At 34.0% G+C, this 57,671-nt stretch carries 57 protein-coding genes (2 of these 57 only partly in view); 50 read left to right on the forward strand and 7 right to left on the reverse strand.

Annotated features, from left to right (window positions below; genetic code table 11):
- The 8 genes from ABTV69_RS21020 to ABTV69_RS21055 form a co-directional block, all read left to right on the forward strand.
- A protein-coding gene (locus tag ABTV69_RS21020; RefSeq protein ID WP_433832314.1) for an arylsulfatase crosses the window boundary here: on the forward strand, nucleotides 1-554 show its 3' portion. It extends 1,363 nt beyond the left edge of the window; only the last 554 of its 1,917 coding nucleotides appear in the window; its start codon lies off the left edge, out of view; its stop codon occupies nucleotides 552-554.
- Nucleotides 555-785: 231 nt separating this feature from the next.
- Complete coding sequence (locus tag ABTV69_RS21025) at nucleotides 786-1,841, forward strand: sterol desaturase family protein (protein ID WP_433832316.1); 1,056 nt, start codon at nucleotides 786-788, stop codon at nucleotides 1,839-1,841.
- A gap of 11 nt (nucleotides 1,842-1,852) precedes the next feature.
- Entirely contained in the window at nucleotides 1,853-2,569 is a 717-nt protein-coding gene (locus tag ABTV69_RS21030; RefSeq protein ID WP_433832318.1) for a thioredoxin domain-containing protein, read from the forward strand.
- A gap of 90 nt (nucleotides 2,570-2,659) precedes the next feature.
- The gene (locus tag ABTV69_RS21035; RefSeq protein ID WP_433832320.1) at nucleotides 2,660-4,276 is read left to right on the forward strand and encodes a sulfatase-like hydrolase/transferase; all 1,617 of its coding nucleotides are present in this window, start codon (nucleotides 2,660-2,662) and stop codon (nucleotides 4,274-4,276) included.
- A 142-nt stretch (nucleotides 4,277-4,418) separates the two neighbouring features.
- Complete coding sequence (locus ABTV69_RS21040; protein ID WP_433832322.1) at nucleotides 4,419-5,681, forward strand: YeiH family protein; 1,263 nt, start codon at nucleotides 4,419-4,421, stop codon at nucleotides 5,679-5,681.
- Between the two features lie 901 nt (nucleotides 5,682-6,582).
- Nucleotides 6,583-9,630 carry a SusC/RagA family TonB-linked outer membrane protein gene (locus ABTV69_RS21045; protein WP_433832324.1) on the forward strand — a complete coding sequence of 1,016 codons (3,048 nt, stop codon included), beginning with the start codon at nucleotides 6,583-6,585 and terminating at the stop codon, nucleotides 9,628-9,630.
- A gap of 10 nt (nucleotides 9,631-9,640) precedes the next feature.
- Complete coding sequence (locus tag ABTV69_RS21050; RefSeq protein WP_433832327.1) at nucleotides 9,641-11,089, forward strand: RagB/SusD family nutrient uptake outer membrane protein; 1,449 nt, start codon at nucleotides 9,641-9,643, stop codon at nucleotides 11,087-11,089.
- Between the two features lie 231 nt (nucleotides 11,090-11,320).
- On the forward strand, nucleotides 11,321-12,973 hold the full coding sequence (locus ABTV69_RS21055) for an arylsulfatase (RefSeq protein ID WP_433832329.1): 1,653 nt from the start codon (nucleotides 11,321-11,323) through the stop codon (nucleotides 12,971-12,973).
- A gap of 134 nt (nucleotides 12,974-13,107) precedes the next feature.
- Here the strand turns inward: ABTV69_RS21055 and rocD are convergent, their stop codons facing one another.
- A complete protein-coding gene (rocD, locus tag ABTV69_RS21060; protein WP_433832331.1) occupies nucleotides 13,108-14,361 on the reverse strand; it encodes an ornithine--oxo-acid transaminase in 1,254 nt (417 codons plus the stop codon).
- Nucleotides 14,362-14,754: 393 nt separating this feature from the next.
- Here rocD and ABTV69_RS21065 point away from each other — a divergent pair, with 393 nt between their 5' ends.
- From ABTV69_RS21065 to ABTV69_RS21080, 4 genes are all read left to right on the forward strand, one after another.
- On the forward strand, nucleotides 14,755-15,207 hold the full coding sequence (locus ABTV69_RS21065; protein ID WP_433832333.1) for an Lrp/AsnC family transcriptional regulator: 453 nt from the start codon (nucleotides 14,755-14,757) through the stop codon (nucleotides 15,205-15,207).
- A gap of 108 nt (nucleotides 15,208-15,315) precedes the next feature.
- Nucleotides 15,316-16,089 (forward strand): dienelactone hydrolase family protein, encoded by a 774-nt coding sequence (locus tag ABTV69_RS21070; protein WP_433832335.1) that lies wholly within the window; start codon nucleotides 15,316-15,318, stop codon nucleotides 16,087-16,089.
- Nucleotides 16,090-16,133: 44 nt separating this feature from the next.
- Nucleotides 16,134-17,105 carry a DUF3667 domain-containing protein gene (locus tag ABTV69_RS21075; protein WP_433832337.1) on the forward strand — a complete coding sequence of 324 codons (972 nt, stop codon included), beginning with the start codon at nucleotides 16,134-16,136 and terminating at the stop codon, nucleotides 17,103-17,105.
- A gap of 9 nt (nucleotides 17,106-17,114) precedes the next feature.
- Nucleotides 17,115-18,131 (forward strand): M28 family peptidase, encoded by a 1,017-nt coding sequence (locus ABTV69_RS21080; protein ID WP_433832339.1) that lies wholly within the window; start codon nucleotides 17,115-17,117, stop codon nucleotides 18,129-18,131.
- Between the two features lie 152 nt (nucleotides 18,132-18,283).
- Here ABTV69_RS21080 and rho read toward each other — a convergent pair whose 3' ends face one another.
- A complete protein-coding gene (gene rho, locus ABTV69_RS21085) occupies nucleotides 18,284-20,122 on the reverse strand; it encodes a transcription termination factor Rho (RefSeq protein ID WP_433832341.1) in 1,839 nt (612 codons plus the stop codon).
- Between the two features lie 183 nt (nucleotides 20,123-20,305).
- Here rho and ABTV69_RS21090 point away from each other — a divergent pair, with 183 nt between their 5' ends.
- From ABTV69_RS21090 to ABTV69_RS21100, 3 genes are all read left to right on the forward strand, one after another.
- The gene (locus tag ABTV69_RS21090; protein WP_433832343.1) at nucleotides 20,306-20,716 is read left to right on the forward strand and encodes a DUF4293 domain-containing protein; all 411 of its coding nucleotides are present in this window, start codon (nucleotides 20,306-20,308) and stop codon (nucleotides 20,714-20,716) included.
- A 149-nt stretch (nucleotides 20,717-20,865) separates the two neighbouring features.
- Complete coding sequence (locus tag ABTV69_RS21095; RefSeq protein WP_433832345.1) at nucleotides 20,866-21,525, forward strand: response regulator transcription factor; 660 nt, start codon at nucleotides 20,866-20,868, stop codon at nucleotides 21,523-21,525.
- A 158-nt stretch (nucleotides 21,526-21,683) separates the two neighbouring features.
- Nucleotides 21,684-22,445 (forward strand): sensor histidine kinase, encoded by a 762-nt coding sequence (locus ABTV69_RS21100; protein ID WP_433832347.1) that lies wholly within the window; start codon nucleotides 21,684-21,686, stop codon nucleotides 22,443-22,445.
- Here the strand turns inward: ABTV69_RS21100 and ABTV69_RS21105 are convergent, their stop codons facing one another.
- Nucleotides 22,446-22,940 carry a metallophosphoesterase family protein gene (locus ABTV69_RS21105; protein ID WP_433832349.1) on the reverse strand — a complete coding sequence of 165 codons (495 nt, stop codon included), beginning with the start codon at nucleotides 22,938-22,940 and terminating at the stop codon, nucleotides 22,446-22,448.
- A 230-nt stretch (nucleotides 22,941-23,170) separates the two neighbouring features.
- Between ABTV69_RS21105 and truA the strand changes: the two genes are divergently transcribed.
- The 29 genes from truA to ABTV69_RS21250 all read left to right on the forward strand — a co-directional run bounded on the left by truA (nucleotide 23,171) and on the right by ABTV69_RS21250 (nucleotide 46,122).
- Nucleotides 23,171-23,905 (forward strand): tRNA pseudouridine(38-40) synthase TruA, encoded by a 735-nt coding sequence (truA, locus tag ABTV69_RS21110; protein WP_433832351.1) that lies wholly within the window; start codon nucleotides 23,171-23,173, stop codon nucleotides 23,903-23,905.
- Nucleotides 23,906-24,001: 96 nt separating this feature from the next.
- Nucleotides 24,002-25,756: an ABC transporter ATP-binding protein gene (locus tag ABTV69_RS21115; protein WP_433832353.1), complete on the forward strand. Its 1,755-nt coding sequence runs from the start codon at nucleotides 24,002-24,004 to the stop codon at nucleotides 25,754-25,756.
- 377 nt (nucleotides 25,757-26,133) lie between these two features.
- On the forward strand, nucleotides 26,134-26,718 hold the full coding sequence (locus tag ABTV69_RS21120) for an NUMOD4 domain-containing protein (RefSeq protein ID WP_433832355.1): 585 nt from the start codon (nucleotides 26,134-26,136) through the stop codon (nucleotides 26,716-26,718).
- 568 nt (nucleotides 26,719-27,286) lie between these two features.
- Entirely contained in the window at nucleotides 27,287-28,675 is a 1,389-nt protein-coding gene (lpdA, locus tag ABTV69_RS21125; protein WP_433832357.1) for a dihydrolipoyl dehydrogenase, read from the forward strand.
- Between the two features lie 128 nt (nucleotides 28,676-28,803).
- Nucleotides 28,804-29,142, forward strand: a complete 339-nt coding sequence (locus tag ABTV69_RS21130) for a n-acetylglutamate synthase (protein ID WP_433832359.1) — start codon at nucleotides 28,804-28,806, stop codon at nucleotides 29,140-29,142.
- Between the two features lie 25 nt (nucleotides 29,143-29,167).
- Nucleotides 29,168-29,614 carry a hypothetical protein gene (locus ABTV69_RS21135; RefSeq protein ID WP_433832361.1) on the forward strand — a complete coding sequence of 149 codons (447 nt, stop codon included), beginning with the start codon at nucleotides 29,168-29,170 and terminating at the stop codon, nucleotides 29,612-29,614.
- A 13-nt stretch (nucleotides 29,615-29,627) separates the two neighbouring features.
- Entirely contained in the window at nucleotides 29,628-30,062 is a 435-nt protein-coding gene (locus ABTV69_RS21140; protein WP_433832363.1) for a GNAT family N-acetyltransferase, read from the forward strand.
- 18 nt (nucleotides 30,063-30,080) lie between these two features.
- Nucleotides 30,081-30,467 (forward strand): DUF1801 domain-containing protein, encoded by a 387-nt coding sequence (locus ABTV69_RS21145; RefSeq protein ID WP_433832365.1) that lies wholly within the window; start codon nucleotides 30,081-30,083, stop codon nucleotides 30,465-30,467.
- A gap of 105 nt (nucleotides 30,468-30,572) precedes the next feature.
- Nucleotides 30,573-30,959, forward strand: coding sequence for a YdeI/OmpD-associated family protein (locus ABTV69_RS21150; RefSeq protein WP_433832367.1), 387 nt, complete (start codon nucleotides 30,573-30,575; stop codon nucleotides 30,957-30,959).
- Nucleotides 30,960-31,164: 205 nt separating this feature from the next.
- Entirely contained in the window at nucleotides 31,165-31,845 is a 681-nt protein-coding gene (locus ABTV69_RS21155) for a DUF4919 domain-containing protein (protein WP_433832369.1), read from the forward strand.
- Nucleotides 31,846-31,979: 134 nt separating this feature from the next.
- A complete protein-coding gene (locus ABTV69_RS21160) occupies nucleotides 31,980-32,522 on the forward strand; it encodes a DUF2975 domain-containing protein (protein ID WP_433832371.1) in 543 nt (180 codons plus the stop codon).
- A 10-nt stretch (nucleotides 32,523-32,532) separates the two neighbouring features.
- Entirely contained in the window at nucleotides 32,533-32,739 is a 207-nt protein-coding gene (locus ABTV69_RS21165; RefSeq protein ID WP_057116634.1) for a helix-turn-helix domain-containing protein, read from the forward strand.
- Nucleotides 32,740-32,815: 76 nt separating this feature from the next.
- Nucleotides 32,816-33,430, forward strand: a complete 615-nt coding sequence (locus tag ABTV69_RS21170; RefSeq protein WP_433832373.1) for an NAD(P)H-dependent oxidoreductase — start codon at nucleotides 32,816-32,818, stop codon at nucleotides 33,428-33,430.
- 103 nt (nucleotides 33,431-33,533) lie between these two features.
- Nucleotides 33,534-34,019, forward strand: a complete 486-nt coding sequence (locus tag ABTV69_RS21175; protein ID WP_433832375.1) for an SRPBCC family protein — start codon at nucleotides 33,534-33,536, stop codon at nucleotides 34,017-34,019.
- A gap of 102 nt (nucleotides 34,020-34,121) precedes the next feature.
- Complete coding sequence (locus tag ABTV69_RS21180) at nucleotides 34,122-35,018, forward strand: SDR family oxidoreductase (protein ID WP_433832377.1); 897 nt, start codon at nucleotides 34,122-34,124, stop codon at nucleotides 35,016-35,018.
- Nucleotides 35,019-35,030: 12 nt separating this feature from the next.
- Nucleotides 35,031-35,945, forward strand: coding sequence for a helix-turn-helix domain-containing protein (locus ABTV69_RS21185; protein WP_433832379.1), 915 nt, complete (start codon nucleotides 35,031-35,033; stop codon nucleotides 35,943-35,945).
- Nucleotides 35,946-35,988: 43 nt separating this feature from the next.
- A complete protein-coding gene (locus tag ABTV69_RS21190; protein ID WP_433832381.1) occupies nucleotides 35,989-36,402 on the forward strand; it encodes a hypothetical protein in 414 nt (137 codons plus the stop codon).
- 28 nt (nucleotides 36,403-36,430) lie between these two features.
- A complete protein-coding gene (locus tag ABTV69_RS21195; RefSeq protein WP_433832383.1) occupies nucleotides 36,431-37,138 on the forward strand; it encodes a DNA alkylation repair protein in 708 nt (235 codons plus the stop codon).
- A 108-nt stretch (nucleotides 37,139-37,246) separates the two neighbouring features.
- A complete protein-coding gene (locus ABTV69_RS21200; RefSeq protein ID WP_433832385.1) occupies nucleotides 37,247-37,615 on the forward strand; it encodes a nuclear transport factor 2 family protein in 369 nt (122 codons plus the stop codon).
- Between the two features lie 125 nt (nucleotides 37,616-37,740).
- On the forward strand, nucleotides 37,741-38,802 hold the full coding sequence (locus ABTV69_RS21205; protein ID WP_433832387.1) for a serine hydrolase domain-containing protein: 1,062 nt from the start codon (nucleotides 37,741-37,743) through the stop codon (nucleotides 38,800-38,802).
- A complete protein-coding gene (locus tag ABTV69_RS21210) occupies nucleotides 38,789-39,211 on the forward strand; it encodes a DUF1801 domain-containing protein (RefSeq protein WP_433832389.1) in 423 nt (140 codons plus the stop codon). The genes ABTV69_RS21205 and ABTV69_RS21210 overlap by 14 nt, the downstream gene beginning before the upstream one ends.
- Nucleotide 39,212: 1 nt before the next feature.
- The gene (locus ABTV69_RS21215) at nucleotides 39,213-40,316 is read left to right on the forward strand and encodes an MBL fold metallo-hydrolase (protein ID WP_433832391.1); all 1,104 of its coding nucleotides are present in this window, start codon (nucleotides 39,213-39,215) and stop codon (nucleotides 40,314-40,316) included.
- A 187-nt stretch (nucleotides 40,317-40,503) separates the two neighbouring features.
- Nucleotides 40,504-41,628: a lactonase family protein gene (locus ABTV69_RS21220; RefSeq protein ID WP_433832393.1), complete on the forward strand. Its 1,125-nt coding sequence runs from the start codon at nucleotides 40,504-40,506 to the stop codon at nucleotides 41,626-41,628.
- A gap of 21 nt (nucleotides 41,629-41,649) precedes the next feature.
- Nucleotides 41,650-42,180, forward strand: a complete 531-nt coding sequence (locus ABTV69_RS21225; RefSeq protein WP_433832395.1) for a GNAT family N-acetyltransferase — start codon at nucleotides 41,650-41,652, stop codon at nucleotides 42,178-42,180.
- A gap of 158 nt (nucleotides 42,181-42,338) precedes the next feature.
- A complete protein-coding gene (locus ABTV69_RS21230; RefSeq protein ID WP_433832396.1) occupies nucleotides 42,339-42,920 on the forward strand; it encodes a TIGR00730 family Rossman fold protein in 582 nt (193 codons plus the stop codon).
- A gap of 87 nt (nucleotides 42,921-43,007) precedes the next feature.
- Entirely contained in the window at nucleotides 43,008-44,234 is a 1,227-nt protein-coding gene (locus ABTV69_RS21235) for a tRNA modification GTPase (RefSeq protein WP_433832398.1), read from the forward strand.
- 143 nt (nucleotides 44,235-44,377) lie between these two features.
- A complete protein-coding gene (locus ABTV69_RS21240; protein ID WP_433832400.1) occupies nucleotides 44,378-44,845 on the forward strand; it encodes an SRPBCC family protein in 468 nt (155 codons plus the stop codon).
- Nucleotides 44,846-45,062: 217 nt separating this feature from the next.
- Complete coding sequence (locus ABTV69_RS21245; RefSeq protein WP_433832402.1) at nucleotides 45,063-45,431, forward strand: iron chaperone; 369 nt, start codon at nucleotides 45,063-45,065, stop codon at nucleotides 45,429-45,431.
- 7 nt (nucleotides 45,432-45,438) lie between these two features.
- Nucleotides 45,439-46,122 carry a 2'-5' RNA ligase family protein gene (locus ABTV69_RS21250; RefSeq protein WP_433832404.1) on the forward strand — a complete coding sequence of 228 codons (684 nt, stop codon included), beginning with the start codon at nucleotides 45,439-45,441 and terminating at the stop codon, nucleotides 46,120-46,122.
- Nucleotides 46,123-46,227: 105 nt separating this feature from the next.
- Here ABTV69_RS21250 and ABTV69_RS21255 read toward each other — a convergent pair whose 3' ends face one another.
- The 4 genes from ABTV69_RS21255 to ABTV69_RS21270 are packed head-to-tail and all read right to left on the reverse strand — an operon-like array spanning nucleotide 46,228 to nucleotide 49,651.
- Nucleotides 46,228-46,590, reverse strand: a complete 363-nt coding sequence (locus tag ABTV69_RS21255) for a glyoxalase (RefSeq protein ID WP_433832406.1) — start codon at nucleotides 46,588-46,590, stop codon at nucleotides 46,228-46,230.
- Between the two features lie 16 nt (nucleotides 46,591-46,606).
- On the reverse strand, nucleotides 46,607-47,032 hold the full coding sequence (locus ABTV69_RS21260) for an SMI1/KNR4 family protein (protein ID WP_433832408.1): 426 nt from the start codon (nucleotides 47,030-47,032) through the stop codon (nucleotides 46,607-46,609).
- Nucleotides 47,033-47,035: 3 nt separating this feature from the next.
- Nucleotides 47,036-47,491 carry a hypothetical protein gene (locus tag ABTV69_RS21265; protein WP_433832410.1) on the reverse strand — a complete coding sequence of 152 codons (456 nt, stop codon included), beginning with the start codon at nucleotides 47,489-47,491 and terminating at the stop codon, nucleotides 47,036-47,038.
- 12 nt (nucleotides 47,492-47,503) lie between these two features.
- Nucleotides 47,504-49,651, reverse strand: a complete 2,148-nt coding sequence (locus tag ABTV69_RS21270) for a cation:proton antiporter (protein ID WP_433832412.1) — start codon at nucleotides 49,649-49,651, stop codon at nucleotides 47,504-47,506.
- 292 nt (nucleotides 49,652-49,943) lie between these two features.
- Between ABTV69_RS21270 and ABTV69_RS21275 the strand changes: the two genes are divergently transcribed.
- From ABTV69_RS21275 to ABTV69_RS21300, 6 genes are all read left to right on the forward strand, one after another.
- A complete protein-coding gene (locus tag ABTV69_RS21275) occupies nucleotides 49,944-51,371 on the forward strand; it encodes an L-serine ammonia-lyase (RefSeq protein WP_433832414.1) in 1,428 nt (475 codons plus the stop codon).
- Nucleotides 51,372-51,566: 195 nt separating this feature from the next.
- On the forward strand, nucleotides 51,567-52,385 hold the full coding sequence (panB, locus tag ABTV69_RS21280) for a 3-methyl-2-oxobutanoate hydroxymethyltransferase (protein WP_433832416.1): 819 nt from the start codon (nucleotides 51,567-51,569) through the stop codon (nucleotides 52,383-52,385).
- A 193-nt stretch (nucleotides 52,386-52,578) separates the two neighbouring features.
- Entirely contained in the window at nucleotides 52,579-53,268 is a 690-nt protein-coding gene (locus ABTV69_RS21285; RefSeq protein ID WP_433832418.1) for an RluA family pseudouridine synthase, read from the forward strand.
- Nucleotides 53,269-53,342: 74 nt separating this feature from the next.
- A complete protein-coding gene (locus ABTV69_RS21290) occupies nucleotides 53,343-54,671 on the forward strand; it encodes an aldehyde dehydrogenase (RefSeq protein WP_433832420.1) in 1,329 nt (442 codons plus the stop codon).
- A 120-nt stretch (nucleotides 54,672-54,791) separates the two neighbouring features.
- Nucleotides 54,792-55,598, forward strand: a complete 807-nt coding sequence (locus ABTV69_RS21295) for a hypothetical protein (protein ID WP_433832422.1) — start codon at nucleotides 54,792-54,794, stop codon at nucleotides 55,596-55,598.
- Between the two features lie 90 nt (nucleotides 55,599-55,688).
- Nucleotides 55,689-57,671, forward strand: the beginning of a protein-coding gene (locus tag ABTV69_RS21300; RefSeq protein ID WP_433832424.1) for a PAS domain S-box protein. 2,070 nt of this gene lie beyond the right edge of the window; 1,983 of the gene's 4,053 nt are visible here — the first part of the coding sequence; its start codon is at nucleotides 55,689-55,691; its stop codon lies beyond the right edge, outside the window.

Here is a 57,671-nt window from a genome sequence, read left to right on the forward strand (position 1 = left end):
GTATCAGAACTCAATACAGCCACGTAACCGATCTTTTACCAACAACTTTGGATATCGTTGGAATTAAAGCTCCAGAATACATTAAAAACATCAAACAAGATATTATTCAAGGTTCCACTTTCAAAGCTTCTTTGGATAATTCGAAAGCAGAATCCTTGCATAAAGTGCAGTATTACTACATCTTCGGAAATAGAGCCATTTATAAAGACGGATGGAAAGCTTCGGCAGCGCATTTACCAGATTCTTTTGCAGTAAAAAAATCTTTAGGAAGTGCTGAAAAACCAGCTCCAAGCAATTTCGATACTGATGTTTGGGAATTATACAATCTGAACGAAGATTTTAACGAACGAAATAATTTGGCGAAAAAATATCCTGAAAAGCTAGCTGAACTTCAAAAATTATTTGACGAACAAGCAAAAGAAAACAATCTATATCCTTTGATTGACTGGCAGGACGTTTACAATAGAAGAATCCACAACACAGGAGCAGACAAAGGAAAAACAGTTTCTGATTTAATCAAACAGGCTACAAAACCTGGAGGAACAAACAATTAATACACACAACCTGCAAGGTTTTTCAAACCTTGTAGGTTCTCACACGAACTTAAAAAACATACCTACAAGGTTTTGAAAACCTTTCAGGAGATAAAACAAACGATTATGAAACGAGTAGATTATGAAATTATAGGAAAAAAGATTGTCGTTGGGATAATCTTGTTTTTAGTTCCGCTAGCGATTTTAGCGGGAGGATTATCAATTATAAATCAATTTTTAAAATAAGAAATCATGGCAGCAGTTCAAAATTCAAAATTGACAAGAGATTTAACCATAAGTCTTTTTATTTACGCATTGCCTGTTTTGGCAATTTACCTTTACTTTAAACTAAGTGGCAGCGCTGTGAGCGAATCACATATTACACTACCTTCGTTTTTAGAATTTGCACAACCTGTTTTCGCCAACATCAGAACTTGGGGATTAACGGTATTTATGATTGTTTTAGGAATCATAGAATTTGCAGCAGGTTTATACGATGACGATTGGACAGGCGAAGAACGCAAAATTGATATAGTTTCTTTCTTAGCTCCAAAATTGATTTTACCTCCAATTATTGCATTTTTCAGCTTAACAGCTTTGCCTTATTTATTTCCAAATGCCGCAAATGCATTATCATGGGTTCCATTTTGGGGAGGCTTTTTCTTGATCGCAATTGCCGACGATTTAACGCAATATTGGTATCATAGATTGCACCATCAAGTTCCGTTTTTATGGCGCTTTCACAGAACACACCATTCTGCTCCCTATATGGGAATGGCAATGCTTTCGAGACAAAACTTTATCTACACGGTATTCTTTTCTCAAATTTATTTGACAGCAACTTTAACCTATTTAGGTTTAGGATTACCAGCTCTTTTTGTTTTGGTAATTAAAAGTATTATTACTTTGGGTGCACACTCAAGTATCGCTTGGGACAAACCTTTCTATAAATACAAAGTTTTACACCCAATTGCCTGGGTATTAGAAAGATTAATTTCTACTCCTGCAACACATCATGCGCATCACGCAGATACAAGCGGAGATGGTGTTGGACATTTTAAAGGAAACTTCGGAAACATGTTTTTCATCTGGGACGTAATCTTCGGAACAGGATTAATCACGCGTAAATTCCCAGAATCATACGGGACAAAATCATACAAACAAGAAGAATGGTACGCTCAATTTTTATGGCCAATATTCAAATCTAAAAAAGAAGGAAGCCCTCTTGCTGAAGGTGTATTAGCATTTCCAATGAAGCAAAAAGCAGCAGCCGAAGAAACTCCTGCTCCAGTTTTAGAACAGGTTTAATATTTCTTGAGATGAAAAATCAAATCCTAAAAACCAGTTTGACAGCAATTGCCCTCTTTTGGGCAGTTGCTGCTTTTTCGCAAAATGAAATTCACAGTTCTTTGTCATTGGATTCCTTTTATTCGAAAATTAAAACTCAAAAGAATCCTCAAATTGTGGATGCCAGAACTCCAGAAGAATTTGCTTTAAACCATATTGAAGGCGCTGTAAATTTTAATCTTCAATCTGTAAATTACGCACAATCTGTAAACAAATTAGATAAGTCAAAACCAGTTTTTATTTATTCTATTGGAGCTGGAAGAAGTGTTGCTTTAGAAAAAGAATTATTAAAAAACGGTTTCTCTGAAGCCTACAGTTTAGAAGGTGGAATTGCGAATTGGATTGGAAACGGAAAACCTTTTTATTCTAACCTAAAAAGCAAGTTATCATTAGCCGAATTCAATACAATTATTGCCGACAATAAAACCGTTTTGGTTGATATTGGATCCAAATACTGCGGTCCTTGTAAAAAAGTAAAACCTGTTTTAGAAAGCATTAGATCCGAATATGGAAGCCATTTGAAAATCGTAGAAATTGAGTTAGAAGACAGTCCGCAAGTTATTGCCGATTTAAAAACAGTAAAAGTTTTTCCGACTTTAATTTTATATCAAAACGGAAAAATTGTTTTTAAGAAAGAGGGAATCAATGATTTGAAAAGCGAAGTGGATGTTGCTTTGGCTTCCAAATAATTTTACAGATCAAATTCAACTTTGTCAAAGTTTAAAATTTTGACAAAGTTCTAAAAGGAAATAAATTCGAAAACCACCAAACCAAAAACCATGGCAAACTTCAAATTCAATAAAAAAATCCTAATTCCGCTCCTCCTGCTTTTCGCAATTGCAGCTTTTTTATTCTGGCCAATTAACACATATGGAATTTTGATTAAAGAAAATCCAAAATTAGCAGAGGGAAAAAAGAAATTTTTAGCCTCAAAACCTAAAGATTCTGCTGCCGCAAAAAAGACTAATATCATTATTCTGTTGGCCGATGATTTAGGAAAATATGATATATCGCTCTACGGCGGAAAATCGACTCCGACTCCGCAAATCGATTCTTTGGCAGCATCAGGCGTGACCTTTACAGATGGTTACGTTTCGGCATCCATTTGCTCGCCTTCAAGAGCAGGACTAATTACAGGAAGATATCAAGAACGATTTGGCCACGAATATCAGCCAGGCGATCGCTATCCAAAAAACAATCTCGAATATTATGCTTTCAATTATTTGGTTGAAACCGATAATTGGAGATTGAATGACAAAATAGATTATCCAAATGATGCTTCGGTAGCAACGCAAGGGCTTCCAAAATCAGAAATCACTTTTGCAGATTTGGCGAAAAGACAGGGCTACAGCACAGGAATAATCGGAAAATGGCATTTGGGTCACAACAAAGGATTTTTTCCTTTAGATCGCGGTTTCGATTATCATTACGGATTTTATCAAGCTTTCTCGCTTTACGCTCCCGAAGACGATAATCCTGACATCATTAATCATCATCACAAAGATTTTACCGATAAAACCATTTGGGGAAAAGGTCGAGTTGGAATTGGACAAATTCGTCGTGACACCACTGTTATTGATGAAAAAGCGTATTTGACTGAAAAATTTGCGGAAGAAGCAGAAGCTTTCATTGACAAAAATAAAAACAAGCCTTTTTTACTTTATATTCCGTTTAATGCGCCTCATACGCCATTTCAAGTCCGTAAAAAATACTACGATCGTTTTCCGAATGTGAAAGACGAAAACAAACGTGTTTATTTTGCTATGATCAGCGCATTAGACGATGCCATTGGAAGAATACGCGAAAAAGTCAAAAAAGAAGATTTGGAGGACAATACCTTAATCATTTTTGCCAGTGATAATGGCGGTGCAGATTATACTTTTGCTACAACAAATGCTCCTCTAAAAGGCGGAAAATTTTCTCATTTTGAAGGCGGTATTAATGTTCCTTTTGCACTTTCGTGGAAAGGAAAAATAAAACCGCATACGATTTACAAAACTCCTGTAAGCACTTTGGACATTTTTACCACAATTGCCGCCGCGATTGGTTCTGATTTACCAAAAGACCGAGTTTATGACGGTGTTGATTTAGTTAAAACAGTCAATGAAAATAAAATCGCACACAACGATTTATACTGGCGTTCTGGCGATGCAAAAGCAGTTAGAAGCGGTGATTGGAAATTAATCATTAGCGGAAAAACGCATGAAAAATGGCTGTACAATCTTGCTCAAGACAAATCGGAAACGAAAGACCTCTCACAACTCAATCCTGAAAAAGTAAAAGAATTGGAAACTGCATTACAAACTTGGGAAAAAGGCTTAATCAAGCCACTTTGGCCTAATTTGACTTATTACGAATTCGACTTTGGAAAACAGAAATACTTTGTGGATTTGTAAATTTCTAAGCTAAAATTGATCTTTTAGGCTTATTCAAACTCCTGCAAGGTTTTCAAAACCTTGTAGGTTTATTTTATTTATTTCAAAATTACTAACCAATACTTACAAGGTTTTGAAAACCTTACAGGAAAGAAAATATAAAATGTCAACCTCAACCAAACAATTTAACCTTCACGAAGACTGGACAGTCGTTATTCTCGGCTTTCTAATTATAGTAATTTCGATTTTTATTTATCTTCCTGAAATTCCCGTTTTCAAATGGACAAACGGAACAGATTTATTAACTACTATTTTCACTCTTGAAAACATTAAAATCATTGTTTTTCAATTTCTTTATTTTCTTTTGATTGGAACTATCGGAGCTTTTTTAGTCGGAAAATCAATTAAAAATTTCCTGTTAGGATTTCCAATCATTTATTTTTTAACGTTTCTCGCTTTGATTATTGCCGGAAATACAGAAGTAAAAGCTCTCAATCTAGAAGCTGTAATTTTTAGTTTAGCCATCGGACTCCTTATTGGCAATTTCTTTCAACTTCCAGAATGGTTTCGAACCGCTTTATCAACCGAATTATTTGTCAAAATCGGATTGGTCCTATTGGGAACAAGCGTTATTTTCTCAGACATTTTAAAAGCAGGATCATTGGGGTTAATTCAAGCTTTAATAGTCGTCTTATCCGTTTGGTATTTTGCTTTTTGGCTTTGCAAGAAATTAAAAGTCGATGACGAATTGACTATGATGATTTCAAGTGCAGTTTCCATTTGTGGTGTTTCAGCTGCGATTGCAACTTCTGGAGCTATAAAAGGCGATTCTAAAAAACTGTCGTATGTTATTTCGATGGTCTTAGTAACTGCTATTCCGATGATGATTTTCATGCCAATTATAGCAAGTCATTTTAATTTTCCTGAAGAAGTTACAGGAGCTTGGCTTGGAGGCAGCATCGATACTTCCGGAGCTGTTGTGGCTTCTGGAACTTTAGTTGGAGAAACAGCTTTAAAAATCAGTACGATTGTAAAATTTTCACAAAATGTTTTATTAGGTTTGGCGGCTTTTGCAATTTCAATTTATTGGACTTACACACATAATCAATCTGCTGAAGTTCAAAATTCTAAACCAACTTTAAGTGTGATTTGGGAGCGTTTTCCAAAGTTTGTTTTGGGTTTTATCGGAGCTTCTATTGTTTTTTCTTTCTTGATTTCACCTGAAACACGTGATACAGTAAAAGAAAGTTTAAAAAATTTGCAAGGAGTTTGGTTTGCATTGGCCTTTACAAGTATTGGTTTGGAAACAAATTTTAAAGAACTGATTCAAAACAATAGCAAAAAACCTTTGATTGCTTTTCTCACCGCACAACTCTTTAATGTCATTATTACCTTGATTATTGCTTTTGCATTGTTTAATCCTTGAAAAATAAAATAGAGCGAAATCTGATCAATATCATTTCATAGAAATGTCTGGTTGGTAGATCCAAATTTTAATCAAGGTAACACGTTCCGCAGGAACGTTTGAATTATCGCCAAAATTTTATTTATCCCTAAATCCGACAGGTTTTAAAAACCTGTCGAATTTTATTTCTGTTAATTTTCGTAAAAATCAGGTGTCCCTACAGGACACACCTACTGTAAACTTTTTTTTCAACCAACCAGATATTCCTACGGAATATTACATAACTGTCTTCATGGATGTTTTAATTTAGCTTAAGATTAATCCATAAAAGCAAGTAAAACCTGTATAAAGCATATATTTTCAAATTGTTTTTTTAATTTTCAAATATCCTAAACAAAACATTAAAAATCAAACACTTAAAGCAAAAACATCACTATACAGGCTTTCTATTCAATACTAAATTTTAAAAAAATTAAATATTCTTTTGGTTTTCATTATAATAAAATTAACTTTGTCTATAGGATTAGTAGAGTTTAAATCATAAAAACTATATTTTGAAAACATCAGCTTACACATCGTATTACATTCTTCCTAAAAAAGTCAGATATAACAGCTTTGGCTCTATGTGCATGTGTTGTTAAAATTCCTATTCTTTTCATTTTTATTCAAAATGAAAATCAACCTAAATTCTTATTGACAAATTATTAAAACATAATGATGTCAAACCGCATAACTAAAAAAATAATAACTAAATCAAAATTATAATGACAATCATGCACTGCCCTATTCTCTCTTAATAAAAAACCATTTCTGCGGCAACAGAAATGGCAAGACTTAAAGAACATTTATCACTAAAGAAAGCGCTCGAGAATTGAAAACTCAATTTCTCGTAAAGCTTTATTATTTAAATCCAAAAAAAGTAATGAACAAGCAATTACACGCCTTTTTGTGGCTTTTTGTATTCTTAATTTCGATCGGAATTAAAGCCCAAAATACCAAACCCTTAATCAATTCGACCTTAAATGGTACCGTTGTAGATCAGGTTACCAATCAGCCAATTCCAGGAGTTACCGTTCAAATTAAAGGAACAACGCACGCTGCAGTAACCGATTTAGACGGAAAATTCTATTTTCAAACCGGACAAATATTCCCTTACACTCTAGTTGTAAGCTACATGGGATATATCACTGCAGAACATGTTGCAACCAAAGATTTTGTACAAATTTCATTAAAAGAAGACGTAAAAGAATTAAATGAAATCGTCATCATCGGATACGGAACTACATCTAAAAAAGATTATACAGGAGCTGCTGAAACAGTGGCTCAAATGTCATTAAAAGCAACTCAAAAAACACTCGAAAGTTCGCTGCAAGGTTCTGTTGCAGGAGTTAATGTAACGCAAACTTCTGGTCAGCCAGGTGCGGGAATGAGTATTCGTATTCGTGGAGGAAGCTCCATTCAAGGCGGAAATGAGCCTTTGTACGTTATCGATGGTTTCCCATTATACAATTCGGAAGTTACCTCTGGCGTTTTGAGCGGTACGCCAACCAATCCGCTTTCAACGATAAACCCTTCAGATATCGAATCTATTACGGTTTTAAAAGATGCTTCTTCAACTGCAATTTACGGTTCGAGAGGAGCAAACGGAGTGGTTATTATTACTACCAAAAAAGGTTCTAATAATGCTACAACTGTAAACTATGATTTTACCATTGGCCAGCAATCGGTTCGCAAAAAAGTAGATGTGCTAGATGCTCAAGGATTTTCTAGATTACGAAATGCGGCATTGTATGATTCTAATCCAGCAGGCGGACCAAATCAATATTTGACTGATGCACAGATTGCACAATTGGGAAAAGGAACCGACTGGCAAGATGCAGCGTTCCAAAAAGGCTTAACACAAAATCACCAATTGAGTATTTCTGGCGGAAATAATCAGACGAAATATGCGGTTTCGGGGAACTATTACAATCAAGAAGGAATTATAAAAAATACAGGCTTTGAGCGTTTCAGCGGACGTGTCAATTTAAACTCGAAAATAAGCAGTAAAGCTCGATTCGGCTTGAATTTGACCGTTGCCGAAACAAAATCTAAAGTCGCTCCAACAGGGTTAGTAACGGCTTTATTAAGCATGCCTCCAACGGCAACGATTTACGAACCAGACGGAAGTTATACGTTGAGAAATCCGTTTGAGAATATTTTTGCGAATCCAATTGCAACTTTAAATGAACGCAAAAATCAATCTATCACTGATCGTATTTTAGGAACAGTTTATGGCGAATATGATATTTTGAAAAATCTAGTCTTGAAAGTTTCTTTTGGAACCGATATGATTTTCAACAAAGAAAAAAGCTATTTGCCGTCTAGCATTTATGAAGGATCTATCACAAATGGAGAAGGAAAAATTGGAAACGCAGAATCTCGTAGCTGGTTAAACGAAAATACGTTGACATATACCACTGTATTTGGCGAAAAACATCATTTAAATGCTTTGGCGGGTTACACACAGCAAAGTTCTACAAGAGAATTTAATACCTCTGGATCGCAGCAATATGTAAACGATATTACTTCTTATTACAGTTTGCAAAGCGGAAATGTCGCGTTAATGCCAACTTCTGGCGAAAGCACTTGGGCTTTAAATTCTTTCTTAACCAGAGTAAATTACAATTTTGATTCAAAGTATTTCTTAACAGGAAGTTTAAGAGCAGACGGTTCTTCGCGTTTTGGAAAAGACAACAAATGGGGTTACTTTCCTTCTGTCGCTGCAGCTTGGCAAATTAGCAATGAAAAATTCTTTTCTCCTGTAAAAGAGGTTATTAATAGTTTAAAAATTAGAACCAGCTGGGGAGCAACAGGAAATCAGGAAATAGGAGAATATCAGTCTTTATCGACTTTGACAAGCGTGAAATATCTTTTCGGAGATCAAATTTATACTGGTTTTACGCCTACGCGAATTGCAAATAACGATCTTGGATGGGAACTAACGAATCAGTTTGATGCTGGTGTTGACGTTGGCTTTTTCAATGATAAATTGAATTTAACCGTAGATGTATATCGTAAAACTACAAAAGATTTATTGCTAGACGTTCAGCTTCCGTACACGACTGGATTTACTTCTTCTTTGCAGAATTTTGGATCTGTTCAAAATCAAGGAATTGAATTTGGTTTGAATGCTTCACTTGGAAATACCGCTTTCTCTTGGACTTCAAACTTTAATATTGCTTTCAATCAAAATAAAATTATTGCTTTAGGAAATGGAGCTGAATATTATACTTTCGGAAATTATATTCTAAAAGTTGGCCAATCTCTAGGAACTTTTTACGGAGCTGTTACAGACGGAATTTTACAAACTGATGAAGTGGCTACAAAAGGAGTTTACACTGGAAATGCAGCTCCAAAAGCAGGAGATCGTTTGTATAAAGATATTAATGGTGACGGCGCTTTTACAACGGCGGCAGACAGAACGAGTATTGGCGATGCACAGCCAGATTTCGTTTTCGGATTCTCGAACAACTTTACTTATAGAGGTTTTGAATTGGCGATTTTAGTAAATGGTTCTGTTGGAAATAAAATCCTTAACGGAAACTTACAAGCGCTAGAATTGTACAACGGACAGCAAAATGCTTCGACTTCGGCTTTAGATGCTTGGACACCAACAAATCCAAGTACTACAACGCCAAGAGCAAAATTAGATCCTGCACCGGTTTTCTCTAACCGATTTGTAGAAGATGGTTCATTCATTCGTTTGAAAAATATAGCATTCAGTTATAATCTTCCCAAAAAAGTATCTGAGAAACTAAGTTTAACATCAGTAAAATTCCGTGTCATTGGAGAGAATTTATTGACTTGGACAAAGTACACAGGTTACGATCCTGAAGTGACCAACGGAACCACTATTTCTCCAGGAACAGATACAGGAATTTATCCTGCTTCTAAAACCATTTCAGGCGGTTTAATTGTTACATTCTAAAAGATTTATCATGAAAAAGACACTCATATTCAGTTTTGCGGCACTCTTTTTAATCAGTGCCTGCAATTCATTAGACGAAGATCCGAAAGCTTTTATTTCGTCTACCAATTTTTATAAAACAACCGAAGATGCCGATGCAGCCGTTATTGCCATTCATAATGCCATTAACAGTTCTACTCATACTTTATACAATAGATTAATTCAGATTGCAACCGAAATGGCAACCGATGATTATGAAGCAGGACCAAGAGCCAGAAATGCACATGTTAGAGCACTTTCTAATTTAACTCATGATGCCTCAAATGACCGTATGATCGAGTTGTGGAGACAAAGTTATGACGGAATCAACAGAGCCAATGTTGCCATTGATAATATCGCGAAAAATCCAAATCTTAACTCGCAAAAAGACAAAGATTTGATTAATGAAGCGAAGTTTTTAAGAGCACTTTTATACTTCAACTTGGTAAGATGGTTTGGCGATGTTCCTTTGGTTTTGCACGAAACGACCGTTTTAACACCAGAAGCAATCAATGTAAGCAATACGCCAGAAGCAGAGGTTTACAACCAAATAGAAAACGATTTGATCGATGCAGAAGCGCTTCCTGTAGTGCAGCAAAATAAAGGCCGAGTTACTGCGGGAGCTGCGAAAAGTATTTTGGCAAAAGTATATTTAACCGAAAAGAAATGGCAAAAAGCAGCTGAAAAAAGTAAAGAAATCATTGATAGTAAAGTGTACGATTTGTTCGAAAATTATGCAGATGTGTTTAATGTGGCAACCAAAAACGGAAAAGAGCATATTTTTTCTGCTCAATTTAAAGGTTTAACCAACTGGAACGGAAATATGCTAGCTTCAACAGCGGCTCCAACTTCTGTTCCTGGAATTGCAGGAGATCAAGCGGATGCTTTACACAAAGAAGGCGGACTTTTTGAAGCTTTCTCTGAAACAGACAAAAGAAAGTATATCACTTTCGCAGTAGAATTTGTAAGTCCGACGGATGGAAAAACGTATAAAGTAACACCGCATTTCAATAAATATTTTGATCCCGCAACGCCAACTTCGCCGGGACAATCTTCGAAAAATACGCCGATCATACGATTTGCAGAAGTTTTATTGATTTACGCAGAAGCTTTAAACGAACAAAACGGAGGGCCAACACCAGAAGCATATGCTGCAGTTGACCGCGTGAGAACAAGAGCAGGAATTGAATTACTGGCTACTACTTCACCAACCTTGAGTCAGGACGATTTTAGAGAAGCGGTTTTTGAAGAAAGAAGAAAAGAACTGACTTACGAATACCAGCGCTGGTTTGATTTGGCAAGAAGAGGGCCAGATTATTTTGTAGCAAAACTAAAAGCAGCTGGAAAAACCAATGCACAGCCAAAACACGTCCACTTCCCTATTCCACAACGAGAATTGGACTTGAATCCGAATTTGAAACAAGTTCCAGCTTGGAGATAATTTTTATTTAACACATAGTCGAAACGTTTGGGATAGACTTAATCTGCCTTCATCTGTTTTAATCTTTTTAAATCTGCGTGAAAAAATCGATGTGCAAAAAGTATTTCACGCAGATTTAAAAAGATTTAGGCAGATTAAAATAGATTTTACAAAAACTCAAAATCTATGTTTCTATGTGTTAAAAAAACATTTATATGAATTAAAAAATATACTAACAGTAAATTATACAAGATGAATAAAAAAATAAACATTTTATTTTCTGTCTTATTGACGGGAATAATCGGTACTTACAAAACCGATGCGCAAACCGCATCCTCAAAACCAAACGTCATTCTAATTATGGTGGATGATATGGGATATTCAGATTTGGGAAATTACGGATCTGAAATTAAAACGCCAAATTTAGATCGTTTAGCAAAAGAAGGAACACGTCTTCGTGAGTTTTATAACAACTCTATTTGTGCGCCTACGAGAGCATCTTTATTAACAGGACAATACCAGCACAAAGCTGGAGTGGGTTATTTTGATGTGAATTTAGGTCTTCCAGCCTATCAAGGTTATTTAAACAAAGAATCTTTGACTTTAGGTGAAGTTTTCCGTTCTGGAGGTTACAGCACTTTGATGTCTGGAAAATGGCACGTTGGCTCTGAAGATCAGGCGCAATGGCCCAACCAAAGAGGTTTTGATAAGTTTTACGGAATCTTAAAAGGTGCGGCGAATTATTTCGATACTAAACCTTTGCCATTTGGAAAAACGGCTTATCCTGTAAAAATGATCCGCAACAACGAAGAATTGCATCCAAAAGACGATTCATACTACTTCACAGATGAAATCGGAAACAATGCGGTGACTTTCTTAGATGAGCAAAACAAAGAAAACAAACCCTTCTTTTTGTATTTAGCCTTTACCGCACCACACTGGCCGCTACAGGCAAAACAAGTGGATATTGCCAAATACAGAGGGAAATTTGACGAAGGTTGGGACGTTTTAAGGGAGAAAAGAATTAAAAAATTAAGAGAAAACGGCATCATTCTTCCGAATCAAACTATTGCCCCTCGTGATCAAGAAGTTCCAGAATGGGATAAATTGACATATGACGAAAAACAATTCTGGAAAGCTAAAATGGAGGTTTACGCCGCCATGGTAGATAATATGGATCAAAATGTGGGTAAAGTTTTAGACAAATTAAAAGCTTTGAAAAAAGACAAAAACACCTTAATCATTTTCATTGCAGATAATGGCGCTCAAGGCGGATTTAATACTTATAATCCATTAAAAAGAGGTTTAGTTCGTAATGACGGACCTGTTGGTTCATCTGGGTCTTTCGATTACCAAGAACAAAACTGGGCTTATTTATCAAATACGCCATTACAGGATTATAAAAACAATATGCATGAAGGCGGATTCAGTTCTCCATTTATTGCTTGGTATCCTTCAAAAATTAAAGCAGGAAGAATCGATAAGGGAACAGGACACATTATAGATCTTGCTCCTACTTTTTACGAATTGGCCGGAATTGAATATCCTAAGACGTTAAATGGTGTAAATTCTAATCCGCTTGCTGGAAAAAGCTTATTGCCAGTTTTATTCGATAATGCTTCTGAAGTAAATCGTGGTGCTCCGTTATTCTGGGAAAGAGCCGGAAATAGAGCGGTTAGAGAAGGCAAATGGAAATTGGTTTCGATCTATCCGTCTTACCAATGGGAACTTTATGATCTTGAAGCAGACCGTGGAGAAACTACAAACGTAGCAGCTCAAAATCCTGGAATTGTAAACAATCTTTCGGCAAAATATTTTGATTGGGCAGACAAAACTGGAGTGGTTGAATACAGCAAATTCAAGCAAAAAGGTGAATTGATTCCAGGTGCAGCTGCGAAAAAATAATTACTTTTTTTGATATTTTTAGTAATTATGAAGAAGTGGCTGTTACTGCAACGGCCACTTTAAAAAAAATGGTATCTACAAAAAAAGCAGCGATTTAACCCGCTGCTTTTTTATTTTGAACTCAAAGAGTTTTTTTATTTCTTAAATTCATTCAAAGATTTCTCAATAATCTCCAAACATTCGTTAATTTGTTTTTCTGTCATAACCAAAGGCGGCGCCAATCTGATCTTATTTCCATGAGTTGGTTTTGCCAATAATCCGTTGTCTCTGAATTTTAGGCAGATTTCCCAAGCCAAATCAGATTCTTCATCTGTATTGATTACAATGGCGTTCAATAAACCTTTTCCTCTTACCAGCGTAATTAGACTATTTTTTTCAGCAATTTTATTCAATCCATCTCTTAAAATTACTCCAAGACGTTCAGCATTTTCAGCCAATTTTTCATCTTTAATAACTTCAAGAGCTGCAATGGCAACTGCAGCCGCTACAGGATTTCCTCCAAAAGTAGATCCGTGTTGTCCTGGCTTAATTACGTTCATGATTTCGTCATTACATAAAACGGCAGAAACTGGATAAACTCCGCCAGAAATTGCTTTTCCTAAAATTAGAACATCTGGCTGAACGTTTTCGTGATGAACCGCTAATAGTTTTCCTGTACGGGCAATTCCAGTTTGAACTTCATCAGCAATAAACAACACATTATGCTTCTCGCAAAGTGCTTTCGCTTTCGCTAAATAACCTTCCGAAGGAACATAAACCCCTGCTTCTCCTTGAATTGGTTCAACTAAGAATCCAGCGATATTTTTTGATGAATTTAAAGCGTTTTCAAGTGCTTCAAGATTATCGTATTCAATTTTAATAAAACCATCTGTAAAAGGTCCGAAGTTTTTACGTGCCGTTTCATCATTTGAAAATGAAATAATCGTAGTCGTTCTTCCGTGGAAATTATTCTCGCAAACAATAATCTGCGCTTGATTTTCTGGAATTCCTTTTACTTCATAAGCCCATTTTCTAGAAATTTTCAAAGCAGTTTCTACCGCTTCGGCTCCTGTATTCATTGGAAGAACTTTGTCGAAACCAAAATATTTGGTTACATATTCTTCGTAGTTTCCTAATTTATCATTGTAAAAAGCACGAGAAGTCAAAGTCAGTTTTTGTGCTTGTTCTACCATTGCATTCACAATTTTAGGGTGGCAATGACCTTGATTCACTGCAGAATAAGCAGATAAAAAATCATAATATTTCTTTCCGTCAACATCCCAAACATATACGCCTTCTCCACGTTCTAAAACTACAGGAAGCGGATGGTAATTGTGAGCTCCATATTTGTTTTCTTTTTCAATCAAAACTTCAGATTTTGACGAAAGTGTTTTTTCTGTACTTATCATAATATGCTTTTTATTTCTACAAAAATATCAAAATTAAATTAAAAAAGAACTTAAATATAATGTTTTGACTTATAAATAACAAATTGTAAGTCAAAATGCATATTTTTTAACCATAAAAAAAGTAAATCTCTTTTGAGAGAAATATTCTTTGAATGATTATTAAAAAAAATAGTTACTTTTATGAATTCGGAATATTAAAAATTGCATAATGTCATGCAGTCCCTACGGTACAAAATTATATTTGACATTGTCTACCTATATTTAATCCCTACGTGATTATTCGTTAGGAATATTAGATTGGTAAAATTTATAATATTCCGATAAAAATGTTCCGTAGGAACTATATGCAATTCACTAAAAAGAATAAAACAGTTTATAACTCAATTTAAAATAATGGAATTATTAGACGAATTTGATATCAGCATCATTAAGGAATTAGAAAAAGACGGAAGAATGGCTTTTTCTGCAATAGCTGCAAATTTAAAAATATCAAATACGATGGTGCATCAGCGTATTAACAGAATGATGGAACAAGGTGTTATTGGCGGTATCAAACCTATTATTCAAGAGAAGAAAATAGGTTACGACTGGGCTTCTTTTACAGGACTCACATTAAACAAAGATTCTGATTCTGAAAGAATTATTGAAGCACTTAAAGAAATTCCGGAGATTACCGAATGTTATTACGTAACAGGTTCTTTTACGCTTTACATTAAAATTATTGCTAAAAATCATGAACACATGCGTCGCATTCTTTACGAAAAAATTGATGGAATTCCAGGCATCGATAAAACCGATTCTATTGTAGAACTGGGCTGCGCTTTTAAACGCAATATATCTTTATAATAAGGAAAAATATTCCTTTAAAATATCCGTTACAAACCTCACAATAATTTAGTTGCGAGGTTTTTTTGTAACATAATATTTCTGATATTTGTTAAAAATTACCAAATTATGAAAAATGCCGTACTTATTTTATTCAGTGCAATCTTATTTTGTAACCTTATGAATGCGCAGTTGAAACCCGTAAAATATACCGAAGGAAGCCAACAGTTGAATGGCTTGTTCATTAAATCTGCTAAAAAAAGTGGCAACAATCCTGGAATCTTGCTATTACCAGCTTGGCTCGGAATCGATAATGCGTCAAAAGGAATTGCAGAAGAATTAGCTAAACTAGGTTACAACGTTTTTATCGCTGATATCTATGGCGAAGGAAACTATCCTAAAAATACTAGCGAAGCTGGAAAACAAGCTGGTTTTTATAAAACAAATTTCGAAGCGTATCAAAAACGTATTGATACTGCTTTGAAAGAATTGGTAAAATCTGGAGCAAATGCAGACAATATCGTTGCAATTGGCTTCTGTTTCGGAGGTACTGGAGTTCTAGAAGCTGCTCGCGGACATTTGAATGTAAAAGGAATAGCTTCTTTTCATGGCGGTTTAGGAAAAGATGCCAGCAGAAAAACAGAAACAATTGATGCAAAAGTTTTAATCTGTCATGGTGCTGATGATCCGTTTGTTCCTAAAGAAGAAATTGCTTCTTTCCAACAAGAAATGCGCGATGCTAAGGCAGATTGGCAAATGATTTATTATGCAAATTCGGTACACTCTTTTACAAATCCCGAAGCTGGAAGCGACAATTCTAAAGGCGCAGCTTACAACGCTCTTGCTGCTAAAAGATCTTTTGAGCATTTACAGCTTTTCTTGAACGAAGTGCTTAAAAAATAATAACTGAAAAAACTAGACCAAAACCAAATCAACTGAAATAGCCAATGTCACACAACAAAATTAGAGAAGACAAAACCTGCTTAAACTGCAGGCATGTTGTCGAACAAAAATTTTGTCCTAACTGCGGACAAGAAAACAGTGATTCCAGAAAAACTTTCCACCATTTATTTGTTCATTTTTTTGAAGATTTAACGCATTACGAAAATGCATTCTGGAAAACCATAAAAAATCTGCTTTTTAAGCCTTCAACGCTTACTAAAGAGTATCTTTCTGGAAAACGTCTGTCTTATTTGGCACCAGTTAGATTGTATATTTTCATCAGTTTTATCACTTTTTTACTGATTGCTATGTTTCCTAGCAAAATAAACGGTGATATCGATAAAAGCGAAAAAGAATTAAATAAAGAAATTGCTAAAGCTACTAAAGACTTGGATATTAAAAAGGAAGACAGGAAGTACTTTACTTTTGCAAATATGAAGAAAGTTGATTCTCTGCAGAAATATGGAAAACCAGAAGAAAAGCTAAATGCTAGTAGCTATTGGTTTGTTGAAAAAGCAAGTCATGTCACTGAGAAATACACCAAAAAAGAGATTTACACAAAATTCATAGAAGCTTTTTTTCACAATCTACCAAAAATCCTTTTTATTATCATGCCGTTTTTTGCTTTTTTCTTGTGGCTTTTTCACAACAAAAAAAGATGGTATTATTTTGATCACGGAATATTCACGCTCCATTATTTTTCGTTCCTCTTATTGATTTTCCTGATTATGTTTATCGTTGACAGGATTATAGGTTTATTTGGAGAAGACAGTCCACTATCTTTTATTTCAGGCATTACCACTTTTGTGGGCACAATCTGGATGTGTTATTATTTTTATCCTGCACATCATCGTTTTTATGGCGAATCTAGAATAGTGTCATTTGTTAAAAGCGTTATGCTCTTTATAATAAACTCACTTTTTATTCTATTTTTACTGACCATTTACGTTCTTTACACATTTATTAATTTACACTAACTATTTAGAATGAAAAAATTACTCATTTTATTTTTAATTGTTACTGCGTACTCTTGTAAAACTACGCAGTCAACAGCATCTAAAGACAATTCGGATCCGTCAAAATATATTAAGGCGATCAGCGAAAAAGATCTTAAAACAATGCTTTACACTGTTGCTTCTGATGAAATGGAAGGTCGCGAAACGGGTTCTAAAGGACAGAAAAAAGCGGGTCTTTACATGATTGAGCAATACAAAAAAAATGGAATCTCTTTTCCAAAAGGAGCTTCAGATTACTATCAGCCAGTTCCTGCAGCATTTATGAACGCAAAACGCAATCAAAATTTACCTGATTCAGAAAATATCTGGGCTTATATTGAAGGTTCAGAAAAACCAAATGAAGTTTTGGTAATTTCTGCACACTACGATCATGTTGGAATTAAAGATGGAGAAGTTTACAACGGAGCTGATGACGATGGTTCTGGAACTGTAGCAGTTATAGAAATGGCTAAAGCTTTCGCGAAAGCTAAAAAACAAGGACATGGACCAAAACGTTCTATCTTGTTCTTACACGTAACTGGTGAAGAACACGGTTTACATGGATCTCGTTATTATTCTGAAAATCCATTGTTTCCAATCGCAAATACAATTGCCGATATCAACATCGATATGATCGGACGTCGTGATGTGGAGCATGCAAAAACAAACAACTACGTATATGTAATTGGTGCAGACCGATTATCATCTGATTTACATAATGCTGTTGTAGCTCAAAATGATAAATACATCAAAATGGACTTAGATTTTAAATTTAATGATCCAAAAGATCCGAATCATTTCTACGAGCGTTCTGACCACTACAACTTTGCAAAACACGGTATTCCAGCTGTTTTCTTCTTCAACGGAGTTCACGAAGATTACCACAAAAAAGGTGACGAACCTCAAAAAATCGAATACGATGCTTTAACAAAAAGAACAAAACTTGCGTTTGTCGTAGCTTGGGATTTAGCTAATAGAGCAGAAAGACCGGTAGTTGATAAGAAATAGGTTCAAAGGTTCAGAGGAACAAAGCAACAAAGGCTTCTAATCTTTGCCAAAAAAAAAGGATGAGTAAAACTCATCCTTTTTTTTTGCATTCTATATTTTACTCAAAGAGAAAAACTTTGTCCCTTTGTCCTCCTGAATCTTTGTCCCTCTAACTAGTCATTCATCGAAATCAAAAACTCTTCATTATTTTTCGTTTTCTTGAAACGATCGTTTACAAAGTCCATAGATTCTACTGGATTCATATCTGAAAGATATTTACGCATAATCCACATTCTTTGTAATGTTTTCTCATCTAATAATAAATCGTCGCGACGTGTACTAGATGATGTAAGATCGATGGCAGGGAAAATACGTTTATTAGCTATCTTACGGTCTAATTGTAACTCCATATTACCAGTACCTTTAAACTCTTCGAAGATCACTTCGTCCATTTTAGATCCAGTTTCGGTTAATGCAGTAGCGATAATACTTAAAGAACCTCCATTTTCTACATTTCTAGCCGCTCCGAAGAAACGTTTTGGTTTTTGCAATGCATTAGCATCAACACCTCCACTTAATACTTTTCCTGATGCCGGCTGAACCGTATTATAAGCTCTTGCTAAACGCGTAATCGAATCTAATAAAATCACAACATCGTGACCGCATTCTACTAAACGTTTTGCTTTTTCTAATACGATGTTAGCGATTTTTACGTGTTCTTGCGGTTCTCTGTCAAAAGTTGAAGCAATAACTTCACCACGAACACTTCTTTGCATATCTGTAACCTCCTCAGGACGCTCATCAATAAGAAGAACAATTAAATAAACTTCAGGATGGTTGGCTGCAATTGCATTTGCAATATCTTTAAGAAGCATTGTTTTACCTGTTTTAGGCTGTGCAACGATCATACCACGCTGCCCTTTACCTATTGGTGAAAACAAATCTATAATTCTTGTTGAAATAGAACTGCCTTTTTCGGCTAGTTTGAATTTTTCTGAAGGAAAAACTGGTGTCAAGTGTTCAAAAGAAACTCTATCGCGAACTACTTGCGGATCGTGTCCGTTAATTTTTAACACACGAACCAATGGAAAAAACTTCTCGCCTTCTTTTGGCGGGCGAACCACTCCTTTTACAGTATCTCCGGTTTTTAAACCAAATAATCTGATTTGTGAAGTTGATAAATAAATATCGTCTGGAGAAGCTAAATAATTATAATCTGATGAACGTAAAAATCCGTAACCGTCTGGCATCATTTCTAAAACACCTTCACTTTCAATAATTCCGTCAAATTCAAAATCTGAATCTCTGAAATTGTTATTGTTCTTTTTATTCTTGTGATTAGGGTTTTGGTTGTTATGATTTCCGTTTCCATTGCCATTCCCATTTTGATTTTGATTCGGGTTTTGATTTTGGTTTTGGTTCTGATTTTTATTCTGATTCGGATTGATCTTTTTTGTAGGAGTAATTGCTGGCGTTTTTTCAGCTGTCTCAACTGCTTCGGCAGTGGTCTCAGAAATAATTGATTCTGATGGAGCTGCTTCTACTGCTTCTTCATTAGATACTGCCTCTTTTTCTTTTTTCAGTGCTACTTTTTTCTCGTATGCCTGTTTATTGAATTTACCGCCTTTAGGCTCTTTTTTAGCTATTGGCCCTTTATTTCCCTCTACTGCTTCAGTTGCCGTTTCTGCAATTGGCTGAGCTGTTGCAACAGGATCGTTTTTTTGAACAGTTTCCTCTACTTTATCAAATTCTAAAACGGGAGCATTTTTGGTATTTGCTGCTTTTGTTTTTGGCGGCGCAATTCTAGCACGCTTTGGTTTTTCTTCTTTTGCTTCAGCAACAACTTTAGTTTGAGGAGCTTCAGCAGGTGCAAGAGTACTTTCCTGATGTGCTAAAATCTGACTAATTAAAGTCTCTTTTTTGACACCGGTAATCTTTATGGTTTTAGCTAACTTAGCTATTTCTTGAAGCTCAGAAAGCTTCATTTCTTTTAATGCAGAAATATCAAACATGAATGTTCTATGAATTTAATTATTTTAAAGGAAATACTGTAAAAAGAATAGGTAGATAATTAATTTGAATTGACCGCAGTATGAAGTGCTTACGGTATTATGATGCAATAATACGAATAAAATTTTATCATACAATAGTATTTTAAAAAAAGAAAATATATTTTTGTAAAACATTTTTAGACCATGATACAAAGAATTCAGACTGTATATTTATTTCTTGCTTTTGCTGCAACTGGCATTTTAATGCTTTTTGTTCCGCTTTGGACAACTAGTGCAGGAAAGCCATTCTTTTTTATGCAGGATCAACTTTATGCTGTTTTATTAGGCTTAACAACTATGCTTAGTATTATCAGTATAATTTCATTTAAAAAGAGACAAAATCAGTTTGTGTTAAACAGACTTAATATAATATTAAATTTAATTTTATTAGGATTATTTGTATATCGATCACTAAATTTATCTGGAGGGACTGAGGTCTCTGAGAAAGGTATTGGGATGTTCATGCCGATTGTCGCTATCGTGTTATTAGTTTTAGCTAATAAGGCCATCAAAAAGGACGAAGATCTTGTAAAATCTGTTGATCGTTTGAGGTAAACCTATAAACTTAGTTTATTTTGTGCGAAAGAAAACCCGAATTTTGATTCGGGTTTTTTTATGTCTTATTCTGTTATAAATCAAACTTAAAGAGCACAATAAAAATGTTCTTCGCATGATAAATTTGCATTTTTCAAATTCAAACAATCATGACGCCAAAAATAAAGATTCATCTTGCAGACGATCATCAGGTCTTAATTGATGGACTATCGAATCTCCTTCAAACGGTTTCAAAGTTTGAAGTGGCAGGAACTTCAATAGATGGCACAACTGTTTATGACGATGTTTCAAAAGGCAAAGCCGATATTTTGATTTTAGATATTAGCATGCCTAAAAAAGACGGCATCGAAACATTGAAAGAATTCAATAAAAAACAATTGCCTTGCAAAGTCATTATTTTATCCAGTTATGACGATTTAAAAATTATTAAAGAAGTAATGAAATTGGGCGCAAAAGGCTATCTCACCAAAAATTGCGCTGGTGATAATATTATCGAAGCGGTCGAAGCTGTTTATCAAGGACAAGACTATTTTTGCGATGCTGTTAGAAAAAAGATTTTCAATACATTCAAAGACAATCCAAAATTGAATTCAAACATAATGATAGAAAATCCGATTTTGAGTCCGAGGGAAATTGAAATTATAACCCTAATTGCCTTAGAATACAGCGGAAAAGAAATCAGCGAAAAGCTTTTTATCAGTTCGCATACGGTAGAAACGCATCGTAAAAACATCATGAAAAAGCTGCATATAAAAAGCACCGTAGGCTTAGCAAAATATGCTTTTAAAAACAATTTGATAAACCCTTAAAAATTGCTTTCATGTTTCGTTTCAAACTTTTTATTTTCTTGTTTTTATCTTTTGCTATTGAAAACATTAGCATCGCGTAGCAAAAAGATACTTTAAAAGTTCCGCAAACCGAAATTAACGGTAAATGGCCAAATCACCACCTTAGTACATCAGAACAATTGCGAAACAAAAAAATCGTCAGTTTATCCATTATACTTACAGTCATTATTTTTCTTTTATTTTATTTCTTATACCAAAACAACAAACTCAAACAGAAAATAAAACGAAAAAACACCAAACAGAAAATCCTTCTCAATATTATAAATTCCAGTATTGATTCTCAAGAAGTAGAACGCAAAAAAATTGCTTCTTTCCTGCATGACAATATCAATTCGCTCTTATCTTCAGCAGGATTACATTTGAATACTTTTACAGCACAGCACGACATAAATTCAAGCGAAATACAAAAGGCCAAAACCATTTTATCTGAAGCGCATGAACTTTTAAGAGATATGTCTCATGATCTTGTTCCATCGCTTTTGGTTCGTTTTGGATTAATTTATGCTTTAGAAGATTTATGCGAAAAAAATTCTAACTCCGCCATTTCGTTTGAATTTTCAAACTCCATTCCGATTACCAGAAGATACGTTGAAAAATTCGAAATGAAGATTTATTTTATTGTCAGCGAATTGTTCAGCAATATTACCAAACACAGTAATGCTCAAAAAGCAGTGCTTTCTTTGACCGAAAAACAAGATCAGTTAATTTTCAGTATTTACGATGACGGTATTGGTTTTAAAACACACAAACTGAAAGACGCAGAAGGTTTTGGTTTAAACAGAATTAGGGCGCGAATCAAAAAATACAAAGGAACCTTGTCTATTATTTCAAAAGAAAATCAGGGAACCAGAATAAAAATCCAGATTCCGTTGCCTCATTAATTACTTCGCTCCTATTTCGATAATTTCCAGATCTTTAATTTTATCATCATCAATTACAAATCGAAGCATCGTTCTCACTTTATGAAAACCGCTTTTCCCTGCCGCCCCCGGATTCATATGCAGTAAATTATTCTTTTTATCAAACATCACTTTCAAAATATGTGAATGCCCACAGATAAATAATTTTGGCGCATTCAAAGCTAGCTCTTCCCTAACATTTGGATTGTATTTCCCAGGATATCCCCCAATATGCGTAATCCAAACCGATACATTTTCACAAGAAAAACGATTGTTTAAAGGAAATTCCAATCGCGCCTTTGCATCGTCAATATTTCCATAAACCGCTCGCAAAGGCTTTAGCTTTTTAATAGTATCCGTAACCTTCAAATCTCCAATATCTCCAGCATGCCAAACTTCATCTGCCTGCGCAACGTATTTTAAAATAGTATCATCAATGTGGCTGTGAGTATCTGAAAGAAGGAGTATTTTAGTCATTTTTTTAAAGGGACAAAGGTTCAAAGAAACAAAGCTACAAAGTTTTTCTTTAGACACGTAATCCTATTTTGATATTTACTATTTGTCAATCTGGAGTTAGACGCACTGCAGTGCGTCTCTACAATTAAAAAACGCAAAAAACACCTTTGTCTCTTTGTCACTTTCAACCTTTGTCACCTAAAATCAAAAAACCTTTGTACCTTTGCCCCTCAGAACCCCTGTCCCTTAAAATGAGATATTTTATTCAATTTGCTTATAACGGAACCCATTACCATGGCTGGCAAATACAGCCAAATGCTTCTTCAGTTCAAGAAACTTTAAACAAGGCTTTTTCTGTTTTATTAAATGAAACTATTAGCATCATGGGTGCCGGAAGAACAGATACTGGCGTTCATGCAAGCGAAATGTACGGTCATTTTGACACAGAAAAAATCTTAGATATTCCGGTTTTGATTTATAAACTGAATTCTTATTTACCAAAAGACATTGCCGTTTTTGATATTATTTTAGTTCACGATGAAGCACATTGCCGATTTGATGCTACAAAGCGAACGTATGAATATCATATCAATACAGTAAAAAATCCGTTTTTACAGGAACTGAGCTGGTATGTTACACAGAAATTGGACATCAATTTAATGAATGAAGCGGCACAACTATTACTAAAGCATACAGATTTTCAATGCTTTTCAAAAGTTAATACTGATGTAAATACGTTTGATTGCACGATTTTTGAGGCATACTGGAAACAAGAAAACGAAAAATTAATTTTTACTATTTCGGCAAATCGGTTTTTACGAAATATGGTTCGCTCAATTGTAGGAACTTTAATTAATATTGGATTACACAAAATCACGCTGGCAGATTTTGAAACTATAATTGCCAGCAAAAACAGAGAAAAAGCAGGGTTTTCTGTCCCAGCACATGGTTTATACTTAACCAATATTTATTACGATTATTTATAAGCTTTAAGCTTTAGGCAATAAGCTTTAGGCTTATTCCTTACTGCTTATTGCCAATAGCTTACGGCTTAGAGCCTAAAGCTTAAAGCGTTAAAAAAAATGAAAGCAAAAGCATTCGATACCGGATTATTCAAAAGAATTTTAAAATATACGCGTCCTTATAAATGGCGTTATTATGGCGTAATTGTATTTGCCATTTCACTTTCAATCTTCGCTGCACTTCGACCATATTTACTTAAAGAAACGGTGGATGGCTACATCAAAACTCATGATAAAATGGGATTATTGCTGTATATCATTTTGATGGGAGTCGTTTTGCTGATGGAAGTTTTTTCTCAGTTTTACTTTGTCTATTGGGCAAACTGGCTCGGACAAGATATTGTAAAAGACATCAGAACCAAACTTTTCAAGCACATTTTGAGCTTCAGAATGAAGTATTTTGACTTAGTTCCTGTTGGCCAATTGGTTACGAGAGCCGTTTCTGATATTGAATCGATTGCCCGCATTTTCAGCCAAGGTTTGTTTATGATTATAAGCGATTTGATGAAAATGGTTGTGGTTCTTATTTTCATGTTTTACATGAACTGGAAATTGACTTGGATTGTAGTAGTTGCCATGCCGATTTTGGTTTACATTACACGAATTTTTCAGCGTAAAATGCAGGTTGCTTTTGAAGAAGTAAGAACACAGATTGCCAACATGAACTCATTTGTACAGGAACGTGTAACAGGAATGAAAATCGTACAGCTTTTTAGTCGCGAAAAAATCGAAGCCGAAAACTTTGAAGAAATCAACAACAAGCACAGAGTTGCTTGGATTAAGACCATTTTATATAACTCGATCTTCTTCCCAATTGCTGATATTATTTCGTCTATCACTTTAGGTTTGGTTGTTGTTTATGGTGGATTTAGAATTTTGAATGGAGATCATTTTACGACTTTTGGAGATTTGTTTTCATACACGATGTTTATCGGAATGCTTTTTAACCCATTGAGGCAAATTGCAGATAAATTTAACGAGATGCAATTAGGTATGATCGCCGCCAATCGTGTTTTTGATATTATCGACACACAAGATCACATTCAAGACACAGGAACAATTGAAGCACCAGTTTTTAATGGAAGAATCGATTTTAAAGACGTTCGTTTCAGTTATATTCCAGAAGAAGAAGTTATAAAAGGAATCGATTTATCGGTTTCAGCTGGACAAACTATTGCTATTGTGGGTTCTACAGGCGCAGGAAAATCTACTATTATTAATTTATTGAATCGTTTTTACGAAATTAACAGCGGAAACATCTCCATTGACGGAGAAAATATCGAAAATTATACTTTAGCTTCCTTAAGAAAACAGATTGCGGTCGTTTTGCAGGATGTCTTTTTGTTTGCTGATACTATTTACAATAATATCACTTTGCACAATCCAGAAATTACACGAGATAAAGTAATAGATGCAGCGAAGAAAATTGGTGTCCATGATTTTATTATGAATCTTCCTGATAACTATGATTTTGATGTAAAAGAGCGAGGCGTTATGCTTTCTTCTGGACAACGCCAGCTGATTGCTTTTTTACGTTCTTATGTAAGTAATCCAAGTATTTTGATTTTGGACGAAGCGACTTCTTCTATTGATACCTATTCAGAAGAAATGATTCAACGAGCAACCGAAACCATTACAAAAGGAAGGACTTCGATTATAATTGCCCACAGATTAGCAACAATCGTAAATGCAGATCAAATTGTGGTGATGGACAAAGGATTGATTGTTGAACAGGGAACACATCAAGAGTTATTGCAAAAAACGGATGGGTATTATAAAAATTTATACGACTCGCAATTTGCTGTAGCTAACTAAGCTTTCACTACATTATCTAAATTAAAGATATAAAAAAACATTTCCATTCAAAAAGCCTACTGAATTTTGAATGGAACTTTTGGCTGAATCTTAAGGGATTTTTAGTTGCAAAAAACGTAATTGCTACTTTCAAAAATGGTCCCAAATAATAAATTAATAATTATTTGGCTATAAATTAATATTCGTTTCCTAAATTAAAAAACTGCAGTATTCCTAAATTGTGAATTAAAATCCGACTAAAAACTATCAAAAAGATGCTAAAACGTTAAATTAGCGTTATAGAAATCATAAAATTGGCCTTTCACAATCAGTTAGATAGCAGGAATTTTTGGTTTATTCTTTATCTTTGAGAGTATAGAAATCAAATGTAAAAGACAATGCCACAAAATAGATTTTATCCTGATGAAAAATTCAAAGAAATAGAAATAAATGCCTCATTACAATTAAGATACGCCATTTCAAACAGAGGTCGATTAATCAGTTTTACTGACGAAATTGAAAACGGACGCATTTTAAAAGGAGGTTTAAGCGACGGATATCCAACTTTCCGTTTTAAGGTTAAAAAAGACGATAAAATCGTAAACAAATATCTTTTCTTATACAAATTAGTTGCCCAATATTTTATTCCGAAAGAATCTGAAGAACAAACTTATGTGCTTCATTTAGATTACAACAGAGCCAATGATGATATGAGCAATTTACGCTGGGCGACCAAACAAGAAATGATGGCGCACAGCCGCAAAAGTCCACGTGTTATTCAAGCAAAAAAGAACTTAATTGAACACAATCTAAAAGCAGATGGACGAAAATTAACGACCACAAAAGTGATGTTAATTAAAAAAATCCTAGCAAGACCCGAACAAAAAACACGTCTAAAAATGATTGCAAAACAATTTGGCGTAAGCGAAATGCAAATCAGAAGAATTGCCAGCGGAGAAAACTGGGGACACGTTAAAATATAATTATGAATTGTTAATTATAAATTATGAGTTGGGAAATTCCAAATGTAAACCGAGCTCGTCATTTTTAATTCTAAATTTTTAATTTTTAATTGAATACAATTGTCAGGCTGAGCGAAGTCGAAGTCCCACGTAAAGCTCTTCGACTCCGCTCAGAGTGACAAAGAATATATAAGTAGCCACAGATTACACAGATTAACACTGATTCAAAAAATCATTTTAATCCTAATAATCTGTGGCTTATTTTTTTATTCGCAAAAACATTTCACATTTCACATTTCACATTTCACATTTTACAATTAACCATTCACAATTAGCAATTCGCAACTCACAATTAATAACCACTTTTCACTAAATCGCAAAAAACACTTCATAATTCACAATTTACAATTCACAATTACTTTGGTTTCTGTGAAAAGAACAAAAAGGCTGACTTTAAAAACAAATTTAAAGGCGTTCATATAAAATAAATCCTTAAATTCGCAAACACAAATAACAAAAGAAGAAATCGAAAGATGAGTTTCGGAAATACAAACTTCATTTTCGATAGTTAATACTAAAAACAAAAAAAATGAAATACGACGTTATTGTTTTAGGAAGTGGTCCTGGAGGATATGTAACAGCGATTAGAGCTTCTCAATTAGGCTTTAAAGTAGCTGTAGTAGAAAAAGAAAATCTTGGTGGAGTTTGCCTTAACTGGGGATGTATCCCAACAAAAGCGCTTTTAAAATCTGCTCAGGTTTTTGATTACCTTAAACACGCTTCTGACTACGGATTGAAAGTTTCTGAATTTGATAAAGATTTCCCAGCTGTTATTCAACGTAGCCGTGGTGTTGCGGAAGGAATGAGCAAAGGAGTTCAATTCTTAATGAAAAAAAACAAAATTGACGTTATTGAAGGTTTTGGAAAACTAAAACCAGGAAAAAAACTTGACGTTACTGATAAAGACAATAAAGTTACAGAATATAGCGCTGACCACATTATCATCGCAACTGGTGCTCGTTCTCGTGAGTTACCAAACTTACCTCAAGATGGTGTAAAAGTAATTGGATACCGTCAGGCAATGACTTTGCCAACTCAACCAAAATCTATGATCATTGTTGGTTCTGGAGCTATTGGAGTTGAGTTTGCCCACTTCTACAATTCAATGGGAACAGATGTTACTATCGTAGAATTTATGCCAAACATCGTTCCAGTAGAAGACGAAGACGTTTCTAAACAAATGGAGCGCTCTATGAAGAAAGCGGGTGTGAAAATCATGACTAACTCTTCTGTAGAAAAAATTGATACTTCTGGAAATGGAGTAAAAGCAACTGTAAAAACAGCAAAAGGAGAAGAAATTCTTGAGGCTGATATCGTACTTTCTGCAGTTGGAATCAAAACAAACATCGAAAACATCGGATTAGAAGAAGTTGGTATCGCTGTCGACAGAGATAAAATCTTAGTAAACGCTTACAACGAAACTAATATTCCTGGATACTACGCAATTGGAGACGTTACTCCAGGTCAAGCTTTAGCTCACGTTGCTTCTGCTGAAGGCATCAACTGTGTGGAAAAAATCAAAGGTTTACACGTTGACCCAATCGATTACGGAAACATTCCTGGTTGTACTTATGCAACTCCAGAAATCGCTTCTGTTGGTTTAACAGAAAAACAAGCTAAAGAAAAAGGTTACGAATTAAAAATTGGTAAATTCCCATTCTCAGCTTCTGGAAAAGCAAAAGCTGCTGGAGCTGCTGACGGATTCGTAAAAGTAATCTTCGATGCTAAATACGGAGAATGGTTAGGATGCCACATGATTGGTGCTGGTGTTACAGATATGATTGCTGAAGCAGTTGTAGCTCGTAAACTGGAAACTACTGGTCACGAAATCTTAAAATCGATCCACCCTCACCCAACAATGAGCGAGGCTGTTATGGAAGCTGTAGCTGATGCTTACGGCGAAGTAATTCACTTGTAAAAATATACAATGTAAAGATTAAAAAGATCTTTACGGAGTTATATATAATTTTCAATTTATAAAAATCCGATTTGCGAAAGCAGGTCGGATTTTTTATTTATCTTGTCTTCTTCTTAACGGGATTAAAAATGATCGATTACAATAATAAAATTTTCAAACCTATTAGCAATAGTGAAAACGGAGAAACATCTAGTGAAACAGCATTTCATTATAAACAGGAAGGAGTAATTTTAACCTCAGAATATTCAGGAGGAAAAATAAAAAAAGGCCACCTTATCGGCCTAGTAAATGAAAAAGGCACTATCGAAATGCGTTATCATCAAATTAATGAAAAAGGAGAGTTAATGACCGGAGTCTGCACTTCTAAACCTGAAATTTTAGAAAACGGAAAAATTAGACTTCATGAAACCTGGCAATGGACATCAGGAGATCTTTCAAAAGGCAATTCTGTACTAGAAGAACAATAAATTAGATATATAAACAACTCAAGTAATGAAAAAATTTCTTTTACTCTTTTTAGTTTTAACCAGTGCAGCTTATGCACAAAGCAAAAAACAAATTTTAGTTGGACGCTGGAATGCAATCGATTCAAATGGCCAATCCAATAAAATGATTTTCACTTCAGATAATTTTATCTCAATGACCATTAATGGTGAATTTATAAATGGCGAAGGTTTTCAAGTAAAAGAAGGAAAAAACAAAGGACAAAAAGGGTTTTTAAAATATGAAATCGATGAATCTAAAGTTCCCATAACTTTAGACATTATTGCTTCATCCCTTGAAAAAGGAAAAACAATTGAAAAAGGAAGAATTCTAGCCATAGTAGAATTCAAAAGCAATGACGAAATCAAATTCAACATTAGTCTAGAAGGAAAAAGAGCTACAAGTTTTAATAGTTCTAATGAAGAAACCACTATCGTCCTTAAAAGAGACAAATAAATTTAAATTGCAAATGTTACGCATAGTAGAATCCAGAAATGTCGATTTGCAACATCTAAGAGAGCTTTTCTTAAACGAAAGACAACTCACCTTTACAGATCAAGACACATCAGAATTCAAGTTAGAAGATTTCGATAAGCAAACGCAAGGAGAATTCATTTTAACGGCTTTCATAGACGATATTCCCGTAGGTTTTATTTCAATCTGGACGCCCAACAATTTTATTCATCATCTCTACATTGCCAATAAATATCAAGGAAATAGCATTGGCACTGAATTATTGAAAGCCGCCATACAAAAAATTAGTTTTCCAATTACTTTGAAATGCCTTGTAAGCAATACCAAAGCAATTAAATTTTATCATAAAAAAGGATTTACAGAAAAATCGAGAGGAAATTCTAGCAACGGAATGTATATTCTATTTGAGTTAACCAAAGATGTAAAATAACCCTAAATGCTAAAGAATATGAGTCAGATTCAAGATTACAACAATTCTCAGACTGCAGAAAACAAAGAAATTTGCAATGCTCTTTACACCATCATAAGTAAAAATCTATCTGATGCCGAAAATAAAATCTGGCACGCGCATCCCGTTTGGTTTTTAGACGGAAATCCGATTGTAGGCTATAGCAAATTAAAAGATTCTGTTAGATTGCTTTTCTGGAGCGGGCAATCTTTTGAAGAAGAAAAACTTCAAAACGAAGGCTCCTTTAAAGCCGCAGAAAAACGCTATACAAACGTCGACCAAATAAACGAACAAGATCTGAAACGCTGGTTAGAAAAAAGCCGAGAAATTCAATGGGATTACAAAAACATTGTCAAACGAAAAGGCGAACTACTTCGTTTAAAATAACCCCTAAAAGCATAACAAATTAGTTTTCAATATTTTATTTTAATTTTATTGCTGACACACTGTTGTCACAAACCCGCTTTACCTTTATAAAATAAAACTAAAAAGATGGAAACTAAAGACGGAAAATTAGCAGTTTACGCCCCAACCAGAAAAGATTGGCGCACTTGGCTTGAGAAAAATAGCCAGACAGAAAAATCGGTTTGGCTAATCTTATACCATAAAAAAAGCAAAACAGAAAGCGTAAACTTAATCGAAGCGACCGAAGAAGCACTATGTTTCGGTTGGATTGACAGTCTCTGCAAGAAACGCGATGCCGAAAGCTATTATCTTACTTTCTCCCATCGAAACCCCAAAACCAGCAAATGGAGCAAACCCAATATCGAAAGAGCCGAACGTATGATTCAGCAAAATTTAATGACCGAACATGGGCAGAAATTAATCGATATTGCCAAAGAAAAAGGAAAATGGATTACTGATACTCCAGAAGAATAAGTTTCAGTTTTATTTGGGCGTGCCCCTCAGGTCAGGCTGTCCGCAATATTCCCGATTAACAAAAACTACGGGTTAAAATCCTTGTTTTTCTAAATCGGGAGATGCCGCTCCCATCCTTCACGCATCTGTATTTATAAGAAGATTTTGTGTTAAAATAATTTGTATTCTAGTTAGACCAAAACCCTAACCTAAAACCATATAAATCATGCTAAAACAACTAGTTTTTCTTATTATTTTTTGTTTCGGATTTCAGATCAACGCCCAAGAAATTGGATTTACAAAACCAGATTACAAAGCCATCGAAAAAGAAATTAACGATAAAAATTCAAAGTTTTTTTATCCGAAATTAATGGAACGACTGGTAAAAAATGATACTCTTTTAACGCATGATGAATACCGCCATTTGTATCTTGGCTACGTTTTTCAACCCAAATACAACGCATTCTGGACATCACCAGAAGACGAAAAACTTCGTAAATATTACGCCAAAGAAAAACTAGAAACTTCCGATTATGATGAAATTATAAAACTAGCCAATAATTCTTTAAACGACTTTCCTTTTGACTTGCGACAGCTGAATTATCTAGCTCATGTTTACCATTTAAAAGGCGATGAAGTGGCCGCAAAAATTGCTGCTTTTAAATTTCACAGCATCATGAATGTAATTCTTTCTTCGGGTGACGGCAAAAAATGCGAAACTGGTTTTCATGTTCTAATGGTCGATCACGAATATATCCTACTTAATCTTTTCGAAATCGAATCCAAAGGACAATCACTTGTAGATAATTGTGACTTTTTAAGTTTTGAAAAAGGCGTTTACAATGTAGACGGAATTTATTTCAATATCGAAAAAATGCTCGAAAACGAAAGAAAAGCACTCAAATAATATATTTCCAAATACAGAAAAAAGCAACTCCAGCAAATCTTAATGCTGGATTTTTTTTTTGATAAAAACTATTTATTTATTGTTTATCAATAAATTTTTATTATTTTAGCAGCATACTTTTAATCTTGAATACTATGGAAATTAAAATTGGAACACCGCAAATCCTAAAAATCCTGAATGTTTTATCTTGGATTATTTTTATTGGCTTATGTGTAGAAGCTGGAATGTATCTCTTTAACGGAATTTATACGATGACGATTAATTCGTACAATGCCCGATTTCTCGATTTACTAGATTTATACAACTATAGTACTAGTTTTTACATCCAAGAAATATGTTTTATCAGTATTGTAGCCATCTTAAAAGCAATTATGTTCTATCTAATTGTAAAAATGCTGCATGAGAAAAAACTAAATATAGAACAGCCTTTTACTGCCGAAATGGGACGATTCATATCCTATCTTTCCTATCTTGCTTTCGGTATCGGACTATTTTCCTTCTGGGCTTTCAAATTCAACAATTGGCTAATGCTTAATGGCGTAAAACTTCCCTCTCTAGAATCACTTAATCTGGAAGGACATAGCATTTGGGTTTTTATGGCAATTGTAATGTTAGTTGTAGGACAGATTTTTAAAAGAGGAATCGAAATTCAATCTGAAATTGACTTAACTATTTAAAGAAAAGATTATGCCTATAATAGTAAATTTAGACGTCATGATGGCAAAGAGAAAAATGTCATTAAACGAGCTTTCAGAAAAAGTAGATTTAACTTTATCCAATCTTTCCATTTTAAAAACGGGTAAAGCAAAAGCCATTCGCTTCAGCACACTCGAGGCCATCTGCAAAGTTTTGGATTGCCAGCCTGGCGATATTTTAGAATTTTCTGAAGAATAATTTTATTTCATTATAATTTGTATTTTCGTACAAATCAGATTAAACTTAAAACATTCTAACTTTAAAAAGTCTGAAAATGAATATTCTAATTGTTTACGCACATCCGAGCAAAAAATCATACACATTTCAGGTTTTAGAAAAATTGAAATCTGTTTTGGCTAATGAAAACTGGAATATAGAAATCTCCGATTTGTATGCATCCAATTTTATTAGCGATATGTCTGAAGCAGAATACGAACGCGAAGGTTTTGCAAAAATACAGCTTCCTATTCCTGCAGATGTTTTGGCAGAGCAAGAAAAAATAGAAAAAGCAGGTTGCATTATTTTCTTATATCCCGTTTGGTGGAGCGATTGTCCAGCAAAACTAAAAGGCTGGTTTGACCGTGTATATTCAGTAGGATATGCCTACGGACAAAACGAAACTTCCAGAAAAATGAAAACCATTCCGTACGGACTTGTAATTTGCACAGCGGGTCACCCAAATGCTTTTTTACACGAAATTGAAATCGCACAAAGCATGGAAAAAATCATGCTCGAAGATCGTCTTGGAAAACGCTTTACAAATAAAGAAATGATAATTTTAGGAGGAACTTTGGAACTGGAAAATGTAATGGAAAAACACTTTGAACTGATTACTAAAATTCCAGAAAAAATTAAAACAATATTGAAATTTCAAAATTCCAAAATCTAAAATCCACCTGTCCGAAACACCCCTTAAAATTGTCTTTTAAACACCTTAATCAATTGATTTTTAGATTGTAAATTTACATTACTAATTTAAAAATCAATTCATTATGAATGCACACGATTTTACCACAACTATAATTGTAGATCAATCGCCAGAAGAAGTTTTTAAAGCCATACAAAATGTTCGAGGCTGGTGGTCTGAAGAAATTGAAGGAAAAACAGCCAATCAAGGTGACGAATTTAAATATCATTACGAAGATGTTCATCGCTGTAAAATCAAATTGATTGAAGTAATTCCGAATCAGAAAATCGTCTGGCTGATTGAAGAAAACTATTTCAGCTTTACCAAAGATGATACAGAATGGACAAATACGACAGCCGTTTTTGATATTTCAAAAGAAAACGACAAAACAAAACTCACTTTTACACATGTCGGTTTGGTTCCAGAATACGAATGTTTTGATGTTTGCAAAGCAGGTTGGAGCAATTACATAGAAAATAGTTTGAAAAAACTAATTGAAACCGGAAAAGGCATGCCAAATGCCACTGGAAAACCTCAAATTGAAACGGAAAGAAAGCTGTCTGCAAAATAGAATCACATTTCATAATACTATTTTAGGCTACGTCAATCATAGATTTGGCTAAATCTATTTTGCTGATGCTTTGCAACTTTGTATCATCAAAAAAATAGTATTATGAAAATTATAATTACAGGTTCTTTAGGGAACATTAGCAAGCCTTTAGCGAAAGCTTTATTAAATGAAGGACACCAAATTACAGTTATTGCAAGCAGTACCGAAAGAAAATCGGAAATTGAAAATCTTGGTGCTCAAGCTGCGATTGGTTCTGTAAATGATGTCACTTTTTTAACTGAAACATTTACAGGAGCAGATGCCGTATATTGCATGATTCCGCGTGCAAATTATTTTGATCCGAATCTTGATTTGGATGCTTTTACGCATACAATTGGAAATAATTACGCCGAGGCTATCGCAAAATCTGGCGTAAAACGTGTCGTATTTTTAAGCAGTATTGGTGCACATTTAGAAAAAGGTTCTGGAATTATTCAGCGTTATAATGAAATCGAAGCGGTTTTGAACAAACTCTCAGATGTTTCAATTACATTTATGCGTCCGACTTCTTTTCATTACAATCTGCTGGCTTATATCACGATGATTAAAAATCAAGGATTTATTGCTGCAAATTATGGCGCTGACCAATTGATTCCGTGGGTTTCTCCAAAAGATATTGCAGAAGCAATTGCCGAAGAACTTATTACTCCGCTTGACGGAAAAAAAATACGTTATGTGGCGAGCGAAGAACTCTCTGGAGATCAAACCGCAGAAATTTTGGGAGAAGCAATCGGAAATCCAGATTTAAAATGGAAATTGACAAGCGACGAAGAAACACTAAACGGATTAATTGCTGTTGGAATGCAACCCAAAATTGCCAAAGGTCTGGTAGAAATGTACGCTGCGCTTTACAGCGGTTTGCTTGCTGAAGATTATTATAAAAATCGTCCAGCAGTTTTAGGAAAAACAAAACTAGCAGATTATGCTAAAGAATTTGCTTCTATTTTCAATCAAAATTAAGTACTTTGTAGCATGGCAAATCAGCAACCTTTTCGATTTAAAACAATAAGCGAATTTCATGATTTTAGAGATTTGCCTAAACCCGAACATCCTTTGGTTAGCGTTTACAATTTTGAAGACTTAAAATATTTGAATAGCGAAGAACCAAAAAGCTTAATGCTAGATTTTTATTCGATTGCTTTAAAAAGAAATGCCAACGCAAAGATGCGATACGGGCAACAGGAATATGATTTTAAAGAAGGAGTTTTAATATTTCTTTCGCCGGGACAAGTTTTTTCTATAGAAGGAAATGCCGAAATGCTGCACACAGGATGGTCATTATTGATTCATCCTGATTTTCTTTGGAATACGCCGCTTGCCCAGAAAATCAAACAATATGATTACTTTGGCTATGCAGTCAATGAAGCGCTACATCTTTCTGATAAAGAAGAAAATATGCTCATTGATATCATAAAAAATATTCAGCAAGAATATCAATCTAATATCGATAAGTTTAGCCAAGATGTAATTATTGCCCAAATCGAATTGTTTCTGACTTATGCCGAAAGATTTTATAATAGACAATTTATCACTCGAAAAATAAGCAGTCATCAGATTTTAGCACGTTTAGAAAAATTGCTCGAAGATCATTTTACTGACGATTCTTTGAAACAGGAAGGACTTCCGACAGTACAATTTATCGCCGAAAATTTAAACGTTTCTCCTAATTATTTAAGCGCACTATTAAAAACGCATACAGGTCAAAGCACTCAACAGCACATTCACAATAAATTAATTGAAAAAGCCAAAGAAAAGCTTTCAACCACTACATTATCCATCAGCGAAATTGCGTTTGAACTCGGTTTTGAACATCAGCAATCATTTAGCAAATTATTCAAAACCAAAACGAACACTTCTCCTTTAGAATTCAGGCAATCTTTTAACTAATTGCTTTATTTTTCATAAATTCGTTAGCTAAAAAGTGAAAATTATGAATCCATTTTTAAAAAATACTTTGGCTGTAATTGCAGGGCTTGTTATTGGCAGTATTGTCAATATGAGCATTATTTTATTAAGCAGCTCCATAATTCCCGCTCCAAATGGCGCAGATGCTACTACTACTGAAGGTTTAAAAGCAACCATGCATTTATTTGAGCCAAAGCATTTTCTTTTCCCATTTTTGGCGCACGCAATCGGTACTTTCGCAGGAGCATTAACCACAGCTATTACCGCAATTAAACACAAAACCAAACTAGCTTTTGGAATTGGAGCTTTCTTTTTGTTTGGAGGTATTGTCACGATTTTTACTTTGCCATCTCCTATTTGGTTTGGTTTTGTAGATTTAATTTTCGCTTATATTCCAATGGCATATTTAGCTTCTAGAATTATCGATAAAAAGCGATAATAAAGCCTTTCAATACAATTAGTATAGAATGAAAACAATTATCGAACAAATTCGTCAAACACTAAATGAAAGTATTGATGAAAAAACAAAAAACGGTTCGCAACGATTCTTCAAAGAAGAAATCAAATCGTATGGCGTGAAAGTTCCCATTGTCAATCAAATTAGTAAAGCATATTTTACAGAAATTAAAAGAAAAAATAAAACAGAAATTTTTGATTTATGCGAAGAGCTTTGGCACTCAGGTAATTTTGAAGAATGCATTATTGCTTGCAATTGGTCATATGCTTTGCGCAAACATTATGAGCGGGAAGATTTCATAATTTTCAGCCGTTGGCTTCAGAATTACGTCTCAAATTGGGCGACCTGCGATACTTTATGCAACCATACAATTGGTACGTTTATCATGATGTATCCTGAATATATTTTAGAATTGACGAATTGGGCAAAATCCACTAACCGATGGGTTAAACGCGCAGCAGCCGTTACATTAATTATTCCTGCACGAAAAGGATTGTTTTTAGATAACATTTTAGAATTGGCTGATATACTTCTTTTAGACAAAGATGATTTGGTGCAGAAAGGCTACGGCTGGATGCTAAAAGCAGCAAGCGAATCACATCAGAATGAAGTGTTTGATTATGTCGTTTCAAAGAAAGCGGTAATGCCCCGTACTGCATTACGTTATGCAATTGAAAAAATGCCTGCTAATTTGAAAACAGAAGCAATGAAAAAGTAACTCGAAATTAGCTTTCTAAAGCCCTTTAATTTTATAAATTTCTAATCCTTTTCTACAAAATTTATAGCGCTTTATTTCATAACTTAGTTTGCTTTTAAATCTTGAATCATGACTAAGAAAGAAATCGCTAAAAACTTCCTGAAATTGGCAGCAAAAGGGCATCCTCACGAAGGTTTTCGATTGTATGTCGGAAAGAATTTCAAACACCACAACGCCTACTTCAAAGGCGATGCAGATACTTTAATGCTTGCCATGGAAGAATCTGCCAGAACCAATCCGAATAAAATTTTCAAAATCCATCATATTTTAGAAGATGATAAATTCGTTGCTGTACATTCTCATTTAAAACAAAATTCAGAAGATATTGGTTTTGCGGTAGTTCACATTTTAAAATTTAAGGATGATAAAATAGTCGAACTCTGGGATCTCGGACAACCTGTTCCTAAAGATTCTATTAACAAAAACGGAATGTTTTAAAATTAATTTTGTTTCAAGTTTCAGGTTTGAAGTTACCTGCAAGACGTGAAACTTGAAACTTGAAACTTGAAACCTGAAACCTGAAACCTGAAACATAAAACAAAAGCCCCCCCCTAACCACCAAAATGAACTTCATAGCCAAAATTTCCTTATTATTCTTAGTAGTCTTAACTAGCTGCCATTCTTCAGCACAAAAAAAAGACAATCTTAAAAAAAGTATTGATAGTATAATTCAAACTTCAAATCCTAAATTCAATGGAACGGTTTTGATTTCGCAAAACGAAAAAACGCTGTATTCTATAGCAGAAGGTTTTTCGAATTTTGAAACCAAAAAACCTTTGAAAATTGATACGCAATTTGAAATTATGTCCAACAGCAAATTAATTGCTGCGGTTTTACTTTTATTAGAAGTAGAAAAAGGAAAAGTAGATTTGAATGCTCCAATCAAAAAATATTTGCCAGAACTTACCCAAACTTGGGCAGATTCGGTTACCGTTCATCAGCTTTTAAATCATTCGCACGGAATTATCGATTTGCAAAAACCATTGGCTTTTAAACCTGGAACGCAATTTAAATATGGAAATTTAAACTATAGTTTAATCGGGAAAATTGTTGAATTTACCACGAAAAAAAGTTATACAGAAGTAGCCGAATCCCTTTTTACAAAATTAAAAATGAATCATACTTTTTGTTATGCTAAAAATAAGACTCAAAATTTAGCTACCGGATATTACAGCAATAAAAATGCGCTTACTGCTGTTGAACCAGGTTTTATAAATGATGACAATTTAGGAGCAGACGGAGTTATTTCAACCGTTTCAGATTTAGCAATTTGGAATAACAATTTGCATAAAGGCAAAATCTTAAAACCAGAATCGTATCAGCTATTAAGTAAAAATACGATTCTATCTCAACACAATTTCTTCGGAAAAGAAAAACAGCCTTATGGGTACGGAATTAGAATTGTTGAAGAAGAAGGTGTAAAATATCTTGGACACACTGGTTTGGGCGATGGTTTTTCTTCTGTAAATATTTATTTTCCAGAAAATGATATTAGTCTGATTGCGATGGAAAACCAAATGCCAGAAGATTCGAATTTATTTTATGCAACCGAATTTAAAATCAAAAACTTTTTGCTTAAAAGCGATTTAGTAAAGAAAAATAATGCTCAAAATGGCAAAAAATAAAACCACCGAAACAACAGAAAGCGTTACTGATTTTATTAACGCTGTCGAAAATGAAGTTAAAAGAAAAGATGCTTTTGAACTTCTTAAAATAATACAAGAAACATCAGGTTTTGAACCCAAAATGTGGGGACCAAGCATTATTGGTTTTGGAAGTTATCATTACAAATACGATAGCGGACACGAAGGCGATGCACCATTGGCTGGATTTTCGCCAAGAAAAACAGCAATGACTGTTTATTTTTATCTGCCAGAAGAAAAAAGAGACGAACTGTTACCGAAACTAGGAAAACATACTTCTTCAAAAGCTTGCATATACATCAAAAAATTAAGTGACATTGATTTAGAAATTTTAAAACAAATAATTTTACTTTCTATTCAACACACTCAAAAATTATATCCCTCAAAATAAAATGATTACATTCTTAATTCTATTATTCATAATAGTACTTGCCGTTTACTTTTTTCTACAGCATCCTAAATTTGGAAAAGCGCCGTCTGGCGAGAGATTGACTTTAATTCAGAATTCGCCACAATATAAAAACGGAAAATTCGAAAATCAGAGTTTTACGCCAGATCTTGCAGAAGGAGCAAGCATGCCTGGAGTTTTGTTTGATTTCTTCTTCAAAAAAGTAGAAAGAAAATTTCCAACTGATTTGATTCCGTCTTTAAAAACCAATTTAAAAGAACTTTCTTTAGATCAAGATATTTTGGTTTGGTTTGGACATTCATCTTATTTTATTCAGTTGGAAGGAAAACGATTTTTAATTGATCCCGTTTTCAGCGGAAACGCCTCTCCTATTCCAGGAACAACAAAATCGTTTAAAGGAACCGATATTTATACTGTCGACGATCTTCCAGAAATTGATTATTTATTGATTACGCACGATCATTATGATCATTTGGACTATGAAACTATTTTAAAATTAAAACCTAAAACCAAGAAAATAATCACCGCACTTGGTGTAGGTTCGCATTTAGAGTTTTGGGGATTTCCATCTGAAATAATTATTGAAAAAGATTGGTTCAGCACTATTCAATTAGACGAAAATTTAACCATTCATACTGCTCCATCAAGACATTTTTCGGGTAGAGGTTTTAAAAGATGTAATACGCTTTGGACTTCTTTTGTTTTAGAAAGTAAAGATTTTAAAATGTATTTGGGTGGAGACAGCGGTTACGACAAACATTTTGCTGAAATTGGCGAAAAATACGGTCCGTTTGATGTTGCTTTAATTGATAATGGCCAATATAATCAGAGTTGGAAATACATCCATAATTTACCAGAAGATGTGATAAAGGCCATGAATGATTTGAAAGTAAAACGTGTGTTTCCAGTGCATTCTTCTAAATTTGCTTTATCACTACATTCTTGGGACGAACCTTTGAAAAAAATAACCGAATTGAATAGTTTGTCTGAAAACCCAATTGCTTTAATCACACCAATGATTGGTGAAGTTGTTGAACTGAAAAATGACAAACAGGAATTTAAACAGTGGTGGGAAGGGATTAATTAATTTTAGATTGCAGATTTTAGATTTTAGATTGCTGTGAGACTGAAAACTTAAACATGAAACTTGAAACAGATACAATGTCACCCTGAGCGATCCCGAGGCTTCGGGTGAAGGGCGCAAAGAGCTTCGACTTTACTAAGCCAAACTTGAAACTTGAAACCTGAAACTTAAAACAAACCAAACTCAAACCGTGAAAAACAAAATAACTTTTCTAACATTTTTATTTCTCGTAACATCCAATATTTTTTCTCAAAACACTTATGTGTTTCTAGGATCATATAACCGAGATAAAACAGCCGAAGCGATTCAAGTTTATCAACTGGATACTGTAAACGGAAAACTGACAAAATTTACTTCAGTTAAAAATATTGTGAATCCGTCGTATTTGACGGTTTCTCCAAACGGAAAATATGTTTATGCCTGCACAGACACGAAAACGCCAAATGCAGGAAGCGTGAGCAGTTTTGAATTTAATCCTTCAGCGAAAACTTTGACTTTTTTAAACAGTCAAAGAAGCGGTGGCGAAAACCCTGTTTATGTAAGTGTGCATAAAAGCGCAAAATGGCTTGCTAATGCTAATTATACAGAAGGAAGCGTTTCGGTTTATCCTATTTTAGAAAATGGAAAAATCGATTCTATCGCACAGAATTTTCACTACTCAGATGGAAGTGTGAATAAAGACAGACAAACCAAATCTCACGTGCACTCGGCAGTGTTTTCTCCGCAATGCGATTACTTATTCTTACCCGATTTAGGAGCAGATAAAATTCGCTGTTATGACTTTGATGAAAATCTGAAAAAGCCTTTAGTGGAAACTCAAAATCCGTTTACGAAAACCGATTTAGAAGCTGGGCCAAGACACTTTACTTTTCACCCCAATCAAAAATGGGGCTATTGCATTGAAGAAATGGCTGGACAAATAAGCGTTTACAAGTATGAAAATGGTGTTTTGAACAAAATCCAACGCATTGCCACACATTCAGATAAAATAAAAGTAGGTTTTGAAAGTTCTGATATTCATATTTCTCCTGATGGAAAATTTTTATATGCCACAAACCGAGGGAAAGAAAATAATATTGCCATTTTTTCTATCGCCGAAAACGGATTGCTTAAAAATATTGGTTACCAATCTACTTTAGGAAAGCATCCAAGAATTTTTGCCCTTGATGAAAGCGGCAAATTTTTAGTCGCGTCTAATGTTCTAACTGGAAATATAATTGTTTTCAAAAGAGATTTTAAAACCGGATTACTTAAAAAAGTAGGAAAGCAAATTAAAATGGAAAATGTTTCCTGCGTGCAAATCAAAAGAATTTAGCCTTTAACTAAAAACAAAAAAATGCAAACATCAAACTTCAATCTACAACCCGATTTCTTAGAAAACGAAATCTCAAAGTTAATTCCATTAGAAGAAAAACATTTTGAACCCTTATTTGAAGCCGCTTCCGATCCATTAATTTGGGAACAAAATCCCGTTAGAGATCGATATAAAAAAGATGTTTTTAGAACTTTTTTTGATTTGATACTCACTAAAAGTTCGTTTCTAATTCTTGATAAAAAAACCAATGAAATAATGGGGACATCAAGTTTCTACGATTACAATCCTGAAAAATCGAATGTTGGAATTGGTTATACTTTTATTACAAGAAAATATTGGGGCGGTCCGTACAATAAGTCAAATAAAAAATTAATGATTGATTATGCATTTCAACATGTTAATTCAGTACTTTTTCATGTTGGATCAGAAAATTTCCGTTCGCAAAAAGCCGTTCTAAAACTTGGTGCAGAAAAAATCAAGGATCTTATATTTAACATCAATGGTGTTGAAGTGCCGTATTTTGAATATGAGTTGAAGAAAAAAAGAGATTAATTGAAAGAATCAAGAGGCAAGAAAAAAAATATTGAACAAAAATAATTGCCTTGCCTCTTGATTCTTGCATCTCGCATCTCGCATCTTGCATCTTGCATCTTACATCTTGCATCTTACATCTTGCTTCTTGCATCTCCCTCATCTAAAAAAAAAGAATAATGAAAAGAATAACCGTTTTCTGTGCGTCAAGTTTTGGTACTGAAAAAATTTATGAAGAACAGGCAACTCTTGTTGGTAAAACGCTTGCCGAACAAAATATAGAATTAGTTTATGGCGGTGCAAATGTAGGCCTAATGGGTGCAGTTGCAGATGGCGCATTAAACGCTGGTGGAAAAGTAATTGGTGTATTGCCTAATTTTTTAAGGTCCAAAGAAATCGCGCATTTAGGTTTAACTGAATTAATTTTAGTCGAAAGCATGCACGAAAGAAAAACCAAAATGAACGATTTATGCGATGGCGTAATTGCACTTCCAGGAGGTTTTGGAACATTAGAAGAGCTTTTCGAAATGCTGACTTGGGCGCAATTAGGACTTCATAAAAAACCGATCGCAATACTAAATGTAAATGGTTTTTACAATTCATTAATTGAATTATTAAAAACGATGACCACTAAAGGATTATTGAAAGAAGTTAATCGAGAAATGCTTCTAGTAAGTGACAATATTGATGATTTATTAGAGCAAATGAGAAATTATGTCGCACCTACGGTTGGGAAATGGATTGATAATCAAACTGCTTAACAATACAATAAAATTAGTTTTTTGTAGTAAAATGATTTCATATATATTTGCGCCAAAACAAAATAACTAATTAGCCCTAACCCCAGAATGAAAAACAAATTATTGGTATGCTTATTCCTAGTTTTAAGCATGCAAACTTATGCCCAAATTGTATTTGAAAAAGGATATTTTATTGACAACAATGACAAAAAAACAAATTGTTTAATTAAAAATATTGACTGGAGTAACAATCCATCTGAAATTCAATATAAGTTAGACGAACAAGATCAGCCCGTAAACATTTCAATACAGCAAATAAAAGCTTTCGAAGTAGAGAATCGCTCTAAATATGAGCGATTTACCGTAGATATAGATAAATCTACTACAGTAATTACGAATATGAGTTATGATAAAAATCCTGAATTCAAGAAAGAGACTTTATTGCTAAAAGTTCTATTAGAAGGAAAAGCAAGTTTATTTGAATATGTCTCTGGTAATACTACACGCTATTTTTTCAAAACAGATTCGTTGCCAGTTAATCAGCTTGTTTACAAATCTTACAAAACTTCTGAAGACCAGATTGCACAAAACAAGCAATACAAACAGCAGTTGTGGATGGCTTTAAAATGTGATAATATTACCATTGCTGAAGTTGAGAAACTTAGTTACAGAAAAAATAGTCTGCTAAAATTTTTTGCAAAATACAATCAATGCAATAATTCTGAGTTTACCGTTTTTAAATCTACAGAAAAAAGAGATTTATTTAATCTAAACATCAGACCAGGTATTACGAGTTCTCAAATATCGATTAGCAATTCTTCGATGTCAACGCCTGATTACGATAGAGATTTTGATAGTAAAATTGGATATCGCTTTGGTCTTGAAGCAGAATTCTTTTTACCATTCAATAAAAACAAATGGGCTGTAATTTTTGAACCAACTTACGTAGGAGGTTATAAAGCCGAAAAATCAAGACTTGATTCAAGAACAAATGAAGAATTGAAAGGAAGCATTCAATACAACGCGATCGAGTTACCTCTGGGAATAAGATATTATATGTTTTTGAATAATAAATCTAGTATCTTTTTAAACGGTCAACTAGTTATGGAACAAGCAATAAACTCTGAAGTGTATTCTGAATATTCTTCACAAAGAAATACTACTCTTGAACTAAAGCCAGGTACAAGTTTTGCATTAGGATTAGGGTATAAATTTCAACAAAAATACAGCGTAGAATTTAGAGCAAACTTAGGAAAGAACGTAGTTGAAACTAACAAAGATTGGAATTCTAACTATAAATCGTTTGCCATAACTTTTGGTTATTCGATATTCTAAAAAAATGAATTGCATCAGAAAAAAGCTTTACGTTAATTCGTAAAGCTTTTTTTATTCCACGAGTTTTTCCTTAAATTAGAGCTTTTAAAAAATGCTTCTGCATTTTCTTCCAATGCTAACAAACCACATCTAACTTAAAAGAAATGAAAACAGAAAACAACAAATATGCAAAGGCCGAAATGCTGATAAGAAAACCTGTTTCAGAAGTTTTCAGGGCTTTTATAGACCCACAGATTACAAGTAAATTTTGGTTTACAAAAGGATCCGGAAAATTAGAAGAAAATCAAAAAACAGAATGGACTTGGGAAATGTATGGTTTTACGCTTTCGGTTACAACACTTGTTCTTCAGGAAAACAAAAAGATTGTGATAGAATGGGGAAATCCAGACGAAATTACTTTGGTAGAATGGGTATTTAATCCGTTGAACGAAAATGAAACTTTTGTGAGTATCACCAATTCAGGTTTTCATGGCGACACAGATAAAATTATCGACCAGGTTCGCAATTCTACTGAAGGTTTTACTTTGGTTTTAGCGGGCGCAAAAGCTTACTTAGAGCATAATTTACGTTTGAATTTGGTTTTGGATCGTTTTCCTAAAGGACTTGCTTAATCATATTTAACCGCAAAGTGCGCAAAGGTTTTACGCAAAGAATGCAAAGTTTTTTTTGAGAATCCTTTGTCTACAAAGTTTTATCTGCACAGCTTTGCGAACTTAATATAGGCTCTGCTTAGTTACCTAATAGAAAATAACTTTGTGACCTTGCGGTTAAAAAAAAACTAACCGCAAAGAAAAGTAAACTTGAAACCTGAAACTTGAAACAAAGAAAATGGACATTAAAAAACCAGAAAACATAGACGAATACATTGGTGGATTTCCGAATGATGTTCAAGAAGTTTTGGAGAAAGTCAGAATGACGATTCAGAAGGCGGCGCCTGATGCTAAAGAGAAAATCAGTTATTCTATGCCTGCTTTTGAGCAAAATGGAATTGTGGTTTATTTTGCTGCGTTTAAAAATCATATCGGACTTTATGCTTTACCAAGTGGACACGAAGCTTTTGCAGAAAAACTTTCAAAATATAAATCTGGAAAAGGCTCCGTACAATTTCCTTTAAAAGATCCAATGCCATTTGACTTAATAACTGAAATAGTCCAATTTAGAGTCAAAGAAAATCTGGAAAAGGCCAAAAAGAAATAATACCACAATGAATTTAACCGAACACTATAACCAACTTTACAAAACATCTTCTGAAACTATTTCAGCAGGAAAGTACTCAATCGATTCTGAACTAAAAAACGAATCTGATTCTCGATTCGGAATTACACTTCTTATTCGTCCAAATGATGAAATTAAAGCCAATATTCAGACTTTCATTGACGAATTGAAAAAGGAAGAACCTGAGCAGTATTTTTACCCCGATTCAGATATTCATATTACCGTTCTGTCTATTATTTCTTGTTCTTCCGATTTTACTTTGAATCAGATTTCGCCAAATGAATATATTGAAGTGATTTGCAGAAGTTTGGTTGATGTTGAGAAAATTCAAATTCATTTTAAAGGCATCACTGCTTCTCCTTCTGCTCTAATGATTCAAGGATTTCCAAGTGATGAAACTTTAAATAATTTACGAAATAGACTTCGTGAAAATTTCAAAAATTCAGGATTACAGCAAAGTATAGACAGCCGTTATTCGATATCAACAGCACATTCTACTGTAATGCGTTTTCAGGAAAAACTTCACGATCCGAAAAAACTAATTGAAATCACAGAAAAATTCCGCGATTATGATTTCGGAACATTTGACGTTAAAAACCTAGAATTGGTTTATAATGACTGGTATCAACGTAAAACCACGACTCGAGTTTTGGGTGATTTTGGTTTGAGATGAGTTTCTTTTGCTTGCCAAGAATTTTTCGCTAATTCCACTAATTATTATGGAATTTGAAATAAAATAAATTCGGGTAAATTGGTGTAATTAGTGGCAAAATATAGTTTATTTGAATTTTCCAAAATGCCACAAAACTCCTGAAGGATCGTGCAAAAAACATTCGCTTCCCCAATCTAAATATTTTATTGGAGTTAATTTTACTCCTTCATATTTTTCTCGAAGATTTAAAGCTAGAAGTTCGCTGTAGTAGCCTTCGACATCATCCACTTCAACAAAAATCATGGTATTTTCTATCCAGTTTTTATCGTAGTAATCTTGAAGATAAAAAGCGATATCTCCTGTTTTAAAAACCGAAAAATTAGATTCTAAAACAACCTCTTCAAATCCTAAGTCGCGATAAAAACTTCTCGAGATTTCAAAATTTTTAGAACCAATAAACGGTCTGATAGATTTTATTTTGTGATTCATACAATTCAAATTTAATTTAGGAAAACCATTCAACTCCATTGTCAAGTCGAACTAAAAAATCAGTAAACGAATCTCCTATTATGACATGATATTTTGCATCTAAACCAATAACAGGAGAAAGAATAATTTTTATCGAATTGTCATCTTCAAATTCAATTCCTATAAACTCTCCGCTTCCATTTGTTCCTATCGCAAGTGTTTGAGGTAGTTTTTCAAAAATATGATATTCCAAATTGGCATCAATAAGTTCTTCAAGGCTCCAAAGCTTTATAAATTCAGCTCCAATAAACTGATCTATTCCCAGATAATTTTCAGCATAAAAAACATAATCTTCAGGAAGATCGTATTTTAAATGCTCTTGAATATCTTCAATTGGCATGTAAGATTCTACTTCTCTTTTAGGAAAATCATACTTTTTTAAAATCTCAAATAAAACTTCCATCTACTATAAATTTATGTCGTTATAATAAATTAAAAACCATTTATTATGGATGAGTTTAAACTGTCTCTCTACTTCAAAACCACTATCTGGAATCCAAAATCTTTCTGTGATTAAAGTGTCTGTTTTTATTAGCGAATGCTGGTATTCTTCAATTTCTGTATTCTCGCCAACGGGAATTATTTGAAACTGCCAATTCTTCCTTGTCCAATTGTATTGTTCAAAACCAGAAACATGTTTCCCTTCGATAGGAAAATCAACTCTTGAAACTTGAAAAAGAGAATCAGAATGAAACTTTTTATTGAATTCATCAAAATTCTCGGGTAATTCCTTTTTAGCAGGTTTTGAAATGCTATCCGTAATCGCAACTTCAGAATTTAAATTTGTTTCTTCTTTAGCTTTATTGCAACTCACAAAAATAAAAACCAAAGCACAAACGGGTAAAAAGCATGAGATTTTCATAAAGATAAGATTTTAGCTTTTCTTTAAAATACTTCCCAAACCACGTCCAATTTGCTCAATTGCCTCAATACCTTTTGCTAAAGGCGATGCCGTAAAATCTTCGTAAGCATCCATTGCGCTTTCTTTTCTATCGTCTTGCGGATAAACCAGCATGATATTATTACTGTCAAAATATTTTTCAAACTTTGTTGGCAATTTATCAAAGATCGACTGGTAAGAAACAGAACCTTTTCGTGACAAATTGACTACTACTAAGTCTGTCGGTTTTATTTCTTCTGAAATGGCTTCAAAATCTTCCCAATCCGAAACATTTTTAAATCCAAATTTACTGTTCAGTTTTAAATTAGAAGCAATCTGTTGAATAGCCTGATGTGTCTTCATTTCTCCATAAATCACAATCGGAATGCTTAATTCCTGCGCTAAGCGGCTCACCTTCTGCATTAGCAAATGAAACCCAACTCCTCTTTCAGAAAACGGCGGACAAACAAAAACCAACCTTTTTTCTTCAATAAAACTTTTTTGAAACCTACAGATAAACAAAGTCTTATCTACATTATTAATAATCGAATCTACGTTTTCACCAAAAATTTTATCTAAAAATCCTGTTTTTCTCGGCCAACCCACAATCACAATATCCGACATGATTTCTTTCGAAGTCCTAGCTATTCCGCTCGCAGGATTATGATCGATTCTAGCAATAGTATTAATCTTTACTTCTGAAGCTGATCCTTGAATTACAAATTTATCGGCTGCTTTTCTGTATTTTAGAATATTCTTTTCTGCCTGACTATTATTAGGTACAATCGTCAATAAAGTTACAGGATTAGATGATTTTTTGTCCTTTATTAGAAGAGCAAAATCTAATAAACTCGCAGCGGCAGACGATTTTGCTAATGGAATTAAAATATGTTCATCAAGAATCTGATCTCTTTCTGTGTCTTCATGGGAGATTTCTTCTTCACAGATCGCTATTTTCTTTGCTGCTTTTTCTGTTGCAAACGAAGCTACAATACACGTAATTAGAATTAGGATAATAGTTCCGTTTAAAATATTTTCATCCAAAATTTTTGCTTTAAAACCAACCAAAATTACCGCCAAAGTTGCGGCAGCATGCGCACTGCTCAACCCAAAAATAAGCTGTCTTTCGGTTCTGGTATATTTAAAAACAATTTGAGTAAAAAACGCTGCAATCCATTTTCCGAATATAGCCACAACGCTCAAAGTTCCTGCAACGATTAGAGCTGTTGGTCCACTCAAAATAACGCTAACATCAACCAGCATTCCTACAGAAATCAAGAAAAACGGGATAAATAATGCATTTCCAATAAATTCTATTCTATTCATCAAAGCAGAAGAATGTGGAATCAAAGGGTTTAATGCCAAACCTGCAACGAAAGCTCCAATTATAGGTTCCACTCCTGCTACTTCGGCCAAAAAGGCGGCAAAGAAAACCACAGAAAGCACAAAAATATAATGGGCATGCTTCTCACTTTCTAATTTCTTAAAAAACCATTTTGCCACACGCGGAATAATCAAAAACATGATAGCAGAGAAAATGGCTAATGAAATAATCAATTTCACCCAAAATGCTTGATTTAGATTTCCTTGGCTACTTCCCATAATTACGGCAAGAATAATCAAGACCGCTGTATCGGTCAAAATCGTTCCGCCAACAGTAATCGCTACAGCTTGATTTTTGGCAATTCCTAATTTACTCACGATCGGATAAGCTACCAAAGTGTGCGTAGCAAACATACTCGCAGTTAAGAAACTGGCATTAAAATCGTATTGAAGCAGGTAAAAACAAACCGGAAATCCTATAGAAAGCGGTAGAATAAAGGTAAAAAATCCAAAAAGCAAGCTTTTATTTCGATTAGCTTTAAACTCATTCATATCCAACTCTAGTCCCGCAATAAACATGATATACAAAAGCCCGATTGTCGAAAACAAATCGACTGCGGAGTTTTTCGCTAGAATATTTAATCCGTGAGGACCAATAATAACACCTGAGATAATAAGTCCAATAATGCCTGGAATATTTATCTTTTTTAGTAAAATTGGCGAAAGCAGAATTATAAAAAGTATTAACGAAAAGATTAATACAGGGTTGCTTAAAGGTAATTCGAATTCTTGTAATAGATGTCTGAAAAATTCTATCATAGGGTAACTTTATCTTCTTGTGGTATTAGTATTTGTAAAAAGACTTTTTCAGCATTAAAACAAAATCCATGAAGTATTAATATTAAAGAACCAAGCAATGCAACTCGTTCTTTTACAAAAATACCGAAAAAACGTGAACTTTTTACGGAAACTGCATATTAAGGTTTTAAATTTATTTCGTTGCCGAATTATTAAATTTTAATATTTATTTTAACAAATACGCAAGATTAACATTCAAAAAGAAATCTTCATTGCATTATTCGATTATCTTTGTCTTAACAAAATTGAAACAATGGAAGAATGTATCTCTGTTTTTGATATGCTAAAAATTGGCGTTGGCCCTTCAAGTTCACATACTTTAGGTCCGTGGCGCGCTGCCGAACGCTTTCTAGAAGAGCTGAAAGACGAAGCAATTTTAGATGACATCACAAGGGTAAAAGTCGATTTGTATGGCTCACTTTCTTTGACTGGGAAAGGCCACGCAACAGATCTTGCCGTAATGCTCGGGTTAAGCGGACAAGATCCTGAATATATTCCTGTAGAAGATATTGCACGAATTATAAAAAAAATCGAAACAACAAACGAAATCAATTTGGGCAACCAAAAAACGATTCCGTTCTTTTTTCTTCAAGACATTGTTTTCAATAAAGATTTTCTTCCATTTCACGCAAACGGATTGAAATTTACAGCTTACAAATCGGATGATGCTGAATACGAATCTACTTTTTATTCGATTGGTGGAGGGTTTGTTGTTAAAGAAGAACGCACCAATGCCAAATTGAAAGAAGTTATAAAATGTGCCTTTCCTTATCCGATTCAAAACGCAGCTGAATTATTAAACTACAGCGTTACGGAAAACAAATCGATTTCTGAAATTGTATACGAAAATGAAATTTCGATGCGACCAGAGCAAGAAGTGCATTCTGAATTAATGCGTATTTGGAATACAATGCTGGAATGCATGTACATTGGCTGCCACTCGGAAGGAATTCTTCCAGGCGGACTGCACGTACGTAGAAGAGCTTTTGATATGCACCAAAACTTAATAGGCTTATCCAATTATACCGATCCGCAAAGTTGGCTGGAAGAAATTAGAAAAACTGAGGTTAAATTTCGCCAAATCTTAAAATGGGTAAGCTGTTTTGCACTTGCCGTGAATGAAGTAAATGCGTCGTTAGGCCGTGTAGTTACTGCGCCAACCAACGGAAGCTCGGGCGTAATTCCTGCCGTTTTAATGTATTATATGGTAATTGAAAACCATAATGCAGGAGAAAAAGAAATCAAACAATTTTTGATGGTTGCAGGAGAAATTGGAAGTATCTTCAAAAAAGGATCGACAATTTCTGCGGCAATGGGCGGTTGTCAAGCTGAAATTGGAGTTTCATCTTCAATGGCGGCTGCAGCATTATGCGAACTAATGGGAGGAACTCCTGCTCAGGTTTTGATGGCGGCAGAAATCGCTATGGAGCATCACTTAGGGCTGACTTGCGATCCTATTGGCGGATTAGTTCAGATTCCTTGTATTGAAAGAAATACAATGGGAGCTATTAAAGCAATTAATGCTGCCGAATTAGCTTTAGAAACCGATTCTAAAAATGCTAAAGTTCCTTTAGACAAAGTGATCAACACAATGTGGGAGACAGCAAAAGATATGAATTCAAAATACAAAGAAACTTCTGAGGGAGGTCTAGCTGTCGCGGTAAATATGGCTGATTGCTAATATTTACATTGACCACAAAACCTTACAAATGAACATTTATTTAAAAAACCTCTCAACTATCTTACCGCAATGAGATACAAGTAATTACAACTAGAAATTAAAGACAAAAAACAATTTTATGTCGAAATATTCTATTATTGCTGATTCCCATTTTACAATTATTCAATACTTTTACAATATCAAAAAAACATTAAAATGTCAGTAGCAAAAAAAGATTATAAAAGAATCACAACAAAGTCATTAATTGAAATGAAAAGCAATGGAGAAAAAATCTCTATGCTAACGGCGTATGATTATACAATGGCAAAAATTGTTGACACAGCTGGTGTTGACGTAATTTTAGTTGGCGATTCGGCATCAAACGTAATGGCTGGTCACGAAACAACTCTTCCTATTACTTTAGATCAGATGATTTACCATGCTTCTTCTGTAGTTCGTGCTGTAGAAAGAGGTTTGGTTGTGGTTGACTTGCCTTTTGGAAGTTACCAATCTGATCCAAAAGAAGCCTTACGTTCTTCTATCAGAATTATGAAAGAAAGTGGTGCTCATGCAGTAAAATTAGAGGGTGGAAAAGAAATTAAAGAATCTATCAAAAAAATATTAAACGCCGGGATTCCTGTAATGGGACATTTAGGTTTAACTCCTCAATCGATCTATAAATTCGGAACTTATAGTGTTCGTGCAAAGGAAGAAGAAGAGGCAGAAAAACTAATTGAGGATGCTCAAATGCTTGAAAAAGTAGGATGTTTTGCAGTTGTTTTGGAAAAAATACCAGCAGATTTAGCTAAAAAAGTAGCAGATAGCATTTCTATTCCTGTAATCGGAATTGGAGCTGGAGGTGGCGTTGACGGTCAAGTTTTAGTGATTCATGATATGCTAGGAATGAACAATGAATTCAGCCCACGTTTCTTACGTCGCTACTTAAATCTTTATGATGAAATGACCAAAGCAATTGGACAATATGCTGCAGATGTTAAGTCTAGCGATTTTCCGAATGCTAGTGAGCAATATTAGTCTAAGATTCTAAGGTGCTAAGGTACTGAGATGCTAAGTTTTTTCTTAGGTTTGAAGTAACAAAATAACAAAGGCTCAAAGATTTAAAAATTATGAATTGCCTCCAGCTTTAGCTGGAGGTCTCTTTTTGGGGCGTTCCAAAGGGCTTTAGCCAAACTACTCAATCTAAAATCAGAAATCTAAAATTCTTTTAATGAAAATTGTTTCTAATAAAGACAACTTACAAATTCTTCACGAAGACAATCACATTATTGTGGTTAACAAGCGTGTTGGTGATATTGTTCAGGGAGATAAAACAGGTGATAAACCTTTGTCTGATGTGGTGAAAGAATACATAAAGGCCAAATACAATAAACCTGGCGATGTTTTCTTGGGTGTTATCCACCGTTTGGATCGACCTACAACGGGAATTGTAGTCTTTGCACGAACGAGCAAGGCTTTATCACGAATGAATGAATTGTTTAGCAATCGTGAAACTAAAAAAACGTATTGGGCGGTTGTCAAAAACAAACCAAAAGAAGCAAAAGCCAAATTAGTTCATTATTTAAAAAGAAACGAAAAAAATAATACTTCAAAGGCGCATTTAAAAGAAGTTCCAGACAGTAAATTGGCCAGTTTAGATTACACCATAATCAAGGAACTTCAAAATTACACCGCGCTGGAAATTAATTTACATACAGGACGTCACCATCAAATTCGTGCGCAATTAAGCGCAATCGGATCTCCCATTAAAGGAGACTTAAAGTATGGTGCGGACCGAAGCAATCCTGATGGCGGAATTCATCTTCACGCACGAAAACTTACTTTTATTCATCCTGTTTCTAAAGAAAATATCACCATCATCGCTCCTACTCCTGATGATCCTATTTGGAATGCTGTATGATTTTTATGATTTAATTGTTAAATTTTAAAATTTTATCGATTAACTTGCATAGAATAAAACAAGCTAATCGAAAAATGGACTTTAAAAGCGACATCGGATATCGAAAAGAAACTCTAAAAAAGTTATTATATAATATTCAGAAAAGCGAAGACTTAATCGTAAAAGCCTTATACGATGACTTCAAAAAGCCGGAGTTTGAAGCTGTTTTGACCGAAACAAATTATGTTATTTCGGAACTTAAAGATGTTATAAAAAACATTAATAAATGGGCAAAACCAGAACGCGTTTTTCCATCATTACTCAACTTTCCTTCTAGCGATTATCTGTACAAAGAACCGTACGGCGAAGTATTAATTATTGCACCTTGGAACTATCCTTTTCAGCTTGCTTTATGTCCGTTGGTTGCGGCAGTTGCAGCAGGAAATCGAGTAGTTTTAAAACCATCAGAACTTACACCACATACATCGGCGATAATTGCAAAAATTATTGAAAAAACATTTCATGTTAATCATGTAGAAGTTTTTGAAGGTGGCGTTGAAGTTTCTAATAAATTATTGGCTCAGCGATGGGATTATATCTTTTTTACAGGAAGTGTCACAGTTGGAAAAATTGTTGCAAAAGCCGCCGCTGAAAACCTAACCCCTGTTACGCTTGAATTGGGCGGAAAAAACCCTTGCATTATTGATGAAACAGCCAATTTAAAACTAGCGGCAAAAAGAATTGTTTGGGGGAAATTTATCAATGCGGGTCAAACTTGCATTGCGCCCGATTACATTTTGATTCAGAAAAATATGAAAGTCAATTTTATTTCCTATATGATTGAAGAGATCATAAAAGCGTATGGAAAGAAAATAGACAAATCTCCTGATTTTGCTCGAATTATAAATACAAAAAATTGGTATCGTTTAACCAATATGATTCAAAACGAGCATATTCTTTTTGGTGGCGAAAGCGATGCCAACAAACTGTATATTGCTCCTACTCTTCTTGAAGAACCAGATTTGGATAGCCCGATTATGAAAGAAGAAATCTTTGGACCTATTTTACCAATTCTGATTTACGAAAATGAAAATGACATCGAAAAGGTTGTAAGCCGTTATGAGAAACCTCTTTCATTTTACATTTTTAGTGAAAATAATTCGTTTGTACAGAAATTAATTTCAAAATACTCTTTTGGAGGCGGATGCATTAACGACACAGTTATTCATTTTTCCAATAACAGACTGCCTTTTGGAGGTGTCGGACATAGCGGAATTGGGTCATATCACGGCAAACGCAGTTTCGATACATTTTCTCATCATAAACCAATTGTAAAAAAAGGAAATTGGCTGGATCTGCCTTTGCGCTATGCACCTTACAAAGACAAATTGGCTTCCATAAAACGAATTTTAGACTGGCTATAAATCAGTTAAAAACATTTCGGAATGTTTTGTAGATTTTTACACGGAATTGATTAAAAATATTATATTTACGTCAAGATACCTTTCAAATATTACAAGTCTATAAAACAATCTTACATAAAAATGAAATCGACTCTTGACCAAATTGAGGACATTAAAAAAAATGGCTTTTCCCTTGATTTTGCTACAGTTTTTAATCACGCTTTCGAAAACTATAAAAAAATAGCGCTTTATTCTGGGCTTATCATTTTGGTCTTTACCATTGTCATTGTCATGTTTTATATGGGAATAATGATTGCTTATTTTGGAATAGAAAGTTTAAAAGAAGATTATCTGACCGAATTAACAAATCAAAAATTTACAATTGTCGAGCTTTTAATACAAACGATTGGCTTTTCTGTAATAGCCGCATTTATAGCGCCATTTAGTGCCGGCTTTTTAAAAATGGCAGATTCAGCAGATAAAGACGTTGAATTTAATGTCTCTACCATGTTTTATTACTACAAAGGGAAATATTTTGGGCAAATATTTGTTGCAGCTCTTATCACCGCTATAACTGGAAACTTATTTTCAAATTTGATTAAAAGCTTAGACATTCCTTTTGGAAATGTAATAGCATTTGCAATACCATACATCATAACCTATTTCGTTTATTTGTCAACTCCACTAATTATTTTTGGAAATCTAAATGCAATAGAATCCTTGAAATCAAGCATTTCAATAATTACTAAAAATCCACTAAATATATTCGGATTTTTCATTATTGGTTTTATAGGTGCTCTTGTCGGACTTGTGGGATGTTGCATAGGCATCATCTTTACAGTAGTTTTTAATAGTTCAATGCAATATGCAACCTATTTTGCCATTTTTGGAACACATTCTGAAGAAGAAGATTCAATTGATTCAATTGGAAAATACAATGTAGATTAAAATCGAAAATTCTTATTTACCGAGACCCTAACCACTTCTCTTTAAGAATTTTCAAAAGGCTATTTACTAAACCAACATACCCCAAATTCTATGGCCGCAAACTGTAGTTTTTTCAATTCGGTTATTTCGGGAATTTCCACTATTGGGAGTGCCTTTGAATCAATTATGACCGGATGGTATGTGTTTAATTCCGATATTATATACTACAACAACCATAAACTATTTGTTTTAGGTCTATCGTTGTTTGCCTTTCTTTCGCTCTTGGTATATCACTTTTTTAGAATTAAAGCTAAAATTGGATATTTCATCGAAAAAAAGAAAGAACAAGAAACAGCCGGAAGAGAATACCAACTCTACATTTTATTTTTTGGAATTGCAGTAATTGTAATCGAAATAATAAATGAAATTTTCAAGATAAGACCCAAAAGTCTTTTAGTAGCAAATGTTTCTATTGGCGTTGCGGTACTTATTATTTACACCATAACAGACAAAATCAAATGGGTGCGAGATCAAATCCAGCAGATTTTTATTTTCTGTTTCTTTATTTATATCAGTTACGTTGCCTACAACATCATCAATTTGAAAAATGATGTCGTGCCTATTATCGTTTTCTTGATTTCCTTTTTCTTTTCGTACAATATTCTCAAGCCCATAAAAATCTACTGGTTTTTTGTTGGCTTAACTTTTACGTTTCTACTTACAACATTAGCCCTGCAGCTTATTCCAATAAAATCTTGCATCTTACTGCTTAATTTTTGCATTCTGATTTTTATTATAAATCAGGTAAAATATGCCGTTTTGTTAGACAATCGTGACAATTTCAGGTTTGCAAACGAAATTGTCCATAAAGGAAATTCACTTACTATAGCTTCCAATCAAAAGGGCGAAATACTGTTTTGCAGTGAAACTATAACTCCAATTCTAGGATATCATCCTGATCAGGTTATGGGACTAAAATTTTGGGAATTAACAGAAGATTCGAAATCCGATGAAAAATTAAATCCGATTAAGAATCAAGAAAACAAGCTTTACATCAAAAAATTAAAAGCCCAAAACGGCGAATACAAATACATTCAATGGAAAGATAAAAAGTTTTCAGAAGACTTAATTATTAGTATCGGACAAGACGTAACAGAGCAAGTTATTGTTCAGGATCAATATAAAAACCTAATACAAACCGCAACCGATATTATTTTTGAAATTGACGCAGACGGTCATTTTACCTTTATAAATGAATTTGGTATTTCAACGCTTGGCTATACTAAAGACGAAATAATCAAAAAGCACTATTCTAATTTCATTCACGAAAATTACATTAATAGCGCTGTTGATTTTTACGAAAATCTAGTGCTTAACGAAAGCAATTATCCTATTATTGAAATCCCTATTTTAAAGAAAAACGGCGATGAAATATGGATTTCTCAAAAAATTATCGTTCGCAAGAATGACCTCGGACTAACCGCTGGATTTTCCGGAATTGCGAGAGATATTACCGAGAAAAAAAATATCGAAAACGAGAAAAAAAAGCGTCTTAAAAAAATTGAAGCCTATAACAATTCTACTAAGAAGCTATCTACCACAGATTTTAGCAAATACGACGAATTAAATACGGTTATTGATTTAATTCTAAAAGAAGCCGCTTCGGTAAGCAATGCCAATCGTGTAAGTTTCTGGAAATACGACGATGATTTGATTACCTGCAAAAACCTTTTCAGCCTAGACAATCAAAGATTAAGCGACAAAAACATTTTAAACAAAGAATCGTATCCTATTTATTTTGAAACGTTAAACAATAAAGCCATTATTAATGCGCCGGACGTATTCGACAAACTGGAAACATCTGAATTTCAAAAACTTTATTTCACAAAAAACAATATCAAGTCCATGCTTGATGTTCCTATTTTTTTAACAGGGCAATTGGCAGGTGTTGCTTGTTTTGAAAGTACGGAACAAAAAAGAGAATGGGATAATGAGGATATTAACTACGCGAGAACGATTTCTGATGTAATTTCACTTGCCATTTCGTCTCAAATGCGTTTGGAAGCAGAAAGAAAATTAGAACTTAAAAGCCAA

Source organism: Flavobacterium anhuiense (assembly GCF_050990855.1).
In the GTDB taxonomy this organism is placed as follows: Bacteria; Bacteroidota; Bacteroidia; order Flavobacteriales; family Flavobacteriaceae; genus Flavobacterium; species Flavobacterium anhuiense_C.

Bases quoted from the DNA above. Each gene is read 5' to 3' on its own strand.
- ABTV69_RS21105 (WP_433832349.1), bottom strand. From the start codon at position 22,940: ATGACTAAAATACTCCTTCTTTCAGATACTCACAGCCACATTGATGAT.
- ABTV69_RS21170 (WP_433832373.1), top strand. From the start codon at position 32,816: ATGAATATTCTAATTGTTTACGCACATCCGAGCAAAAAATCATACACA.
- ABTV69_RS21140 (WP_433832363.1), top strand. From the start codon at position 29,628: ATGTTACGCATAGTAGAATCCAGAAATGTCGATTTGCAACATCTAAGA.
- ABTV69_RS21235 (WP_433832398.1), top strand. From the start codon at position 43,008: ATGAAAAACAAATTATTGGTATGCTTATTCCTAGTTTTAAGCATGCAA.
- ABTV69_RS21165 (WP_057116634.1), top strand. From the start codon at position 32,533: ATGCCTATAATAGTAAATTTAGACGTCATGATGGCAAAGAGAAAAATG.
- truA (WP_433832351.1), top strand. From the start codon at position 23,171: ATGAGATATTTTATTCAATTTGCTTATAACGGAACCCATTACCATGGC.
- ABTV69_RS21130 (WP_433832359.1), top strand. From the start codon at position 28,804: ATGATCGATTACAATAATAAAATTTTCAAACCTATTAGCAATAGTGAA.
- ABTV69_RS21240 (WP_433832400.1), top strand. From the start codon at position 44,378: ATGAAAACAGAAAACAACAAATATGCAAAGGCCGAAATGCTGATAAGA.
- ABTV69_RS21135 (WP_433832361.1), top strand. From the start codon at position 29,168: ATGAAAAAATTTCTTTTACTCTTTTTAGTTTTAACCAGTGCAGCTTAT.
- lpdA (WP_433832357.1), top strand. From the start codon at position 27,287: ATGAAATACGACGTTATTGTTTTAGGAAGTGGTCCTGGAGGATATGTA.
- rocD (WP_433832331.1), bottom strand. From the start codon at position 14,361: ATGATAAGTACAGAAAAAACACTTTCGTCAAAATCTGAAGTTTTGATT.
- ABTV69_RS21070 (WP_433832335.1), top strand. From the start codon at position 15,316: ATGAAAAATGCCGTACTTATTTTATTCAGTGCAATCTTATTTTGTAAC.
- ABTV69_RS21255 (WP_433832406.1), bottom strand. From the start codon at position 46,590: ATGAATCACAAAATAAAATCTATCAGACCGTTTATTGGTTCTAAAAAT.
- ABTV69_RS21295 (WP_433832422.1), top strand. From the start codon at position 54,792: ATGAAATCGACTCTTGACCAAATTGAGGACATTAAAAAAAATGGCTTT.
- ABTV69_RS21270 (WP_433832412.1), bottom strand. From the start codon at position 49,651: ATGATAGAATTTTTCAGACATCTATTACAAGAATTCGAATTACCTTTA.
- ABTV69_RS21285 (WP_433832418.1), top strand. From the start codon at position 52,579: ATGAAAATTGTTTCTAATAAAGACAACTTACAAATTCTTCACGAAGAC.
- ABTV69_RS21150 (WP_433832367.1), top strand. From the start codon at position 30,573: ATGGAAACTAAAGACGGAAAATTAGCAGTTTACGCCCCAACCAGAAAA.
- ABTV69_RS21090 (WP_433832343.1), top strand. From the start codon at position 20,306: ATGATACAAAGAATTCAGACTGTATATTTATTTCTTGCTTTTGCTGCA.
- ABTV69_RS21180 (WP_433832377.1), top strand. From the start codon at position 34,122: ATGAAAATTATAATTACAGGTTCTTTAGGGAACATTAGCAAGCCTTTA.
- ABTV69_RS21050 (WP_433832327.1), top strand. From the start codon at position 9,641: ATGAAAAAGACACTCATATTCAGTTTTGCGGCACTCTTTTTAATCAGT.
- ABTV69_RS21230 (WP_433832396.1), top strand. From the start codon at position 42,339: ATGAAAAGAATAACCGTTTTCTGTGCGTCAAGTTTTGGTACTGAAAAA.
- ABTV69_RS21185 (WP_433832379.1), top strand. From the start codon at position 35,031: ATGGCAAATCAGCAACCTTTTCGATTTAAAACAATAAGCGAATTTCAT.
- panB (WP_433832416.1), top strand. From the start codon at position 51,567: ATGTCAGTAGCAAAAAAAGATTATAAAAGAATCACAACAAAGTCATTA.
- ABTV69_RS21080 (WP_433832339.1), top strand. From the start codon at position 17,115: ATGAAAAAATTACTCATTTTATTTTTAATTGTTACTGCGTACTCTTGT.
- ABTV69_RS21040 (WP_433832322.1), top strand. From the start codon at position 4,419: ATGTCAACCTCAACCAAACAATTTAACCTTCACGAAGACTGGACAGTC.
- ABTV69_RS21075 (WP_433832337.1), top strand. From the start codon at position 16,134: ATGTCACACAACAAAATTAGAGAAGACAAAACCTGCTTAAACTGCAGG.
- ABTV69_RS21210 (WP_433832389.1), top strand. From the start codon at position 38,789: ATGGCAAAAAATAAAACCACCGAAACAACAGAAAGCGTTACTGATTTT.
- ABTV69_RS21025 (WP_433832316.1), top strand. From the start codon at position 786: ATGGCAGCAGTTCAAAATTCAAAATTGACAAGAGATTTAACCATAAGT.
- ABTV69_RS21275 (WP_433832414.1), top strand. From the start codon at position 49,944: ATGGAAGAATGTATCTCTGTTTTTGATATGCTAAAAATTGGCGTTGGC.
- ABTV69_RS21035 (WP_433832320.1), top strand. From the start codon at position 2,660: ATGGCAAACTTCAAATTCAATAAAAAAATCCTAATTCCGCTCCTCCTG.
- ABTV69_RS21200 (WP_433832385.1), top strand. From the start codon at position 37,247: ATGACTAAGAAAGAAATCGCTAAAAACTTCCTGAAATTGGCAGCAAAA.
- ABTV69_RS21290 (WP_433832420.1), top strand. From the start codon at position 53,343: ATGGACTTTAAAAGCGACATCGGATATCGAAAAGAAACTCTAAAAAAG.
- ABTV69_RS21225 (WP_433832395.1), top strand. From the start codon at position 41,650: ATGCAAACATCAAACTTCAATCTACAACCCGATTTCTTAGAAAACGAA.
- ABTV69_RS21155 (WP_433832369.1), top strand. From the start codon at position 31,165: ATGCTAAAACAACTAGTTTTTCTTATTATTTTTTGTTTCGGATTTCAG.
- ABTV69_RS21175 (WP_433832375.1), top strand. From the start codon at position 33,534: ATGAATGCACACGATTTTACCACAACTATAATTGTAGATCAATCGCCA.
- ABTV69_RS21115 (WP_433832353.1), top strand. From the start codon at position 24,002: ATGAAAGCAAAAGCATTCGATACCGGATTATTCAAAAGAATTTTAAAA.
- ABTV69_RS21190 (WP_433832381.1), top strand. From the start codon at position 35,989: ATGAATCCATTTTTAAAAAATACTTTGGCTGTAATTGCAGGGCTTGTT.
- ABTV69_RS21215 (WP_433832391.1), top strand. From the start codon at position 39,213: ATGATTACATTCTTAATTCTATTATTCATAATAGTACTTGCCGTTTAC.
- ABTV69_RS21055 (WP_433832329.1), top strand. From the start codon at position 11,321: ATGAATAAAAAAATAAACATTTTATTTTCTGTCTTATTGACGGGAATA.
- ABTV69_RS21095 (WP_433832345.1), top strand. From the start codon at position 20,866: ATGACGCCAAAAATAAAGATTCATCTTGCAGACGATCATCAGGTCTTA.
- ABTV69_RS21065 (WP_433832333.1), top strand. From the start codon at position 14,755: ATGGAATTATTAGACGAATTTGATATCAGCATCATTAAGGAATTAGAA.
- ABTV69_RS21265 (WP_433832410.1), bottom strand. From the start codon at position 47,491: ATGAAAATCTCATGCTTTTTACCCGTTTGTGCTTTGGTTTTTATTTTT.
- ABTV69_RS21195 (WP_433832383.1), top strand. From the start codon at position 36,431: ATGAAAACAATTATCGAACAAATTCGTCAAACACTAAATGAAAGTATT.
- ABTV69_RS21045 (WP_433832324.1), top strand. From the start codon at position 6,583: ATGAACAAGCAATTACACGCCTTTTTGTGGCTTTTTGTATTCTTAATT.
- ABTV69_RS21205 (WP_433832387.1), top strand. From the start codon at position 37,741: ATGAACTTCATAGCCAAAATTTCCTTATTATTCTTAGTAGTCTTAACT.
- ABTV69_RS21145 (WP_433832365.1), top strand. From the start codon at position 30,081: ATGAGTCAGATTCAAGATTACAACAATTCTCAGACTGCAGAAAACAAA.
- ABTV69_RS21030 (WP_433832318.1), top strand. From the start codon at position 1,853: ATGAAAAATCAAATCCTAAAAACCAGTTTGACAGCAATTGCCCTCTTT.
- rho (WP_433832341.1), bottom strand. From the start codon at position 20,122: ATGTTTGATATTTCTGCATTAAAAGAAATGAAGCTTTCTGAGCTTCAA.
- ABTV69_RS21160 (WP_433832371.1), top strand. From the start codon at position 31,980: ATGGAAATTAAAATTGGAACACCGCAAATCCTAAAAATCCTGAATGTT.
- ABTV69_RS21250 (WP_433832404.1), top strand. From the start codon at position 45,439: ATGAATTTAACCGAACACTATAACCAACTTTACAAAACATCTTCTGAA.
- ABTV69_RS21245 (WP_433832402.1), top strand. From the start codon at position 45,063: ATGGACATTAAAAAACCAGAAAACATAGACGAATACATTGGTGGATTT.
- ABTV69_RS21260 (WP_433832408.1), bottom strand. From the start codon at position 47,032: ATGGAAGTTTTATTTGAGATTTTAAAAAAGTATGATTTTCCTAAAAGA.
- ABTV69_RS21120 (WP_433832355.1), top strand. From the start codon at position 26,134: ATGCCACAAAATAGATTTTATCCTGATGAAAAATTCAAAGAAATAGAA.